The 54935-nt window shown below is 68.8% G+C and carries 54 protein-coding genes (2 of these 54 running past the window's edge); 17 read left to right on the forward strand and 37 right to left on the reverse strand.

All coding sequences use genetic code 11. From position 1 onward, the window contains the following. From paaD to AC07PF_RS18540, 8 genes are all read left to right on the forward strand, one after another. Nucleotides 1-227, forward strand: partial view of a 1,2-phenylacetyl-CoA epoxidase subunit PaaD gene (gene paaD, locus AC07PF_RS18505; RefSeq protein ID WP_494612811.1) — the 3' portion only. Its footprint begins 325 nt before the window's first position; only the last 227 of its 552 coding nucleotides appear in the window; its start codon lies beyond the left edge, outside the window; it ends in the stop codon at nucleotides 225-227. A 34-nt stretch (nucleotides 228-261) separates the two neighbouring features. Beyond that, the gene (gene paaE / locus AC07PF_RS18510; RefSeq protein ID WP_494612812.1) at nucleotides 262-1347 is read left to right on the forward strand and encodes a 1,2-phenylacetyl-CoA epoxidase subunit PaaE; all 1086 of its coding nucleotides are present in this window, start codon (nucleotides 262-264) and stop codon (nucleotides 1345-1347) included. Between the two features lie 134 nt (nucleotides 1348-1481). After that, complete coding sequence (locus tag AC07PF_RS18515) at nucleotides 1482-2111, forward strand: TetR/AcrR family transcriptional regulator (RefSeq protein WP_007852096.1); 630 nt, start codon at nucleotides 1482-1484, stop codon at nucleotides 2109-2111. Between the two features lie 125 nt (nucleotides 2112-2236). Further along, the gene (locus AC07PF_RS18520; RefSeq protein WP_494612813.1) at nucleotides 2237-3394 is read left to right on the forward strand and encodes an ABC transporter substrate-binding protein; all 1158 of its coding nucleotides are present in this window, start codon (nucleotides 2237-2239) and stop codon (nucleotides 3392-3394) included. Nucleotides 3395-3611: 217 nt separating this feature from the next. Beyond that, nucleotides 3612-4640, forward strand: coding sequence for a branched-chain amino acid ABC transporter permease (locus AC07PF_RS18525; RefSeq protein ID WP_145697155.1), 1029 nt, complete (start codon nucleotides 3612-3614; stop codon nucleotides 4638-4640). Then, nucleotides 4637-6547 carry a branched-chain amino acid ABC transporter ATP-binding protein/permease gene (locus tag AC07PF_RS18530; RefSeq protein ID WP_494612814.1) on the forward strand — a complete coding sequence of 637 codons (1911 nt, stop codon included), beginning with the start codon at nucleotides 4637-4639 and terminating at the stop codon, nucleotides 6545-6547. The genes AC07PF_RS18525 and AC07PF_RS18530 overlap by 4 nt, the downstream gene beginning before the upstream one ends. Next, nucleotides 6544-7299, forward strand: coding sequence for an ABC transporter ATP-binding protein (locus AC07PF_RS18535; protein ID WP_494612815.1), 756 nt, complete (start codon nucleotides 6544-6546; stop codon nucleotides 7297-7299). Before AC07PF_RS18530 ends, AC07PF_RS18535 begins: the two co-directional genes overlap by 4 nt. Nucleotides 7300-7418: 119 nt before the next feature. Next, a complete protein-coding gene (locus tag AC07PF_RS18540) occupies nucleotides 7419-8585 on the forward strand; it encodes an ABC transporter substrate-binding protein (protein ID WP_494612816.1) in 1167 nt (388 codons plus the stop codon). Nucleotides 8586-8977: 392 nt separating this feature from the next. On the opposite strand, the gene AC07PF_RS18545 is transcribed toward AC07PF_RS18540, so the two are convergent. Continuing rightward, nucleotides 8978-9883, reverse strand: coding sequence for a LysR family transcriptional regulator (locus AC07PF_RS18545; protein WP_494612817.1), 906 nt, complete (start codon nucleotides 9881-9883; stop codon nucleotides 8978-8980). Between the two features lie 255 nt (nucleotides 9884-10138). Between AC07PF_RS18545 and AC07PF_RS18550 the strand changes: the two genes are divergently transcribed. From AC07PF_RS18550 to AC07PF_RS18560, 3 genes are read left to right on the forward strand one after another with little or no spacing between them, the layout of a single operon-like run. After that, nucleotides 10139-11113, forward strand: a complete 975-nt coding sequence (locus tag AC07PF_RS18550) for a TerC family protein (RefSeq protein ID WP_494612818.1) — start codon at nucleotides 10139-10141, stop codon at nucleotides 11111-11113. Between the two features lie 12 nt (nucleotides 11114-11125). Next, on the forward strand, nucleotides 11126-11284 hold the full coding sequence (locus AC07PF_RS18555; RefSeq protein ID WP_007852119.1) for a hypothetical protein: 159 nt from the start codon (nucleotides 11126-11128) through the stop codon (nucleotides 11282-11284). A 16-nt stretch (nucleotides 11285-11300) separates the two neighbouring features. Continuing rightward, the gene (locus AC07PF_RS18560; protein WP_007852121.1) at nucleotides 11301-11861 is read left to right on the forward strand and encodes a DUF2062 domain-containing protein; all 561 of its coding nucleotides are present in this window, start codon (nucleotides 11301-11303) and stop codon (nucleotides 11859-11861) included. Between the two features lie 10 nt (nucleotides 11862-11871). Here AC07PF_RS18560 and AC07PF_RS18565 read toward each other — a convergent pair whose 3' ends face one another. The 4 genes from AC07PF_RS18565 to AC07PF_RS18580 form a co-directional block, all read right to left on the reverse strand. Then, nucleotides 11872-12837, reverse strand: a complete 966-nt coding sequence (locus AC07PF_RS18565; RefSeq protein ID WP_494612819.1) for a Bug family tripartite tricarboxylate transporter substrate binding protein — start codon at nucleotides 12835-12837, stop codon at nucleotides 11872-11874. A gap of 110 nt (nucleotides 12838-12947) precedes the next feature. Further along, nucleotides 12948-13199 (reverse strand): DUF2783 domain-containing protein, encoded by a 252-nt coding sequence (locus AC07PF_RS18570; protein ID WP_494612820.1) that lies wholly within the window; start codon nucleotides 13197-13199, stop codon nucleotides 12948-12950. A 16-nt stretch (nucleotides 13200-13215) separates the two neighbouring features. Continuing rightward, a complete protein-coding gene (locus AC07PF_RS18575; protein ID WP_494612821.1) occupies nucleotides 13216-14910 on the reverse strand; it encodes an FAD-dependent oxidoreductase in 1695 nt (564 codons plus the stop codon). Nucleotides 14911-14931: 21 nt separating this feature from the next. Next, entirely contained in the window at nucleotides 14932-15888 is a 957-nt protein-coding gene (locus tag AC07PF_RS18580) for an MBL fold metallo-hydrolase (RefSeq protein ID WP_007852133.1), read from the reverse strand. Nucleotides 15889-16041: 153 nt separating this feature from the next. On the opposite strand from AC07PF_RS18580, the gene AC07PF_RS18585 reads away from it, so the two are divergent. Beyond that, the gene (locus AC07PF_RS18585; RefSeq protein ID WP_007852136.1) at nucleotides 16042-16854 is read left to right on the forward strand and encodes an IclR family transcriptional regulator; all 813 of its coding nucleotides are present in this window, start codon (nucleotides 16042-16044) and stop codon (nucleotides 16852-16854) included. Here AC07PF_RS18585 and AC07PF_RS18590 read toward each other — a convergent pair. The 6 genes from AC07PF_RS18590 to AC07PF_RS18615 all read right to left on the reverse strand — a co-directional run bounded on the left by AC07PF_RS18590 (nucleotide 16851) and on the right by AC07PF_RS18615 (nucleotide 26245). After that, nucleotides 16851-18149 carry an O-acetylhomoserine aminocarboxypropyltransferase/cysteine synthase family protein gene (locus tag AC07PF_RS18590; RefSeq protein WP_494612822.1) on the reverse strand — a complete coding sequence of 433 codons (1299 nt, stop codon included), beginning with the start codon at nucleotides 18147-18149 and terminating at the stop codon, nucleotides 16851-16853. The genes AC07PF_RS18585 and AC07PF_RS18590 overlap by 4 nt on opposite strands. A gap of 30 nt (nucleotides 18150-18179) precedes the next feature. Further along, a complete protein-coding gene (locus AC07PF_RS18595; protein ID WP_007852139.1) occupies nucleotides 18180-18656 on the reverse strand; it encodes a CoA-binding protein in 477 nt (158 codons plus the stop codon). 24 nt (nucleotides 18657-18680) lie between these two features. Beyond that, nucleotides 18681-19298 (reverse strand): thioredoxin family protein, encoded by a 618-nt coding sequence (locus AC07PF_RS18600; protein WP_494612823.1) that lies wholly within the window; start codon nucleotides 19296-19298, stop codon nucleotides 18681-18683. A 91-nt stretch (nucleotides 19299-19389) separates the two neighbouring features. Then, nucleotides 19390-21582 carry a protein-disulfide reductase DsbD family protein gene (locus AC07PF_RS18605; protein ID WP_494612824.1) on the reverse strand — a complete coding sequence of 731 codons (2193 nt, stop codon included), beginning with the start codon at nucleotides 21580-21582 and terminating at the stop codon, nucleotides 19390-19392. 57 nt (nucleotides 21583-21639) lie between these two features. Next, entirely contained in the window at nucleotides 21640-25344 is a 3705-nt protein-coding gene (locus tag AC07PF_RS18610; RefSeq protein WP_494612825.1) for a DUF748 domain-containing protein, read from the reverse strand. Between the two features lie 148 nt (nucleotides 25345-25492). Then, entirely contained in the window at nucleotides 25493-26245 is a 753-nt protein-coding gene (locus tag AC07PF_RS18615) for an alanyl-tRNA editing protein (protein ID WP_007852153.1), read from the reverse strand. Nucleotides 26246-26302: 57 nt separating this feature from the next. On the opposite strand from AC07PF_RS18615, the gene AC07PF_RS18620 reads away from it, so the two are divergent. Beyond that, on the forward strand, nucleotides 26303-26815 hold the full coding sequence (locus tag AC07PF_RS18620; protein ID WP_007852154.1) for a DUF1569 domain-containing protein: 513 nt from the start codon (nucleotides 26303-26305) through the stop codon (nucleotides 26813-26815). A 19-nt stretch (nucleotides 26816-26834) separates the two neighbouring features. Next, complete coding sequence (locus AC07PF_RS18625) at nucleotides 26835-27713, forward strand: creatininase family protein (protein WP_494612826.1); 879 nt, start codon at nucleotides 26835-26837, stop codon at nucleotides 27711-27713. A gap of 1 nt (nucleotide 27714) precedes the next feature. Here AC07PF_RS18625 and AC07PF_RS18630 read toward each other — a convergent pair whose 3' ends face one another. From AC07PF_RS18630 to AC07PF_RS18690, 13 genes are all read right to left on the reverse strand, one after another. Next, nucleotides 27715-28917 (reverse strand): aspartyl protease family protein, encoded by a 1203-nt coding sequence (locus tag AC07PF_RS18630; protein ID WP_494612827.1) that lies wholly within the window; start codon nucleotides 28915-28917, stop codon nucleotides 27715-27717. A 71-nt stretch (nucleotides 28918-28988) separates the two neighbouring features. After that, entirely contained in the window at nucleotides 28989-29660 is a 672-nt protein-coding gene (locus AC07PF_RS18635; RefSeq protein ID WP_494612828.1) for a histidine phosphatase family protein, read from the reverse strand. Nucleotides 29661-29756: 96 nt separating this feature from the next. Then, a complete protein-coding gene (locus AC07PF_RS18640; RefSeq protein ID WP_494612829.1) occupies nucleotides 29757-30743 on the reverse strand; it encodes a threonine dehydratase in 987 nt (328 codons plus the stop codon). Then, a complete protein-coding gene (locus tag AC07PF_RS18645; RefSeq protein ID WP_494612830.1) occupies nucleotides 30740-31378 on the reverse strand; it encodes a LysE family translocator in 639 nt (212 codons plus the stop codon). The genes AC07PF_RS18640 and AC07PF_RS18645 overlap by 4 nt, the downstream gene beginning before the upstream one ends. Before the next feature lie 6 nt (nucleotides 31379-31384). Beyond that, entirely contained in the window at nucleotides 31385-32110 is a 726-nt protein-coding gene (locus AC07PF_RS18650; RefSeq protein ID WP_494612831.1) for a VOC family protein, read from the reverse strand. Then, entirely contained in the window at nucleotides 32107-32985 is an 879-nt protein-coding gene (locus AC07PF_RS18655; protein WP_145697175.1) for a PhzF family phenazine biosynthesis protein, read from the reverse strand. The genes AC07PF_RS18650 and AC07PF_RS18655 overlap by 4 nt, the downstream gene beginning before the upstream one ends. Nucleotides 32986-33124: 139 nt before the next feature. After that, a complete protein-coding gene (locus AC07PF_RS18660; RefSeq protein WP_494612832.1) occupies nucleotides 33125-33985 on the reverse strand; it encodes a PhzF family phenazine biosynthesis protein in 861 nt (286 codons plus the stop codon). 28 nt (nucleotides 33986-34013) lie between these two features. After that, nucleotides 34014-34640, reverse strand: a complete 627-nt coding sequence (locus tag AC07PF_RS18665) for a glutathione S-transferase family protein (protein WP_007852178.1) — start codon at nucleotides 34638-34640, stop codon at nucleotides 34014-34016. Between the two features lie 5 nt (nucleotides 34641-34645). After that, a complete protein-coding gene (locus AC07PF_RS18670; RefSeq protein ID WP_494612833.1) occupies nucleotides 34646-35860 on the reverse strand; it encodes an aminotransferase-like domain-containing protein in 1215 nt (404 codons plus the stop codon). Further along, nucleotides 35857-36180, reverse strand: a complete 324-nt coding sequence (locus AC07PF_RS18675; protein ID WP_007852182.1) for a cupin domain-containing protein — start codon at nucleotides 36178-36180, stop codon at nucleotides 35857-35859. The genes AC07PF_RS18670 and AC07PF_RS18675 overlap by 4 nt, the downstream gene beginning before the upstream one ends. A gap of 20 nt (nucleotides 36181-36200) precedes the next feature. Continuing rightward, entirely contained in the window at nucleotides 36201-36530 is a 330-nt protein-coding gene (locus tag AC07PF_RS18680) for a DHCW motif cupin fold protein (RefSeq protein WP_007852187.1), read from the reverse strand. 34 nt (nucleotides 36531-36564) lie between these two features. Further along, entirely contained in the window at nucleotides 36565-37479 is a 915-nt protein-coding gene (locus tag AC07PF_RS18685) for a DMT family transporter (RefSeq protein WP_494612834.1), read from the reverse strand. Continuing rightward, nucleotides 37476-38090, reverse strand: coding sequence for a LysE family translocator (locus tag AC07PF_RS18690; protein ID WP_494612835.1), 615 nt, complete (start codon nucleotides 38088-38090; stop codon nucleotides 37476-37478). Before AC07PF_RS18690 ends, AC07PF_RS18685 begins: the two co-directional genes overlap by 4 nt. Nucleotides 38091-38237: 147 nt before the next feature. Between AC07PF_RS18690 and AC07PF_RS18695 the strand changes: the two genes are divergently transcribed. Both AC07PF_RS18695 and cls read left to right on the forward strand, forming a co-directional pair. Further along, a complete protein-coding gene (locus AC07PF_RS18695; protein ID WP_494612836.1) occupies nucleotides 38238-39704 on the forward strand; it encodes an aminotransferase-like domain-containing protein in 1467 nt (488 codons plus the stop codon). A gap of 98 nt (nucleotides 39705-39802) precedes the next feature. Next, nucleotides 39803-41254: a cardiolipin synthase gene (gene cls / locus AC07PF_RS18700; protein WP_108016489.1), complete on the forward strand. Its 1452-nt coding sequence runs from the start codon at nucleotides 39803-39805 to the stop codon at nucleotides 41252-41254. A gap of 28 nt (nucleotides 41255-41282) precedes the next feature. Here cls and AC07PF_RS18705 read toward each other — a convergent pair whose 3' ends face one another. The 13 genes from AC07PF_RS18705 to AC07PF_RS18765 all read right to left on the reverse strand — a co-directional run bounded on the left by AC07PF_RS18705 (nucleotide 41283) and on the right by AC07PF_RS18765 (nucleotide 54125). Then, nucleotides 41283-42515 carry an HDOD domain-containing protein gene (locus tag AC07PF_RS18705; RefSeq protein WP_494612837.1) on the reverse strand — a complete coding sequence of 411 codons (1233 nt, stop codon included), beginning with the start codon at nucleotides 42513-42515 and terminating at the stop codon, nucleotides 41283-41285. A gap of 68 nt (nucleotides 42516-42583) precedes the next feature. Next, nucleotides 42584-43843, reverse strand: coding sequence for a flagellar hook-associated protein FlgL (flgL, locus tag AC07PF_RS18710; RefSeq protein ID WP_494612838.1), 1260 nt, complete (start codon nucleotides 43841-43843; stop codon nucleotides 42584-42586). Nucleotides 43844-43982: 139 nt separating this feature from the next. Then, nucleotides 43983-45911, reverse strand: a complete 1929-nt coding sequence (gene flgK / locus AC07PF_RS18715; protein WP_007852198.1) for a flagellar hook-associated protein FlgK — start codon at nucleotides 45909-45911, stop codon at nucleotides 43983-43985. A gap of 16 nt (nucleotides 45912-45927) precedes the next feature. Continuing rightward, nucleotides 45928-46848, reverse strand: coding sequence for a flagellar assembly peptidoglycan hydrolase FlgJ (gene flgJ, locus AC07PF_RS18720; RefSeq protein ID WP_494612839.1), 921 nt, complete (start codon nucleotides 46846-46848; stop codon nucleotides 45928-45930). A gap of 2 nt (nucleotides 46849-46850) precedes the next feature. Then, the gene (locus AC07PF_RS18725; protein WP_494612840.1) at nucleotides 46851-48005 is read right to left on the reverse strand and encodes a flagellar basal body P-ring protein FlgI; all 1155 of its coding nucleotides are present in this window, start codon (nucleotides 48003-48005) and stop codon (nucleotides 46851-46853) included. A gap of 123 nt (nucleotides 48006-48128) precedes the next feature. Further along, nucleotides 48129-48758, reverse strand: coding sequence for a hypothetical protein (locus AC07PF_RS18730; protein ID WP_494612841.1), 630 nt, complete (start codon nucleotides 48756-48758; stop codon nucleotides 48129-48131). A gap of 88 nt (nucleotides 48759-48846) precedes the next feature. Next, nucleotides 48847-49560, reverse strand: a complete 714-nt coding sequence (locus AC07PF_RS18735; protein WP_007852206.1) for a flagellar basal body L-ring protein FlgH — start codon at nucleotides 49558-49560, stop codon at nucleotides 48847-48849. Nucleotides 49561-49600: 40 nt separating this feature from the next. Further along, nucleotides 49601-50383 carry a flagellar basal-body rod protein FlgG gene (flgG, locus tag AC07PF_RS18740; RefSeq protein WP_007852207.1) on the reverse strand — a complete coding sequence of 261 codons (783 nt, stop codon included), beginning with the start codon at nucleotides 50381-50383 and terminating at the stop codon, nucleotides 49601-49603. Between the two features lie 27 nt (nucleotides 50384-50410). Continuing rightward, a complete protein-coding gene (locus AC07PF_RS18745; RefSeq protein WP_007852208.1) occupies nucleotides 50411-51151 on the reverse strand; it encodes a flagellar basal body rod protein FlgF in 741 nt (246 codons plus the stop codon). Between the two features lie 31 nt (nucleotides 51152-51182). Then, nucleotides 51183-52463 (reverse strand): flagellar hook protein FlgE, encoded by a 1281-nt coding sequence (gene flgE / locus AC07PF_RS18750; protein WP_007852209.1) that lies wholly within the window; start codon nucleotides 52461-52463, stop codon nucleotides 51183-51185. A 60-nt stretch (nucleotides 52464-52523) separates the two neighbouring features. Beyond that, entirely contained in the window at nucleotides 52524-53177 is a 654-nt protein-coding gene (locus tag AC07PF_RS18755; protein ID WP_007852212.1) for a flagellar hook assembly protein FlgD, read from the reverse strand. 18 nt (nucleotides 53178-53195) lie between these two features. Continuing rightward, nucleotides 53196-53600 (reverse strand): flagellar basal body rod protein FlgC, encoded by a 405-nt coding sequence (flgC, locus tag AC07PF_RS18760; RefSeq protein ID WP_007852213.1) that lies wholly within the window; start codon nucleotides 53598-53600, stop codon nucleotides 53196-53198. Between the two features lie 33 nt (nucleotides 53601-53633). Then, nucleotides 53634-54125 (reverse strand): flagellar basal body rod protein FlgB, encoded by a 492-nt coding sequence (locus AC07PF_RS18765; RefSeq protein WP_007852214.1) that lies wholly within the window; start codon nucleotides 54123-54125, stop codon nucleotides 53634-53636. Nucleotides 54126-54339: 214 nt separating this feature from the next. On the opposite strand from AC07PF_RS18765, the gene flgA reads away from it, so the two are divergent. Then, a protein-coding gene (gene flgA, locus AC07PF_RS18770) for a flagellar basal body P-ring formation chaperone FlgA (protein WP_494612842.1) crosses the window boundary here: on the forward strand, nucleotides 54340-54935 show its 5' portion. Its footprint extends 148 nt past the window's final position; the window shows 596 of its 744 coding nt (coding positions 1-596); it begins with the start codon at nucleotides 54340-54342; its stop codon lies beyond the right edge, outside the window.

Here is a 54935-nt window from a genome sequence, read left to right on the forward strand (position 1 = left end):
CGCGCCTGCTGGCCTACGGCATCGCGCCGCCGGGCCCGCTGCCGCCGGGCACCGAGGTGCCGCTGCGCTTCATGCCGCGCGCCAACGCGGCTGCCCCGGCGCTGGCCTGCCCGCGCTGCGGCAGCCTGCAGACCGAGCGGCTCTCGGCCTTCGGCTCCACGGCTTGCAAGGCGCTGTACCGCTGCATGGCCTGCCGCGAGCCCTTCGAGCACTTCAAGCCCTTGTGAAGCACCCTTCTTCGCCCCCACCCAAGACACCGACATGAGCGTCATCTTCCATCCCCTGCGCGTGCGCGCCATCGAGCCCGACACGGCCGAGGCCGTCATCGTCTCCTTCGACGTGCCGCCCGAGCTGCGCGAGGTCTTCGGCTTCACCCAGGGCCAGTACCTCACGCTGCGCACCGACATCGGCGGCCAGGACCTGCGCCGCTCGTACTCCATCTGCGCGGGCGTGGATGACGCCGAGCTGCGCGTGGGCGTGCGCAAGGTCAACGGCGGCGTGTTCTCCAACTGGATCAACGCGCAGCTGCAGGTGGGTGACACGCTGCAGGTCATGGCACCGCAAGGCCGCTTCTTCGTGCCCATCCAGGCCCAGGCGAGTCGCCACTACCTGGGCATCGCGGGCGGCAGCGGCATCACGCCCATCCTGTCCATCATGAAGACGGTGCTCGCACGCGAGCCCGGCAGCCGCTTCACGTTGATCTACGGCAACCGCACGCTGCAGTCCACCATGTTCAAGGAGGAGATCGAGGACCTCAAGAACCGCTACCTCACGCGCCTGGTACTGCACCACGTGTTCTCGGCCGAGCAGACCGACGCGCCGCTGAACATGGGCTTCGTGAACCGCGAGAAGCTCGCCGAGTTTCTGAAGGCCCTGATCCCCGCGCAGAAGATCGACGAGGCCTTCATCTGCGGCCCCTTCCAGATGAACGACGAGGCCGAGGCCGCACTGCTGGCCGGCGGCGTGCCGGCCGAGCGCATCCACGTGGAGCGCTTCGGCGTGGCCCTGCCGGCCGGTGGGCAGGTGGGTGCCGTGGTGCACGAGGCGCTGCCCGGCGACGCCAAGACCTCCCGCATCGCCATCGTGCGCGACGGCCTGCGGCGCGAATTCCCGTTCTCGGGCGAGCAGGCCAGCATCCTCGATGCGGCCTCGGCCGCCGGGCTGGAGGTGCCGTTCTCGTGCACCTCGGGCGTGTGCGGCACCTGCCGCGCCAAGTGCGTGCAGGGCGAGGTGCGCATGGAGCGCAACTTCGCGCTCGACAAGGCCGAGGTGGCCGCCGGCTTCGTGCTCACCTGCCAGTGCCGGCCCCTGACCGACAGCGTGGTGCTGTCGTTCGACGAACGTTGATGGTCGCGATGACGGCACCCACCGCTGCACGCGCTGCCGGGTCCCGCCAGGGATTCGGGCAGCGAGGGGCCACGGTGCCTGCGCATGCGGCAAGATGGCGGCCCTTCACTACCGGATGCAAAGGAAAACTGCCCATGGCCCGAGGACGCTCCCCCGGATACGACGACCAGCGCGAAATGATCCTCCGCCATGCCGCCGAGCTGTTTGCACGCCGCGGCTATCCGGCCACGTCGATGAACGAGGTGGCCGAGGCCTGCGGCCTGTCCAAGCCCACGCTGTACCACTACTTTCGCGACAAGTACAACCTGCTCGTGCACATCGCCGACGGCCATGTCTCGCGCCTGCAGGCGCTGGTGGAAGAAGTCGAAGCCAAGCAGCTCGCGCCCGAGGCACGGCTGCGCGAGCTGATCCACCGCTTCGTCGAGGAATACGCCGAGGCCCAGCACGCCCACCGCGTGCTGACCGAGGACGTGCGCTTCCTGCAAGCCGAGGACAGCGAGCGCATCCTGGGCAAGGAACGCGCCGTGGTGGCCGTTTTTGCAGAGGCGCTGGCGCAGATGCGGCCCGACACCGATGCCGCCGGCCTGACCAAGGCATTGACCATGCTGCTGTTCGGCATGATCAACTGGATGTTCACCTGGCTCAAGCCCGACGGCGAACTCGACTACGGGACCATGGCGCCCATCGTTGCGGACCTGTTCTTTGGTGGATTTCCTGCCGTCCGAATGCCCATTGAACTGGCCCAAAGGCCTGCGCGTCCATGACAATGGCCACGCACCTTCACCACCGCGTACCCGATACCGGCCGACAAGAGCCGGACCAGCGCTGAATCTTCCTTGCTTGCCTGCGCTGACAACACCATCCTTTCTTTTCCACAGGAGACAAACGCATGAAAAAGACCCGCTTCGCACAACTCGCGCTCGTGGCCGCAGCCGCCGCCATGGCCTGCGGCGCCGCCCTGGCCGACATCACCGTCGGTGTCACGGTGTCGGCCACCGGCCCGGCCGCCTCGCTGGGCATTCCCGAGAAGAACACCATCGCCCTGATGCCGCGCACCATCGGCGGCCAGAAGGTCAACTACATCGTGCTCGACGATGCCTCAGACACGACCACGGCCGTGGGAAACACGCGCAAGCTGATCAGCGAAAGCAAGGTCGACATCATCCTGGGATCGAGCACCACGCCCAACTCGCTGGCCATGATCGACGTGGTCGCCGAGGCGCAGACGCCCATGATCTCCATGGCCGCCTCGGCGCGCATCGTCGAGCCCATGGACGCCAAGAAGAAGTGGGTCTTCAAGACCCCGCAGAACGACATCATGATGTCGCTGGCCATCGTGGACCACATGGCCAACGCCGGCGTGAAGACCGTGGCCTTCATCGGCTTTGCCGACGCCTACGGCGAAGGCTGGTACCAGGAGTTCGGCAAGGCCGCCGCCATCAAGAAGATCCAGATCGTGGCCAACGAGCGCTATGCGCGCACCGACACCTCGGTGACCGGCCAGACGCTGAAGATGATCTCGGCCAAGCCTGACGCGGTGCTCATCGCCGGCTCCGGCACGCCGGCCGCATTGCCCCAGAAGGCGCTCAAGGAGCGCGGCTTTGCCGGCAAGGTCTACCAGACCCACGGCGTGGCCAATGCCGACTTCCTGCGCGTGGGCGGCAAGGACGTGGAAGGCACCTTCCTGCCCTCCGGCCCCGTGCTCGTGGCTTCGCAGCTGCCCGCCTCGCACCCGGTGAAGAAGTCGGCCAGCGCCTATGTGGCCGCCTATGAGGCCGCCCACGGCAAGGACAGCGTCTCCACCTTCGGCGCCCACGGCTGGGATGCCGGCGTGCTGATGGCCGCTGCCGTGCCCGTGGCGCTCAAGAAGGCCAAGCCCGGCACCGTGGAGTTCCGCACGGCCCTGCGCGATGCGCTCGAGCAGATCAAGGAAGTGCCCGGCGCGCACGGCATCTTCAACATGTCCGAGAACGACCACCTGGGCCTGGACCAGCGCGCCCGCGTGATGGTCAAGATCGAGAACGGCACCTGGAAATACCAACCGTAAGCCCCCCTGAGGCGCTGCGCGCCTTCCCCCCCGAGGGGGGACGCTCCCAGCGCGGCGGGGCGGCCCTTGCGCGGGAGCACTGGCCTGCGTCGTGCCAGTTGCGTGGGCTGCGCGCGCTTTTGGGTCGTTGAGAGACGGGCGCAGTGCGCCTGGCGCCGTGGCGCGGGGAGCGGTCCCCGGGCCTGCGGCGTGTCTGCCTTGTGAAAGAAAGCCGAATATGGATTTGCAGATCGCCCTGCTCTTGGGGCAGGACGGCATTGTCAACGGCGCCATCTATGGACTGATGGCGCTGGCGTTGGTGCTGGTTTTTTCCGTGACCCGGGTGATCTTCATCCCCCAGGGCGAGTTCGTGGCCTTCGGGGCGCTGACCATGGCCATGATGCAGGGCGGGCGCATTCCCGCCACGCTGTGGCTGCTGGTGGGCATGGCCGCGGTGGTGCTGGTGGTCGAGGTGGTGCGCTTTCAGCGCGGCAGCCCCGTGAACTGGCCTGCCACCGTGGTCTGGTGCCTGGTGCTGCCGCTGCTGGCCACAGCGCTGATCCTCGGGCTGCGCCCCACCTCGCTGGGCATGCAGGCGCTCACCACGCTGATCCTGATCACGCCCATGGGGCCGCTGCTGTACCGCCTGGCGTATCGCCCACTGGCCGATGCCACGGTGCTGATGCTGCTCATCGTCTCGGTGGCGCTGCATGGCGTGCTGGTGGGCCTGGGCCTGCTGTTCTTCGGCGCCGAAGGCTCGCGCACGCCACCGTTCTCGGAGGCGCGCTTCGACCTCGGCGGCATCCCCGTCTCGGGCCAGTCGCTGGTGGTGCTGGGTGTCACGCTGGCGCTGGTGATGCTGCTGTTCCTGTTCTTCGGCCGCTCCATGGTCGGCAAGGCGCTGCGCGCCACGGCCCTCAACCGCGTGGGGGCGCGCCTCATGGGCATTCCCACCGAGCTGTCGGGCGATGTGAGCTTTGCCCTGGCCGCGCTGATCGGCGCGGTCTCGGGCCTGTTGATCGCCCCGCTCACCACCGTGTACTACGACACGGGTTTCCTGATCGGCCTCAAGGGCTTCGTCGCGGCCATCGTCGGCGGCCTGGGCAGCTACCCCATGGCACTGCTCGGCGCGCTGATCGTGGGCCAGCTGGAGGCCTTTGCATCGTTCTGGGCCAGTGCCTACAAGGAGGTTCTCGTGTTCACCCTGATCGTGCCCGTGCTGTGGTGGCGTTCGCTCAACAGCCGCCATGTGGAGGATGAGGAATGACCGCGCCCGTCAAGACAGATATGGCTGCCGGCGCACACGATGCAGGCACCTCGCGCGGCATCGCCACGCGCACCCAGCTGACGCTCGCCGCCGTGGCGCTGCTGGCCCTGTGCTGGGGCTTCCTGCCCGACTTCACCGTGGTCGTGCTCAGCTACATCGGCCTGTACGCCATCGTCGCGGCGGGCCTGGTCATGCTCACCGGCGTGGGCGGCATGACCTCCTTCGGCCAGGCGGCCTTCGTGGGCGTCGGTGCCTATGCCACGGCCTGGATCTGCACGGCGCCCGCGTCGGTGCAGGCGCTCTCGGGCCTGGTCGGCATGGCCGGCCTGCCCTGGGTGGGCCTGGTGCTGGGCCTTACGATCACCTTCGCGCTGGCCTGGGGCCTGGGCTCGGTCACGCTCAAGCTCTCGGGCCACTACCTGCCGCTGTGCACCATCGCCTGGGGCCTGTCGCTGTACTACCTGTTCGGCAACATGGAATTCCTCGGCGGGCAGACCGGCATCACCGGCATCCCGCCGCTCGTCGTGGCCGGCGTCTCGCTGGCCTCGCCGCGCGCCATCGGCGTGCTGATCTGGGCGGTGCTGCTGGTGTCGCTGTGGCTGCTGCACAACCTGCTCGACTCGCGCGAGGGCCGCGCCATCCGCGCGCTCAAGGGCGGGCGGGTGATGGCCGAGTCCATGGGCGTGGACACGGCGCGTTACCGCATCAAGCTTTTCGTGCTGGCGGCGCTGCTGGCGGCGATCTCGGGCTGGCTGTATGCGCACCTGCAGCGCTTTGTCAGCCCCACGCCGTTCAACCTCAACATCGGCATCGAGTACCTGTTCATGGCCGTGGTCGGTGGTGCCGGCCACCTCTGGGGTGCGGTGCTGGGCGCCACGCTCATCACCCTGCTCAAGGAAAAGCTGCAGGACGTGCTGCCCTCGCTGCTGGGCACCAGCGGCAACTTCGAGGTCATCGTCTTCGGCCTGCTCATGGTCTTCGTGCTGCAGCGCTTTGCCGACGGCCTGTGGCCCACGCTGAACCGCCTGGGCGAGCGCTGGCTGCGCCGCGAGGCGCCGCGCACGGCAGGCCAGGCCACCGAACTGGCGCAGCGCACGCTGCCCACGGCCGGCACGGTGCTGCTGCAGGCACGCAACGTGACCAAGCGCTTCGGCGGCCTGGTCGCCAACAACAATGTCTCCATGGACGTGAAGGCCGGCGAGGTGCACGCGCTGATCGGGCCCAACGGCGCCGGCAAGAGCACCTTCTTCAACATGGTTTCGGGTGTGGACGACGCCACCGAGGGCGAGGTGCGCCTGGTGGACCAGGCCATGCTGCGCCGCCCCTCGCGCGCCTTCGCCCGCCTGGGCATGGCGCGCACCTTCCAGCACGTGCGCCTGCTGGGTCAGCGCAGTGTGGTCGAGAACGTCGCCCTGGGCGCGCACCAGCGTGCGCACCGCGGCTGGCTCGCCTCCATGCTGCGCCTGGACCGCGCCGAAGAGGCGGCCCTGCTGGCCGAGGCGCGCCGCCAGATCGAGCGCTGCGGCCTGGGGGTCCATGCCGATGCGCCCGCCGCCTCGCTGGCCCTGGGGCAGCAGCGCATCGTCGAGATCGCGCGTGCTTTGGCCGGCCAGCCGGCCATCCTGCTGCTCGACGAACCCGCCGCCGGCCTGCGCCACCTGGAAAAGAAGGCCCTGGCCGACCTGCTGCGCCAACTGCGCGCCGAGGGCCTGGGCATCCTGGTGGTGGAGCATGACATGGAGTTCGTGATGAACCTGGCCGACCGCATCACCGTGCTGGAGTTCGGCACCGTGATCGCCGAGGGCACGCCCGCGCAGGTGCAGAGCAACCAGCGCGTGCTCGATGCCTACCTGGGTGGCGCCGACGACGACCTGCCCGCCGCTGCCACTGAAGGAGCCACCGCATGACCGCCTTGCTGCAACTGCAGGACCTCTCTGTTTCGTACGGCCAGGTGGAAGCCGTCCACCAGGTCCGGCTCGACGTGAACGAGGGCGAGATCGTCACCGTGATCGGCCCCAACGGCGCCGGCAAGACCACCTTGCTGTGCGCAGCCATGGGGCTGCTGCCGGCCACCGGCTCCATCACCCTGGCCGGCGAGCGCATCGCCCGCCCCAGCGTGGAGGCCATGGTGGCGCGCGGCGTGGCCCTGGTGCCCGAAAAGCGCGAACTCTTCGGCGAGATGTCGGTGGAGGACAACCTGTTGCTGGGCGGCTTTTCGCGCTGGCGCAAGGGGCAGCGTGACCAGGCGCAACGCATGGAAGAAGTGTTCGGCATCTTCCCGCGCCTGCGCGAGCGCCGCCCGCAACTGGCCTCCACGCTCTCGGGCGGCGAGCGCCAGATGCTGGCCATCGGCCGTGCGCTGATGGCCCGCCCGCGCCTGCTGATGCTCGACGAGCCCTCGCTCGGCCTGGCCCCGCTGATCGTGCGCGAGGTGCTGCAGGTGGTGTCCTCGCTGCGTGCGCATGGCGTGTCGGTACTGCTCGTGGAGCAGAACGCGCGCGCCGCGCTGCGTGTGGCCGACCGGGCCTATGTGCTGGAGATGGGTGCGGTGGCGCTGACGGGCGCCGCACAGGATTTGCTCAACGACCGCCGCATCATCGACACCTACCTGGGCATGGGCGGGGCGGCGCACGCCCAGGCCGAGGCCGCGACCCATTGAGCCTGCAGAGGACCGCCGTGTAACGCAGCGACCGTCCCGTTTTCACCCTTTCGCAGGCCCTGGGGCTGCGGAAGGGTTTTTGCGTTGTGAAGATCCATAAATACGACAGGAGACAAAGCATGAAGACAGGCGTTCGGCCGGGGTTGGCGCGCAGGGAGTTTTTGCGTTCGGGTGGCGCATTGGCCGCGGGCCTGGCGGGCACGGCCTGGGCCCAGGACAGCGCGGGCGGGGCCGATGGCGAGATCGTGATCGGCCAGTCCTGCCAATTGAGCGGTCCACTGGCCGCGCTCACCACCGAGGTGCGCCAGGGCGCAAGCCTCTACTTCGACCACGTGAATGCCTCGGGCGGCGTGCGCGGCCGCAAGATCCGCGTGGTCGCCATCGACGACGCCTACGACCCCAAGAAGGCCGCCGAGAACACGAAGAAGCTGATCGACGAGGACAAGGTGCTGGCGCTGTTCCAGTACGCCGGCACGCCGCCCGCGCTGGCCGCCCTGCCGATTGCCGAGGAGCGCGGCGTGCCCTTCATCGCGCCGTTCACCGGCTCGGACGGCCTGCGCCAGCCTGGCAGCCGCTATGTCTTCAACATCAAGGCCGGCTATGCGGCCGAGCTCGACGCCACGGTCAAGCAACTGGCCTCGGTGGGCATCTCGCGCATCGCCGCGGTCTACCTCAACAACCCGTTCGGCACGGGCGGACTGGCCTCGGTCGAGAAGTCCGTGCAGGTCCACAAGGTGACCCTGGCGGTCAAGGCCCCGCTGGAGGTGGACGGCTCGAAGATGGCGGACGCCGTGGCCACCGTGGCCAAGGAGTCGCCCCAGGCCATCATCGTCATCAGCGCGGGCAAGCCCAGCGTGGATTTCGTCGATGCCTACCTGGCAGCCGGCCACCGCTCCACCTTCTACATGCTCTCGGTGATCAGCAATGCCCAGCTCGTGAAAGCACTGGGCGAGCGCGCGCGCGGCGTGGTGGTTTCGCAGGTCGTGCCCTCGCCCTGGAACCAGAGCATGCCGATCTCGCGCGAGTTCCAGACCCTGGCCAAGGCCAAGGGCATCACCGAGTACACCTTCAGCCAGATGGAGGGCTTCATCTCCGCCCGCTTCCTGGTCGAGGCACTGCAGCGTGCCGGCACCAAGCCCACCCGCGCCGGCCTGGTCCAGGCCATGGAGTCGATGAAGAACCTGAACCTGGGCGGCTATCCCGTGGAGCTGTCGGCCACGCAGCACAGCTCGGGCAAGTTCGTCGATCTGCTCATGATGGGCCGCGACGGCCGTTTCACGAAGTAGGAGCGACTCAAAAACTCTTCTGGCGTCGTTGCTGCGTCTTGTCGTACTAGAGCCTGTCCACGGCCTTTTACGGGGATGCGCATGCAGTCCACGGTGCGTCCGTCTAGGCGCGCGCCGCTGCCCATGCCGGTGGCATGGGCAAGGTGGGCAACGACGAGGGGCGGGGCGTGGGCTGCATGCCCTTCGGGTTGCCACCTCCGGCAGGCCCATGCGGCGTTGCCCATCCTTGATGGACATGCGTTCATCTGCGGTGGGCGCCTTGCCTGATCCTCCCGGAGGAGGCAACGCAACCCCGTAAAAGGCCGTGGACGGGCTCCGACTGCCTGCGACACAGCGCCTAGCCAGAACCGCTTCGCTGAGTTTGTGAGCCGCTCCGAGGCGGGAGACGCTGCTCAGGAGGTGAGCAGCGCGCCGTCCTCTGCGGCCTCCAGCAGCCGCGTGAGCAGCGGGTGCATGACCTTGCGCGCGTTGTAGATCAGGTGGAACTGCTCCTGCACGTCGGGCGTAGCGCCCACCTGCACCAGCCCATGGGTCTTTCGCAGGTGCGCGCCCACCGACACGGGCGCCGGCATCACACCCATGCCCGTGGCGGCAAAGGTGCTGAGCAGGGCGCTGTCCTCGAACTCGCCCGCAATGCGCGGGCGGATGCGCTCGCGCTCCAGCCAGTGGTCGATGCGCGCACGCATGGCGGCATGGTCGGTGGGCAGCAGCACGGGCACCACGGCCAGGCTCTGCGGAAACTGCCGCGCCGCCGCCTCGGCCCATACGGGTGGGGCGTACCAGGCCACGGCACTCGTGCCCAGCAGCTGGCTGGTGGTCTTGAGGGCCGGGTTGGGCGGTGCGGCGCGGTCGGCCAGCACCGCGTCGAGCTTGTGCAGCGCGAGCTCGCCGAGCAGCGGCTGGAACTCCCCCTCGTGGCACAGCAGGCGCAGGTGCGGTTCGTCGAGCACCGGCGTCAGCAGCCGGTGCATGGCCAGCTTGGCGATGCCGTCCGAGATGCCCAGGTTCAGCCGCAGCGTCTGGCCGCTGGCGGCTTCGCGCACGCGGTGGGTCAGCTGCTCACCGAGGGCAAAGATGTGGTCGGCCTCGTGCAGGGCGGCCACGCCGGCTTCGGTCAGCACCAGGCTGCGCCCCTCGGTGCGCAGCAGGCTGGTGCCCAGGGCCTGCTCGAGCAGGCGCACCTGGGCGCTGATGGTCTGCACGGCCATGTCCAGCCGCTCGGCGGCGCGCGCGATGCCGCCCTCCTTGGCGACCACCCAGAAGTAGTACAGATGGCGGTAGTTGAAGCTCTGGCTCATGGTCTGGGTTGTCCCACCGGTGGAAAGGGGTATTCGTAAAAAGTGTTTGGTTCGTAAAAACCAGATGAATGGTATCGAAAAGACAGGTTTTAAAGATGCAAAGGCATCCCTACAGTGCGGGCTTGCCTTGAATTTCCCAGGAGATACCTCATGCACGACACCGCCGTCCACACCCCCGCCACCCCGACCCCGGGCCTGCCACCCCTGCCGCGTTCGCGGCGCTGACGCCGCCGCTGCGCGAAGGAGAACGAGATCATGGAAACCATTGGAACCTGGTGGATGTGGGCGGGATTCGCCGTCTTCGTGGTCGTTGCCATCGGCATCGACCTGTTGGTGATGGAGCGCCAGGGCGCGCACAAGGTCACGACCAAGGAGGCCCTCAAGTGGAGCGCCCTGTGGTTCTCGCTGGCCTTCGTCTTCGTGGCCGGCCTGTGGTGGTACCTGGACGGCAGCCAGGGCCGCGAGGTGGCCAACACCGTGTCGATGCAGTTCATCACCGGCTACCTGGTGGAGAAAAGCCTGTCCATCGACAACATCTTCGTGTTCCTGATGCTGTTCAGCTACTTCGCGGTACCGGCACAGCACCAGAAGCGCGCGCTGATCATCGGCATCATCGGCGCCATCGTTCTGCGCACGCTGCTGATCCTGGCAGGCGCCTGGCTGCTGGCTTCGTTCCACTGGCTGCTCTATGTGTTCGGTGCCTTCCTGGTGTTCACGGGTGCCAAGATGTGGTTCGCTGCCGGCCAGGAGCCCGACATCGCGACCAACCCGGTGCTGCGCTTTTTGCGCAAGCGCATCCGCATCGCCGACGTGTTCGATGGCGAGAAGCTGACCACCACCATCAACGGCGTCAAGCACTACACGCCGCTGTTCGTGGTGCTCATCCTGATCGGCACCACGGACATCATCTTCGCGGTGGACAGCATCCCGGCCATCTTCGCGATCACCAGCGACCCGTTCATCGTGCTCACGGCCAACATCTTCGCCATCCTGGGCCTGCGTGCGCTGTACTTCCTGCTCGCCGACCTGGCCGACCGCTTCCACCTGCTGGCCTATGGCCTGGCCCTGGTGCTGGTGTTCATCGGCAGCAAGATGCTGCTCATCGACCTGGTGAAGATCCCGATCGGCTACGCTCTGCTGGTCACGGCGGGCCTGATCGCCGGCTCCATCGTCCTGTCGCTGCGCAGATCGGCCGGCAGCCCGCCCGCTGCACAGCCTCCCAAGCCCTGAAGGAAACCTGCCATGGACATGATCGAATCGGTGATGCTCACCCTGCTGGTGGCCCTGGCGGGCACGGCCCTGATGGCCTGGCGCCTGGGCAACGAGCGGCGCGACGTGGGCCTGCTCACCGCCTTGGCGGCGCTGTGGGGCCTGGCCACCGCCGCAGCCTTCAGCTGGTGACCGCAGGCCCATGCGGATGCTGAGCACCCTGCGCCGCAAGCTGCGCCACCTGGAACCCAGCGTGCGCGACCAGCTGGCACGCACGGCATTGGCCCGTGCCGTGCCCTGGATGGAGCAGCGCGCGCTGTTCCGCTTCCAGCGCGAGCCGCTGGCGCGCGGGGTGGCTGCCGGCCTGTTCTGCGGGCTCATCCCCGGCCCGCTGCAATTGGTGGGGGCGGTCGGCGCCTGTGCCTGGCTGCGCGGCAACGTGGTCGCCGGTGGCGTCACCACCTTCTACACCAACCCGCTGACCACCGTGCCCCTGTATGTGCTGGCCTTCCAGATGGGCTCGCTGGTGCTGCCTGGCGAGCAGTCGCTGCCGGCCTTCAACGCGGACGGCCCGGCCGGCGCCTTCAGCGTGCAGGCGCTGGCCGAGTGGATGCAGGCCCTGGGCACGCCATTGCTGGTCGGCCTGCCAGTGCTGGGCCTGGTGCTGGCAGTGCTGGGCTATGCAGTGGTGCAGGCCCTGTGGCTGGCCCCCGTACTGCAGCGCGGGCGCCGCCTGCAGCGTGCGCGGGCCCTGCGCGGCCCGCCGTGAGGCTAGCGGTTCAATCCAGCTTGACGCCGACCTTGGTGATCACACGGCCCCATTTTTCGCGCTCGGCGCGCGCATAGCTGCCCATCTGGGCCGGGGTGCCGGGCAGGGGCTCCACGCCCAGGGCCTGCAGGCGCGCCCGGGTGCGCGTGTCGGCCAGGGCGGTCTGCAGCGCCTTGCTGAACTGGGCCACGGCCTCGGGCGAGGTGCCCGTGGGGGCCACCAGCCCCTGCCATGCATAGCCCTCGAATCCCTGCAGCCCCTGCTCCTGGATGGTCGGCACATCGGGCATGGTCGCCACGCGCTGCGGGCTGGCCACACCGATGGCGCGCACCTTGTTCGTGGCGAGGAAGGGGTAGACCGTGGCGCTGTCGATCCACATCGCCGGCACCTGGCCGCCGATCACGTCCTGGATGGCCGGGGCCGCGCCGCGGTAGGGCACATGGGTGAGCTTGAGGCCGCTCTGCTCGCGGAACAGCTCTCCCACCAGGTGGTGCGGGCTGCCCGGCCCGGCGGAGGCCCAGTTCACGCCATCGGCGTTGCCCTTGGCCCAGGCCATGAACTCCTTGAGGTTCTTGGCGGGCACGTTGTTCGAGACCACCAGAAACATCGGAAAGCGCACCAGCAGGCCCACGGGCTGGAAGTCCTTCTCGGCGTTGTAGCTCAGCTTGCTGAACAAGAAGGGGTTGGCCGCCAGCGTGGCGAAGTCGGCCGAGAAGATCAGGTTGCCCAGGTCCTTGCTGCGCGCCGCATAGTCGGCCGCGATGTTGGTGCCCGCGCCGGGCTTGTTGTTGATGATGACGGGGCGACCCAGGCTGGCACCCATGGATTCGGCGATGGTGCGCGCCACGATGTCCGAGCCGCCGCCGGCCGCATAGCCGACCACCCATTCCAGGGGTTTGCCGTTGTCCTGTGCGTGCAGGGCGAGGGGCGTGAGTGCCAGTCCCGCGAGGGTGGCGAGGAAGTGTTTGCGCAGCATGGTGTTGTCTCCGGTGGTCAAGGGGTGGATGGTTTGGGCACAGCGGCGCCGCAGGCCCTGTCTGTGCAGGGCTTGCGCGGTGGCTGAATGGTGGGCGGTTGTGGGCGGCGTCAGGCCGCAGCGTGTACCGGGGCGACCGGTGTCACGGGCGCCATGTCCGCAGCGCTGGTGGGTGCTGTGCTGCCGCGCGCCAGCTTCAGCGCATGCAGCAGTGTGGCCTGGTCGCCGATGTGGTTGGCCAGCAGCAGGATCAGGCGGGCGTTCATCGCATGGCTCTCGGGCGGGGTCAGGCCGTTGTGGGCGGCGATCAGGGCCTCGTAGAAATCGTCGCAGGCCTGCAGGTGGGGCTGGGTGTCGAGCATGTTCCGGGCTCCTGGTTCAGGCGGTGGCGAGGTCGGCAGGGGCGGCTGCAGCCTGGTGGCTGCTGGCAATCGCTGTGGCCGTGGCCAGTGCGGCGCGCACGGCGGCTTCGCTCAGGCTGCGCCAGCGCGCGCACACATGCTGGTCGGGCCGCACCAGGTAGGCCGTGCCGGGCCGCGCGTCCAGGCGCTGCGTGAGCAGGCCCTGCGCGTCGACCACGTCGCTGCCCACCTGCAGCAGTTTCACCTGGGGCAGGGTCGTGGCCCAGGCCGGCGCGGGGCCGAACACCAGCAGGGTGAAATCCGGCCCCAGCGTGCGCAGCAGCCAGGCGCCCTGACTACCCTGCAGCACGGGTGCGTCGAGCAGCACGGCACCGGGCACCTGGGTGCCGGCGAAGCTGTCGCCATCCGGCGTGTTGAGCGGCGAGCCATGCAGCGTGGCCGGCACCGACAGGCGCCCGCTGTTGACGATGCGGCGGGCGAACGGGTGCGTGCGCGCCAGCTCCAGCGCGGCATCGCGGAACAGCCGGCTGACCTCGCTCTTGGGCGTGATGAAGTCGGTGGCGCGGGTCGAGTTGGCAATGTTCTCGTCGGCCGCGTACTCGCGCTCGGGGCCGTAGGTGGCCAGCAGTTCCGCGCCGGCGCGGCCGCGCAGCACCCAGTCGAGCTTCCAGGCCAGGTTCTCGGCGTCCTGCACGCCGCTGTTGGCGCCGCGCGCACCGAAGGGCGAGACGCCGTGGGCGCTGTCGCCCGCGAACACCACGCGGCCGTGCACGAAGCGGTCCATGCGCAGGCAGGCAAAGGTGTAGACACTGGCCCATTCGAGCTCGAACTGCGCATCGGGCCCGAGCAGTGCACGCACGCGCGGCAGGATGTTCTCGGGCTTTTTCTCTTCCTCCGGGTCGGCGTCCCAGCCCAGCTGGAAGTCGATGCGCCAGACATTGTCGGGCTGGCGGTGCAGCAGCACGCTCTGGTTGGGGTGGAAGGGCGGGTCGAACCAGAACCAGCGCTCGGTCGGGAAGTCCGTGCTGCCGGCCATCTTCACGTCGGCAATCAAAAAGCGGTCCTGGAAGATGCGGCCCTTGCTCTCCAGGCCCAGCAACTGGCGCATGGGCGAGCGCGAGCCGTCGCAGGCGGCGATCCACTGCGCGTCGATGCGGTAGTCGCCCTCGGGCGTCGCGATGGTCAGCAGTGCGCCGTCACCGCGCTGTGCCACGCCCGTGACCTTGTTGTGCCAGCGCAGCTCGATGTTGGGCAACTGCAGCGCCCGCTCCACCAGGTAGGCCTCGGCGTAGTACTGCTGCAGGTTGATGAAGGCCGGGCGCTCGTGGCCCTCTTCGGGCAGCAGGTTGAACTCGTACAGCGGCGCGCCGTGGAAGAACACCTTGCCCACGTTCCACGACACGCCCTTGTCCACCATGCGCTGGCCCACGCCCAGGCGGTCCCAGATCTCCAGGGTGCGCTTGGCAAAGCAGATGGCACGCGAGCCGGTGGACAGCCTGCAGTCGTTGTCCAGTACCACCACCCGCTGGCCGCGCTGGGCCAGATCGATGGCCAGCGACAGGCCCACGGGGCCTGCGCCCACCACCACGATGGGGTGCTGCACCGGGCTGGTTGCATCCTGGTCCGGGGAGCGCCGGTAGGCGAATTCGATGGCTTGCACCTGGGCGCCAGTTCCGTCGAAGGCGGGTGGCGCGGACGCTGTTGTTGTCATGCTTGTCTCCTCCGGGGCGCCTCAGCCTTCGAGCGACTTCCACATCTGGATGTCGCGCTCGGCGGTCCAGATGCGCGGGTCCGGGTACTGTGTGGCCTCGTCGTAGGCGCGCGTCACGTCGAACGGCATGCAGTGGTTGAAGATCACCCAGTGGCCGTACTTGGGTTGCAGCTTCGCGAACGTGGCCTCGTAGACCTTGCGCAGGTCCTCGCCTTGGGCGGCGCTGGCCTTGACGCTTTCGTACAGGTCGCTGATGAAGGCGCGCGTGCCGGCCAGGCCGGCCTGCACCTGCTCGGGCGTCTGCAGCGCCGCACCGCGTCCGGGCACCAGCTTCTCGGGCTTCAGGGCGGCCAGGTTATCGAGGGTCTGCGGCCAGTCCTGGAAGTAGGCATCGCCCGCATACGGCGTGGCATCGAACTCCACCAGATCGCCGGAGAACAGGATCTTTTCCGCAGGCAACCAGGCCACGGTGTCGCCCTTGGTGTGGCCGCGGCCCAGCTGCAGGATCTGCACCTCGAGCTTGCCCAGCCACAGGGTCATCTTCTTGTTGAAGGTCATGGTCGGCCATGTCAGACCGTCGGGCACGCTCTCCACGTTCTGGAACAGGCGCGGGAAGCGGCCGATCTCGCTGTCCTTGTCGAACTGGCCGCGCTCGACGATCAGGTCGCGCGTGTCCTCGCTGGCGATGATGTGCTCGGCCCCGTAGGCGCTGGCACCGAGCACGCGCACGGCGTGGTAGTGCGACAGCAGCACGTACTTGATGGGCTTGTCGGTCACTTCGCGGATGCGGCGGATCACGTCCTGCGCCATGACCGGCGTGGCCTGGGTGTCGATGACCATCACGGCGTCGTCGCCAATGATGATGCCGGTGTTGGGGTCGCCCTCGGCCGTGTAAGCGTAGGCATGGTCGGAGAGCTTGTCGAAGCTCACCTTCTTGACTTCCAGGTCGGCGGCGGAGGCGAAGGTCTTGGTGCTCATGGGTGGTACCGGTTGATTTGGTTTAGTGGAATGCATTCACCTAAACGGAATGTTTTGATCATAGGCAATAAATTCGTTAATGTCTAATTCATTTGTTTAAGTGGAAACCCCAGGGTGGCGAGGATCGCCGCGGGCTCGGTGGACAATGGCGCCATGGACGACCTTTCCCGTGACCTTGCTTCTGCCGACGACGAAGACAGCCCCCGTGCGCCGCGCGGCATCCAGAGTGTGGAGGTGGGCGGGCAACTGCTCAAGGTGCTGGCCCGCACCGGCCGGCGCATGGCCCTCAAGGACCTGGCGCGTGCCGCCGACATGACGCCCGCCAAGGCCCACCCCTACCTCGTGAGCTTTGGCAAGCTGGGCCTGATCGAGCAAGACGCCGTGAGTGGCCACTATGGCCTGGGGCCGCTGGCCATGCAACTGGGCTTGATCAGCCTGCAGCAGGTCGACCCGGTGCGGCTGGCGATTGCCGAGCTGCCGGCCCTGGCCCAGCGCATCGGCTACACCGTGTCGGCATCGGTCTGGGGCGACAGCGGGCCCACCATCATCCGGGTGGAAGAGGGGCCCACCGCCGTCTACGTGGCCATGCGCCATGGCACGACCGCATCGGTTCGGCACACGGCCACGGGCAAGGTGTTCGCGGCCTTCGGCCCGCGCGAGCGCACCCTTGCCGCCCTGGCCGCAGACGGCCATGCCGGGGCGCTCGACGACCCGGCCTTTGCCGCGGAACTGGACGCCGTGCGCACCCACCAGGTGGCCGAGGTCACCGACCAGTTGCTGCCCGGCATCAGCGCCCTGGCCACGCCGGTCTTCGACGGCTTCGGCCAGTTGGTGCTGTGCCTGGCCGTGATCGGCCCGAGCGCCACTCTGCGCACCGGGCCGGACAGTGCCGCGGCAGGGCATCTGCGCGAGACGGCGCGCAGCCTGTCGCAGCGGCTGGGCGCCGCACAGGGCGGCGAGCGCTAGGTTTTCGACAGCGCCTGGTCGATGTCCCAGAGGATGTCGTCCAGGTCCTCGATGCCCACCGACAGGCGCACCATGTCGGCGCTCACGCCGGCGCGGGTCAGCTCTTCGTCGTTGAGCTGCCGGTGCGTGGTCGAGGCTGGGTGGATCACCAGCGTCTTGGCGTCGCCGATGTTGGCCAGGTGGCTCAGGAACTCGCAGGCGTCGATGAACTTCTCGCCCGCCGCGGCGCCGCCCTGGATGCCGAAGGTCAGGATGCCCGAGGCGCCCGGCGTGCCGTCCACGGTGCGGAACTGCTTGTGCGCCAGGGCGTAATACGGCGAGTCGGCCAGGCCCGGGTAGTTGACCCAGGCCACCTTGGGGTGGCCCTGCAAAAACTTGGCCACGGCCAGCGTGTTGCGGCAGTGCTCGCGCATGCGCAGGTGCAGGGTCTCGGCGCCCTGCAGCAGCTGCCAGGCGTTCATGGGCGAGAGCACGCCGCCGAAGGTGCGGTTGATCTCCATGCGCGCCTTCATGGTGTAGCCGAAGTCGCCGAAGGTCTCGTAGAACTTCACGCCGTGGTAGGCACGGCTGGGCTCGACCATCTCGGGGAACTTACCGTTGTCCCACGGGAACTTGCCGCCCTCGACCACCACGCCGCCCATGGTCGTGCCATGGCCGCCGATGTACTTGGTGGCGCTGTGCACCACGATGTCGGCGCCAAAGGCCAGCGGGTTGCACAGGTAGGGGCTGGCCACCGTGTTGTCGATCACCAGGGGCACGCCGTGGGCGTGCGCCACGTCGGCCACGGCCGCGATGTCGAGCACATTGACCAGCGGGTTGCCGATGGTCTCGCCGTACACGGCGCGGGTCGTGGGGCGCATGGCGCGCGCGAAATTCTCCGGGTCGGCCGGGTCCACGAACGTGGTCTCGATCCCCAGGCGCGCAAAGCCCACGCCGAGCTGGCCCACCGTGCCACCGTAGAGCGTGCTGGCCGCCACGATGTGGTCACCCGTCTTGAGGATGGCCAGCAGCGCCGCCATCTGCGCGGCCATGCCGCTGGCGCAGGCCAGGGCGGCGCGGCCGTTCTCCAGGCTGGCGATGCGTTCCTCGAACACGGCCACCGTGGGGTTGCTGATGCGGCTGTAGACGTTGCCGAAGGTCTGCAGGTTGAACAGGCTGCTGGCGTGCTCGGCGCTGTCGAAGACGAAGCTCGTCGTCTGGTGGATGGGCGTGGCGCGTGCGCCGGTCACCGGGTCGGGAATGGCGCCCGCATGGATGGCGCGCGTGCCGAAGCCGTAGTCTCTGTCCTTTTCCATGGGCGGATGTCTCTCTGGTGTTCTTCTTGTTCAGTAGGGCAATTGCTGCGGGCGCTTGGCCGAGATCACGCGCGTGTTCACACCCGCCCAGTTGAGCCCGCCGAACAGGCGCGCATGCTCGATCTTCACGCAGCGGTCCATCACCACCGCCAGGCCCGCCGCACGGGCCCGCGCCGCCGCAGCCTCATGAACGACACCGAGCTGCAGCCACAGGCACTTCGCGCCGATGGCAATGGCTTCTTCGGCCAGCGGCGGGATGTCCTCGCTCTTGCGAAAACAGTCCACCATGTCGATGCGGTGGTCGGCCGCCGCGGCGGTGACGCTGGGGTAGCAGCGCTCGCCCAGGATCTCGCTCGCCATGGGGTTCACCGGCACGATGCGGTAGCCATGAGCCTGCATGTACTTGGCCGCAAAGAAACTGGGCCTGTGCCATTGCGGCGACAGGCCCACGACCGCGATGGTGCGGCAGCTTGCGAGGATATGGCGCAGTTCGCTGATGGTGCTCATGCCACCAGTGTAGGGCGCAGTGCCCTATGCCGGGTCTTTGTACTTGATGCTGCAGCCGTAGGGGCGCGTGGTGGATGCAGTGAGCGGTTTGCCGGCCAGCGCCTCTGCCAGCCCGGTTTTCACATAGTTGGTGGCGCGCTGGATATCGTCGACCTTGGACGAGGGAATGCTGTCGATGCCGCCCGCATAGATCAGCTGGCCCTGCGGGTTCACGATGTACATGTGCGGCGTGGTGCGCGCGCCGTAGGCGCGGCCGGCCGTGCCTTCCTCGTCCATGAGGATGGCGGTGGGTGCCGACTGGCGTTCCTTGAGCCAGCTGGTCAGCCTGGCGGGCTCCAGGTAGTCACCGCTGGCCTTTTCGGTGGAGTTGACCGCGAGCCACACGACGTCCTTGCCGGCCGCGTCCTTCTGCGTGGCGGGCATGTTGCCGCTGTCGTAGTGCTTGCGCACGAAGGGGCAGCCGGGGTTGGTCCATTCGAGCACCACATGCTTGCCCTTGAAGTCCGACAGGCGCACGGTCTTGCCCGTGGTGTCCTTGAGGGTGATATCGGGGGCCGGCTGGCCCACGGTGGCAGCGGCCTGCGCGCCAGCGGCGGCCAGCAGCAGGGGCAGGGCGATGAGGGTACGTCGAAGCAGCAACATGGACGGCATCTCCAGGTGAGGGACGGTGGTGGGGCAGTATGGGTGATGCGGCCCCGGATTTCCAGGCGGAGCCCCTGCCGACCGGCTGGTCTTACAGCGCCGCCACGGCGGCGCGCAGTTCCGCTTCGCCGAGGATCTCGGAGAACACCACGGGTGCCTTGCCCGGGGCGTGCAGCACATACACCGGCACGCCGCTGCGGCCCAGCTGGGCCAGGGCTGCGGTGATGGCCGGGTCGCGGCGCGTCCAGTCGGCGCGCAGCAGGGCCACGTTCTTGGCCGCGAAATCGGCCTGCACGCCGGCATCGGCCAGTGTGGTCTTCTTGTTGTACTGGCAGGTCACGCACCAGGCGGCGGTGAAGTCCACGAACACCGGGCGGCCGCTGGCCATGAGCTGCTCGGCCGCGCCCGGGGTCCAGGCCTGCCACTGCGGACCGGTGGTGCTGGTCGTGGCAGTGGACGTGGGCGCGGCAGCCACATTCGTGATGTGGGGCGCAAAGGTCCAGGCCAGCAGCGCCAGCGCCAGCACGGAGACCGGCGCCATGAAACGGCGCGCCGTGCCCGCGAGCGACAGCGCCCAGGCCACCATGCCCAGGGCTACCAGCAGGATCAGCAGCGCGCCCGCGCCGTCGATGCCGCTTTGCTGGCCCAGCACCCAGACCAGCCAGACCACGGTGGCCAGCATGGGGAAGGCCATGAACTTGCGCAGCGTGTCCATCCACGCGCCGGGGCGCGGCAGGGCGCGCGCCACCGCAGGCACGAAGGCGGCCGCCAGGTAGGGTAGGGCCAGGCCCAGGCCCAGCGCCGCGAACACGGCCAGCGCCTGCGGTCCCGGCAGCGTGGCCGTGAGGCCCAGCGAGGCGCCCATGAACGGGGCGGTGCAGGGCGAGGCCACGGCCACGGCGAGCACGCCGGTGAGGAAGGAGTCGGCCACCGGGTGGCGCGCCTGCAGGCTGGCCACCGAGGAGGGCAGGAAATGCCCGAACTCGAACACCCCCGCCAGGTTCAGCGCGATCAGCGTGAACAAGGCCGCCAGGCCCGCCACCACGGCCGGCGACTGCAGCTGGAAGCCCCAGCCGATGGCTTCGCCCGCGGCGCGCAGGCCCAGCATCAGAGCGCCGAGCGCCAGGAAGGACAGCACCACGCCCGCGGTGTAGGCAATGCCGCTGAGCCGGTGGGCGCGCCGGTCCTGGCCATGCTGGGCAAAGCCCACGACCTTGATGGCCAGCACCGGGAACACGCAGGGCATGAGGTTCAGGAGCAGACCGCCCAGCAGGGCGCCGAGCAGGGCTGCCGCCAGTGTGGCGGCGGGTGCCGGGGTGGTGGCTGGCGGGCCGGGCGGGGCAGCTGCCGCATTGGCCTTGAGCGCCGCCTCCAGCGCGGGCGATACCGCGGCCGCGGCAGCCACCGCGGGCCAGGCGCCCAGCACCTTGAGCTCGGCGCGGTAGCCCTGGCCATCGGCGGCCAGCACCACGGGCATGGGGTCGGGGCTGTTGCTGCGCTGGGCCGAGAGCGGGACCTCGGCGGTCCACACGGCGCCCTTCCAGGCCTGGGTCCAGGCGGCGGCGTTCTCGATGACCTCGGGCGTCTCGGGGAACAGCTCCAGCGTCTTGCCGCGCAGCGCCTCGGGCAGGCCCTGCACGCTCAGCTGCAGGGTACCGCCCTCGATGCGGGCCTGGCTGTCCTGGCCCGCCACGGGCCGGGGCTGGGCCGCCAGGGCCGCATCGAAGGCCGCGCCGTGCATGGCCGTCGTGCTGCGCGCGGGGATGGTCAGGGTGAAGTCGCCCTCTTCAGGAATGCATTCCTTGCGGCACACCAGCCAGGTGGCGTGCAGGCGCACCGTGGCATCGTTCGACAGGGCCTTGGGCGCGAAGGTGCTGGCCACGGTGACCGGCACGGGCAGCAGCACCGTGCCCTCGTAGCCGTAGTTGGCCAGGGTGCCGATGGGGATCTTTTTGGGCAGCGGCCAGGCGATCTCGCCCGCGTCCAGCCCGGCCGGCAGGGTCCAGGCCATCTCGATGGGCAGGCCCGAATCGCCGGGGTTCTTCCAGTAGGTGTGCCACTCGGGCTGGTGCGTGATCTGCAGGCCCAGCCACAGCGGCTGGCCGGGCTCGATGCCCTGCGGTGCGTGGGCGATCAGTTCGGCGCGCACATGGGGGGTGGTGACCACGGCGCTGGCGGCGCCGCTGCCCTTGGTAGGCAATTGGGCCCAGCTGCCTGCGCCGGCGAGCAGAAATGCTATGAAAAATATAGCTTTGACGAGCAGGGACGGCGGGCGGTGGGGCATGTTGCAGGGTGTGAGCGCTGGAACCGGCGATTGGTTCCAGCGCAATGGAGTGGCCCCTTATTGTGTCGCCAGGCTCATCTGCGCCTGGGGAGACCATTTTTCCGGCTGGGTTCCTGCCCGCGGCGCGGCCAGGAACAGGCGCTCCACGGGCAGCTTCTGCGCCAGCAGGTAGCTGCGCACGGCCTGGCCCCGCTGGGTGGCCAGTTCCTGCGCCATGGCCTCGGTGGCAGGCTGGTTGGCCAGCAGCAGGGCTTCCATCTCGGCCGTGGTCAGCTCGCGCGCCAGTCCCACCAGGTTGCGCGGCTTGGGGATGTCGGCGCGGCGGTACACCTCCTTGAGCAGGGCGGGGTATTCGGCGGCCTGCACCGGCGCCGTGTCGGCCGGGCTGGCGCGGCGCTTCTCGGCCAGCACCAGCTGCTGCAGGTGTTCGCGCTGGATGCCTTCGCGCTCGGCCTGCAGGCTGGCCAGGCCGGTCACGGTGATGCGCAGGTTGGGCCGGTCGGTCAGCGCCTTGACCACCTTGGCCAGGTTCTGCTGCGCCTCGGGGCTCAGCGTGGCGCTGCCCGGGGCAAACGGCACGCTGCTCAGCTCGTCGCCGCCGCCCAGCGCGCTGGCCAGCAGGCTGAAGGGCGAGGTCAAGGCCTTGCCGATCAGGTTGACGATGATCTTCCAGATCACCGGGCCGACGCGGAACTCGGGGTCGTTGAGCGAGCCGCTGAGCGGCAGGTCCAGGTCGATCACGCCCTGCCGGTCGGCCAGCAGGGCCACGGCCAGCTTCACGGGCAGGCTGTTGGGCGCGCCGGCCACGGCTTCGCCAAAGGTCAGCTGGTTGAGCACCAGCCGGTTGCTGGCCGTGAGCTGGCCGCTGGGCAGCACCTTGTAGGCCACGTCCACGCTGAGCTTGCCGCGTTCGATGCCGTGGCCCGCATACTTCACCGCGTAGGGCGACAGCGGTGGCAGCTCCAGGTCGCGCACCTTGCCCGCGATGTCCAGCGCCAGCGGCTTGGCCAGCGGGTTGAGCTTGCCGGTGATTTCCAGCGAGGCCGTGCCCTCGGCCTTGCCGCGCAGCTCCAGGTCGGCCAGCACCGGCTCGCCCCCGGGCGCTGCCGTGGAAAAGGCGCTGAGCTTGCCCGTGAGTTCCGACAGGTCGGCCGAGTAGTTGGGCTTGATGAAGAAGTCCGAGAACAGCACCTTGCCGTTGACCAGGCTCACCGGGCCGAACTGCACCACCGGTGCCAGCGGGTCCACTGGCGCTGTCGCCACGGCGGCGGACGGTGTGGATGCCGCGGGCACCGGCGTGGGTGGCACCGATTTGGCCGCACTGGCGGCGTTGGCTGCCTGGGCTTCGGCCGGCGTCTTGGCGATGTCGCCCAGGTTGATGCGGCCGGCCTCGTTGATGGTGATGCGTGCGAAGAAGTCGGCCAGGCTGGTTTCCTTGACCTCGAGCCGCGGTGCCGTGCCGGGGGCGGTGGCCAGGGCCAGGCCGCGCAGGTTCAGGCTCTTCCAGGCCAGCAGTTCCTCGCCCACCTGGGCTTCGGTCTTGGGGGTGGAAGCGGAGGTGCTGTTGGCCTTCAGGTCATCGACCACGGCGTCGCCCGACAGGCGCAGGCTGGGGCCCTTGTCGCCTTGCGCAAAGGCCACATCGCCGCGAAAGCCCACATCGGCGCGCAGCAGCTCGACGGACAGCTGGCTGGCCAGGTAGCCGTCCAGCGCATGCAACGGCAGGCGCGTGGCGCTGAGTTTGCCCTCCATGGCCAGCGGCTGCAGCGCCAGCGTGCCCTGGTAGTCGAGCTTGCCGGGCGTGCTGCCCTTGCCGGTGGCGACCTGGGCCGAGAGCTGCAGGGCTTCGGGCTTGCTGCCGTCGGTCGCTAGGTTCTTCGCCGTGATGCCCAGGGCCAACAGCTCCAGCGCCACGGGGCGGGCCTGGGCCCTGTCGGCCAGCGACACGGTGCCGCCCTGCAGCGCGAAGTCGGCCACGCGCAGCACCCAGGGGGCTGCGGCAGCAGGCGCGGTGGCAGCGCTTTCGTCTGCTGCCGCGGGCTGGGCCTTCATCCAACGCTCGAACATCCAGCGGCCATCGGCGTCGCGGTCCACAGTGACTTTAGGCTGCGTGACCACCAGGCTCTCCAGCGTGGCGGTGCGCTTGTCCAGGGGCAGTTGCAGGCCCTTGAGCTCCAGCCGGCCCAGGCTGGCCAGCTGTGACTTGCCCTGGCGCAGGGCCAGTTGCTCCAGCGCCAGCGGCCCGGCCGTGAGCGTGATGCCGGTGGCCGCCGGTGTGTCGGCCGCAGCCCACTGCACGCCGATGTCGCCCGTGAGTTGGCCCGCAACGGTGGGCTCCAGCACCTGGGCGAGGTAGGGTGCGGCCAAGGGCAAGGCCAGCGCATTCAGGCTGGCCTGCACCTGGGCCTTCTGGTCCGTAGCCTCGCCTTGGAAGGCCAGGCTGCCATCCTGCAGCTTCAGGCCGCCCTCGAACGTGACAGGGTGGGCCCAGGGCAGGGCCAGGTCCTTGGCGTCCAGCGTGAATTCGCGCGCCTCCAGGGCCGCGGCGGGGCGGGTGGACTGGTCAGCCCAGCGCAGCGTGCCGCCGCGCACGATCGTGTGGGCCACTTCCACGGTCCAGGGCCTGGCGGCAGCGGCCTTCCCGCTGGCCGGCGATGCGGGGCGAGAGGCTGCGCTGGCTGGCACTGCATCCGCTGGCGGTGTGGCCGGTGCCAGCTGCGCCAGGTTGACCTGGCCTGCGGCATCGCGGCGGGCGCTGAGCACCGGGGCGATGAGCTCCACCTGCGACAGCCGTACCACCTGGTCGAGCGGGCGCACGTCGGCCAGGTCGATCTTCAGGCGTTCATAGGCCAGCAGGTCCTGGCCAGCGCGGTCCGTCAGGCGCACATTGCTGGCCTGCACGCTGCCCGTGAGCTTCACGGCCATTGTCGGGGCCTGCTCGAAGGCCACCTTCAGGTTCACATCGAGCGTGGCGCCCTGCACTTTCACAGGCAGGCTGGCGGGCAGGTAGGCCAGGTAAGGGGCCAGGTCCACGCCTTCCCAGCGCACGGCGGCATCGGTCTTGCCGGTCTGGGCAAACGGCGTGCCTTGGGCGGACGAATCGAAGCGGCTGCCGTTGAGCGTGAAGGCCAGGTGGGGCTCCACCTTCACCTCGCGCTGCGAGGGCAGGGTGCTGATGAACGGCACCTTGAGCGCCAGGTCGCGCAGGCTGTGCTTTTTGCCCACGCTGCGGTCGTCGTAGTCGATGCTGCCGCCGGTGAGCGCCAGGTTGTACAGCGCCAGGCGGGCGGGGCCAGTGTCCGGCTGGGGTTCGGCGGGCGGGGCGGTGAGCTTGGCGATGACGTCGTCCACGTCGTAGCGGCCCTCGCCCAGGTGGGCGATGTGCAGCACGGGCGACTCCACGGTGAACTCGTCCACCACGGGCGCCAGGCGCAGCAGCGACTGCAGCTCGCCATCCACATGCACGCGGGCGATGGTGAGCTGCGGTGTGCCGCCATCGGCACCGGCCACGGCAATGTCGCGCAGCGTGAGCTCCAGCGACCAGGGCTGGAAATCGATGGCACCCACCGTCACCGCGCGGCCCAGTTGCTCACTGGCCGCGCGCTGCAGCGGGCCCTTGAGCAGGGGCGGCACGGCCAGCCAGGTCAGCAGCCACAGGGCCAGCAAGGCCGCCAGCGCAACGGCCGCGCGGCGGGCCCAGCGGTGCTGGCGCAGGGCAGCCAGGGAAGGGCGGGTCAGGGAAAGGCGCTTGGGAAAGGACATGGGGCAGCGGAAAACGGCAGGCGGTCAAGTGGCGGTGCCGCGAACGGGCGGCAGGCCGCCCAAGGTACCACCGCGCAGCGTGGCGCAGTGTATCCAGGGGTTGGGTTGATGTTTTTTGACGATTGACCCAGCGGTGAGGGCCCTGGCCTCAGGCAGCAAAGCCCAGCACCACGCGCCGCGTGGTGGCGCTTTTCTTCTCGATCTTGGTCACCACGATGGCGCCGATCTCCGCCGTATTGGCCACGTGCGTTCCGCCGCAGGGCTGCAGGTCGATCAGCGGGGCATCGCCTTCGCCGCCGATGCGGATGGTGCGGATGCGCCCCGAACCGCGCGGCGGCTGCACGCTCATGCTCTTGACCAGGGCCGGGTTGGCGTCAAGCTCCTCGTCGCTGATCGAGGCCACGGTGAGCGGGTGGGCGGCTGCGACCAGCGCGGCGATGCCGGCCGTCAGCGCATCCTTGTCGAGCGGGTCGGTCATGGAGAAATCCAGGCGCGCGTACTCGGGCGTGATGGAGCAGCCATTGACCAGTTGCGGTACCAGGTGGCACAGCAGGTGGGTGGTGGTGTGCAGGCGCATCAGGCGGTGGCGGCGCTCCCAGTCGATGCGCGCGGTGACGGGCGTGCCGGTGGCGAGCGCGGCCAGCTGCGCTTCCTGGCCCGGGTCCGGCACGTGCACGATGTCGGCGGTGGGTTGGCCGTCGGCGTCCTTGCCCTTGCGCGTGTCGGCAATGGTGATGGCTGTGCCATCGGCCAGCAGCAGGTTGCCGGCGTCGCCGGCCTGGCCGCCGCCCAGCGGGTAGAACACCGTGCGGTCGAGCACGATGCCGGCCTCGGTGATCGCGGTGATGCGGGCGCTGCATTCGCGCAGGTAGCCGTCTTCTCGGAACAGATCGTGGGTCATCCCCGCATGGTAGCGGCAGCGCCGTGCGGCTGCAGGGGGCGCTACCATCGGTGCACCATGAAACGCCGCACCGCCCTGATCGCCGCCCCTTTGGTCCTGGTCCCCGCCCTCGGCTGGGCCGATGAGCCCAAGGTCGCCGACCTGTCCGGCGCGCTGCGCTGGCTGGACAAGCTGGAGGCCACACCCCAGGCCCGCACCACGGGCGCCTGGCCGCTGGTGGCCGTGCTCGAGCACCTGTCGCAGAGCATCGAGATGAGCATGGACGGCTTCCCCAAGGAAAACAGCGCCCTGTTCCAGCGCACCCTGGGGGCTGCAGCATTCGGCTTCTTCGGCTGGCGCGGGCGCATGTCGCATGGCCTGGCCGAGCCCATCCCCGCGGCGCCGGCGCTCACCATGTCGGGCGACTGGAAGCCGGCGGCCCAGCGTTTGCGCGCTGCCATCGCGCGGTTCAACGCCCACGCCGGGGCGCTGCGCCCGCATTTCGCCTACGGCGCGCTGGACAAGGCCGACTTTGCGCGTGCCCACACCTTCCACATCGCGAACCACCAGGACGAGATCGTTCTGGGCTGACACCGCTACCATGGCGGGCATGACGCAGCCACCGGTGCCTCCCTCTTCCCCACCCGCCGCCACGCCCCCGCGCTGGTGGGCCGATCTCGGCACGCGCGATTTCGCGCAGCGCAAGGCCTCGGGCCTGGCGGCGCAGACCGTGGCCGTGCTGCCGGTGGCGGCCATCGAGCAGCACGGGCCGCACCTGCCGCTGTCGGTCGATGCCACGCTGCTGCAGGGCGTGATCGATGCCGCGCTGCCGCTGCTGCCGGCGGATCTGCCGGTGCTCTTTTTGCCGCCGCAGAACGTGGGCCTGAGCCCCGAGCACATCCGCTACCCCGGCACGCTCACGCTCTCGCCGGCCACCATCATCGCGCTGTGGACCGAGCTGGGCGAGTGCGTGGCGCGCGCCGGCGTGAAGAAGCTCTTGCTGTTCAACGGCCATGGCGGCCAGGTCAGCGTGATGGACATCGTGGCGCGCGAGCTGCGCACGCGCTGCGACCTCCTGGTCTACAGCGCCAGCTGGTTCAGCCTGCCGCTGCCCGATGCCGTGGCCGGCCAGTTCAGTGCACAGGAGCACCGCTTCGGCATCCATGCGGGCGAGATCGAGACCTCGATGATGCTGCACCTGGCGCCCGGTACCGTGCACATGGCGCATGCGCAGGATTTCCGCTCCACCTCGCAGGACCGCTCGGAGCAGTACGCCCTCCTGGGCAACGGCAAGAGCGCCAAGCTCGGTTGGCAGATGCAGGACTACCATCCGGCCGGCGCCGTGGGCAATGCCGCTGCCGCCACGGCCGACAAGGGCCGGCAGGTGGTCGATGCCGCCGCCACGCAGCTCGTGGCCCTGCTGCAGGAGATGGTGGCGCTGCCGCTGAGCACCCTGCGCGACCAGCCGGACGGCGCCGGCCCGCCCTGAGTCAGACCAGGTCCCGCAGTATTAGCGTGGCCTGGCGTTCGGCGCCCTCTGTGCCACGCAGCCGCAGGGACAGCGCAGTGCCAGGCGGCGCGGCCAGCCGTTCGCGCAGCCAGCCGGCATCACCGGCGCCCAGCCCATGCCCCTGCACTGCCAGCAGCGCGTCGCCCGGCCGCAGGCCGGCCTGGTCCGCGGGGCTGCCGGCCAGCACGTGCTGCACCTCGAAGTGCGCGCCATTCCAGCGCGCCAGCAGTCCGCTGCGCGGCCCGGCAAAGGGTTCGGAGAGGGCGGCCTGCGCCTCCAGGTACAGCGCGCCGCCAGCCACATCGATGGTGATGGCAAAACGCCGCCACAGCTCGCCGCCGAGGTTGCCCATCCAGGCATCGCTGCCGAACAGGCCATCGGTGGCCAGCGCCAGGTGCACCGGCACCTGCGGCAGCAACCAGGGGCCGAGGCCGAACTGCGGCAGCCGCGCCACGTCGGCCCAGGTGATGCCGCCCACGCTCACGCCGGTCGGCATGCGCACCGCAGGTTGCAGCGTGGCGCGCAGGCCCAGGCGTTCCACGGTGGGCCGGAACAGCGTGACCGCCCCGCTGTCGCCCGTGTCCAGCGAGAACCAGCCCGCATGCCCGGCGGCGCTGGCCTGCACCAGCATCTTGCCGCCCGGCAGCACCTGCAGGGGCAGCCGCACGGCACCGGGTGGCGCCGGCATGCGGCCCGGCAGGTCCAGCACGATCTCGCCGCGTGCGTAGTCCAGGCGCGTGGTGAAGGCGCGCCAGAGCGTGGCGCCCAGGATGCCGTCGTACGCGAATTCGGCCGGCAGCGGCACGACGAAGGCGATGCTGTGCCGCAGGCGCGCGCTGTCGCCCAGGGCGATCTCCTCCACCCGGGTCCAGGGCACGGGCTGGTCCGAGGCCTGTGCGCCGGAGCTGGGCACCCGCTCCTCGGACAGGGGCAGGCCGAGCATCTCGGCCGTGCGCGGCGCGAGCACGTTGTGGTCTGCCCCCGTGTCGAGCAGCAGGCGCAGCGGCCGGCCGTTGACCCGCGCCGCCACCGACACATGGGTGACATCGCGCTGCACCGGCAGGGTGGCGGATCCGCTGGCCAGGGCCTCGCCCTCGGGGCCGCGCCCCATCGACCCGCCACAGGCGGCAAGCAGGGGCACAGAGGTCAGCAGGCCTTGGCCCACGAAATGTCGGCGGCGCATGGCAACTCCCGCAAAGCGATGGAGTTGCTATTAAACAGTAAAAATTTATTGTTTTGCAATAAATTTTAGTTTCAGGCGTGCGTCAGCCAGTCCGCATGCTCCAGCGCCTGCAGGTGCGGCAAGGTGTTGAAGGTCTGCAGCATCAGGCGCTTGGGGGCAATGCTGAACTCCGTCACCGCGCTGTTGCGGATGCGCATGTTGAGCGCAATCGTCACCTCGGGCGCGGTGCCCAGCACCTGGCCCACGGCGGTCGAGATCGGGCCGCCGCTGCTCACCAGCAGCACGTTGTGGCCCACATGGTGCTGGCGCACGTGGTCGAGCGCGGCCCGCACGCCGGCGCTGAACTCGTTCCAGCTGGGCATGCCCTGCGGGCTGATGACGCCCGCCATCCACTGCGCGAGCGCGTCGCACAGCAGGCGGAAATGGTGGCGGTAGAGCTCGGGTGTATCGGGCTTGGGCAGGGGCTGGGGGTGGATGGCGGTGATCAGCGCATGGCTGTCGTATTCATTGAGGCCGGGCATCTGCAGCACCTCGGGGGTGGTCTGCAGGCCTTCGGCAATGCCTTCGAGCGTCTGCGTGTGGCGGCGCAGCGTGCCGGTGATCACGGCATCGAAGACCTGGCCGCGCTCGCGCCAGTGCTCGCCCAGGCGCACCGCCTGCTCGCGCCCGCGCGCGCTCAGCTGGTCATAGTCGTCTGCGCCAAACGAGGCCTGGCCGTGGCGCACGAGGTAAAGGGTTCCCATGCGCCGGATTGTGGGCAGGCACCGGCCTGGCCGTTTGTCTCCCAAGCGACCGGAGCCGTGGCGCCAGTAGCCTTGGAGACAGTGCCGTGGTGCGGCTCAGCCCGCCAGCACGCGGCTGAACACCGGCGCGTCGACATTGCCGCCCGTGAGCGCCAGCCCCACCGCCAGGCCGCGCAGGCTCTCGCGCTCCTGCAGCGCCGCGGCCAGGGCGGCGGCACCCGCGCCCTCGGCCACGTTGTGCGTGTCGGTGTAGATCGCGTGCATGGCGGCGGCCACCTGGGCATCGCTGACCTGCACGATGTGGTCGATGTGCGGCGCCAGGATGGCCAGCGCCTCGGCATCGGCCACGCGGCAGGCCATGCCGTCGGCCAGCTCGGTGGTCACGGGCGCCTCGACCACGCGGCCCGCGGCCAGCGAATCGGCATAGGTGGTGGCATGGCTGCTCACCACACCGACGATGCGCACGCCATGGCCAAGCGCCAGCTTGGCCGCAATGGCCGAACATGCGCCCGAACCCTGGCCAATGGGCACGTAGGCCACATCGAGCTGGGGCACCGCGCGCAGGAATTCCCACCAGTAGGTGCTCACGCCGCGCAGCAGGTCGGCATGGAAGCTTGGCACCATGTGCGCGCCGCGCTCGGCGGCCAGTTGCATGGCATGCTCGCGCGCCTCCTGGAAGTCGCTGCCATGCTCGATCAGCGTGACGCCCAGGGCGCGCATGGCGGCGTTCTTCTCCACCGAGTTGCCCCGGGGCACGACGATGGTGCAAGCCACGCCGTGGCGCCGCGCGGCCCAGCCCATGCTTTGGCCATGGTTGCCGCGCGTGGCGCTGACCACCTCGCGCGGCAGGGCACCGCGCGTTGCGAGCTGGTCGAAATAGGTCAGCCCGCCACGGATCTTGAAGGCACCCACGGGCGTGTGGTTCTCGTGCTTGAGCCAGCAGTCGGTGCCCAGGCGCTCGCTGAGCAGGCCCCAGCGGTACTGCGGCGTGGGCGCGAAGTCGCGGTACACGACCTCGGCCGCCGCCTCGATGTCGGCCAGGCCCGGCAGCCAGGGCAGGGGGGTGGAGGGCCGGGCACTCATGCGGCAGGCCTCTGTTCGGTGAGCAGGCGCACGGCCAAGAGGCCCAGCACTGTGCCCATCACATAGCGCTGGGCGCGCATCCAGCCCTGGCTGCGGTTCATGAACAGCGCCACGCGGGCTGCGAACAGCACCAGCAGGGCGTTGACCAGCCCACTGATGCTGATCTGCACGGCGCCCAGGCTCAGGCTCTGCAGCAGCCACTGGCCGCGTTCAGGGTGCAGGAACTGCGGAAAGAACGACAGGTAGAACATGGCCACCTTGGGATTGAGCAGGTTGGTCATGAAACCCATGAGGAAGAGCTTGCGCGGCGTGTCGTGCGGCAGGTCGCGCGCCTCGAAGGGCGCGGCGCCCCCCGGCTTCACGGCCTGCCAGGCCAGCCACAGCAGGTAGGCCGCACCCGCGATGCGGATGGCGTCGAAGGCCATGGGCACGGCCGCCAGCAGGGCCGTGAGGCCGAGCGAGGCCGCCAGCAGGTGCACGCCAAAACCCGCCAGCACACCGGCCAGCGAGAGCAGGCCGGCGCGCGGGCCCTGGGTGAGGCTGCGCGAGACGCAGTAGACCATGTTGGGCCCGGGCGTGAGCACGAGCAGCAGCGCGGCGAGCGCAAAGAGCATCAGTTCCTGGGGTGCGAGCATGGCGGCTTACTCCGTTGGCTTGGTGGACGAGGGTGGGCGGGATTGCAAGGCCAGCGCGCCGCGCGGGGTGAGCAACTGCGCATGGAGTTGGGGCGCAGGGCCTTCCGTGGGCGAGGCCAGGTCGCGCAGGCCCGCGGCATCGCAGGCCGCGCGCAGGGCGCGCGCATCGGGGTGCTGCAGTTGCAGGGATTGCAGCTGCACGCCGCTTTCGGGCAGGTGGTCGCAGGGGTGCACTGCGCCCCATTCGATCAGCGTGGGCAGGCAGCCGTCCCACAGCCGCTGGCCGTCGGGGCGCACGGTGATCTGCCACTGCAGCAGGCCCTGGGGCGTGGGGCGGCTGGCCGTGATGGCCCGGCCCCGGTCCACGCCCAGGGCAGCGAGTGCAGCCAGGCTGGCCGCCACGTCGGGCACCGAGGCCACCCAGTGGATGAGCTGCGGGCCGTGCTCGGCCACCTGCTGCTGCAGGGCGGCCTCGTCCATGTCGAACCAGCGCCGGTCGCTTTCGGGAATGCTCCTGGTGCCCTGCGGATTGATCGCGATGACCTCCAGGTAGGCGCGCGGATGGGCCGGGCTGGAGACATTGAGCAGGCGGTTGTGCGTGCCCATCAGCGGGTGCTCGCCACCTGCGGCGGGCGTGACGCCGAGCGTGCGCTCGCACCACTCCACGCCCGTGGCCAGGTCGCGCGCCAGCACCACCAGGTGGTCGATGCAGGCAGCGGTCTGTGCCGTCACAGCAGCACCTCGCCCTGCACGCAGGTCACCGAATGGCCGCCGATCCAGATGTCACTGCCCTCCTGGTGCACGTGTACCCGCCCGGCGCGGCCCAGGGCCGTGCCCTGGCTGGCGACATAGCTGGCGGGTGCCAGGCCTTCGCCGATCAGCCATTGCGCCAGGGCCGCGTTCAGGCTGCCGGTTACCGGGTCTTCGGCCAGGCCGGCATTGCCGGGGAAGAAGGCGCGCACCTCGAAGGCGATGTCCTCGCGCGCGGTGTCGGCGCCGATCACGCCGACCTTGCCGCGCGGGCCCACCACGCCGATATCCAGGCCCGCGAGGATGGCGCTGTCGGGCCGCAGTGCCAGCACCTGCTCGGCCGATTTCAGCATCACGCCGCGCCACTTGGGGCCGTTGTCGCACCAGGCGTGGTGCAGGATGTCGGCGCGGTCCACGCCCAGGCCGCGAGCGATCAGCGCCACGTCGGCCTCGTCCAGCGGGCCGCTGCGCAGGCGCTCGGGCGCGGCAAAGGCCAGGCGCTCGCCGTCCTGGCGCAGCGGCACCAGGCCGACGCCGCATTCCTGCACCACGCGGCCCGGCGTCTGCGGCTTGCCGCCCGCCCCCAGCCAGGCATGGCAACTGCCCAGCGTGGGGTGGCCGGCAAACGGCAGCTCGCGCCCGGGGCAGAAAATGCGCACGCGGTAGTCGGCCCCCGCTGCGCGGCCTTCGGGCGTGGGCGGCAGCAGGAAGGTGGCCTCGGACAGGTTGGTCCAGTTGGTGAACTCCTGCATGGCCTCGGTGGTGATGTCCTCGCCATCGAGCACCACGGCCAGCGGGTTGCCGCGGTAGGCCTGGTCGGTGAAGACGTCGACTTGCTGGAAGGGGCGCAGTTTCATGGGATGCCTGTGTCAGTGGGGATGGTGGAACAAAGAGCGGTCACTGGCCGGGCCACGCCTGGGGGCTGGCCTGGGCCTCTTTCCGTGGTGCCGGGCTGCAATCAGCCGCTGGCGTGAAGGGGAACGGGTCGGGGCTTCATCACAGCAGCACCGTGCCTTCGATGCAGGTGACGGAGCGTCCGCCCACCCACACCTGGTGGCCGTCCTGGCGGATCTGCACCCGCCCTGCGCGGCCCAGGCACTCGCCCTGCGAGACCTGGTAACTGTGCGGTGCCAGGCCTTCGGCAATGAGCCATTCGGCCAGGCTGGCGTTGAGGCTGCCGGTCACCGGGTCTTCGCGGTTGCCCATGGGGGCTGCAAAGGCGCGCACCACCACGCCGGGCCGGCTGGTGTCGCTGGCATGCGGGCCCACATGCACCACGCCCACCGACTGGCCCAGGTCCATGAGCCGCGCATGGTCGGGCTGCAGGCCGAGCACGGTGTCGGCGCTGTCGAGCAGCATGCCCAGCCACACGGGGCCGTTGTCGAGCAGCTGCGTGCCCAGGATCTGCGCCGGGCGCACGCCCAGGGCGCTGGCGATCAACGGCACCAGGGCCGGGCTGGGCGCACTGCGCTTGAGCGGTGGCGCGGCAAAGGCCAGGGTGTGGTCCTCGCGCCGGATGCGCACCAGGCCCAGCGCGCATTCCTGTACCACCAGGCCCTCCTGGCGTGGCGCATGGCCGGCCTGCAGCCAGGCATGGCAGGTGCCTAACGTGGGGTGGCCGGCAAACGGCAGCTCACCCTGCGGGCTGAAGATGCGCAGGCGGTAGTCGGCCCCCTGCGCGCGGCCGGCCTCGGTGGGCGGCAGCAGGAAGGTGGTTTCCGACAGGTTCATCCACGCGGCAAAGCGGCGCATGTCCGCATCGCCCAGGTCTTCGGCCTCCAGCACCACGGCCACGGGGTTGCCATCGCCGGGGTGGTCGCTGAAGACGTCGATCTGCTTGAAGGGGCGTGGCTGCATGGTGCGGTCTTGCGGGCGGATGGTCCTGTCAGGATAACGCCTGGTCGAGCACGCCGCGTGCGCCCGAGCGCGAGCTCACCGCCTGGTACCAGCGGTCCAGGTTCGGCCGGGCGGCCCTCTCCTGGGGCAGGCCCCACCAGCGGTGGATCTCGCAGCCCACCGGGATGTCGGCCATGGTGAAGCGCTCTCCCACCATGAAGGGCTGGTGCGCCAGGTGCGTGTCCAGCAGGTCCAGCAGCGGCTCGGTGGCGGCCACCGAGGCGGCGATCAGCGACTCGTTGCGCTGCGCGGCCGGTGTGCGCACCCACTGGATGAAGGCATCACGCCCCGCCGGGTTCAGCGTGGTCTGCTGCCAGTCCATCCACTGCTCGGCCGCAAAGCGCTCGGGCAGCTCCTCGGGGTAGAGGTCGCCCGGCGCATGGCGGGCACACAGGTAGCGCACGATGGGGTTCGACTCCCACAGCACCAGGCCCGTGTCTTCGTCCTCGACCAGCGGCACCAGGCCGTTGGGGTTCATGGCAAGGTAGCGGGCCTCGCGCACGATGCCGAACTGCCCGCCGGCATCGGTGCGCTGCAGGCTGATGCCAAGCTCCTGCGCGGCCCACACGACCTTGCGCACGTTGATCGACGACAGCCGTCCCCACAGGCGCAGCATGCCGCTCAGCCCTTGACCTGGTGGTCGCGGATGGCAGCGGCCAGCGCGGCGATGCCGGTGGCGATCTGCTCGGCCGAGGAGGTCACGAACGACAGGCGCAGCGTGCGGTGGTCGGCATCGTCGGCATAGAAGGCCGCACCGGGCACGAAGGCCACGTTGCGCTCCACGGCCTTGGGCAGCAGTTCGATGGCGCTCATGCCCTCGGGCAGGCGCACCCACAGGAACATGCCGCCGTCCGGCTTGTTCCACTCGACGGACAGGCCCTGCATCTCCTTGTCCAGCGCGGTCAGCATCGCATCGCGCTGCTGCTTGTACAGCGCGCGGATGGTGGGCACGTGCCGGTCCAGGAAGCCGCCCTTCATGACCTCGGCCACCATGCGCTGGTTGTAGCCGGGGGTGTGCAGGTCGGCCGCCTGCTTGGCCTGCAGCAACTTGGGGTAGACCGACTTGGGCGCCACCAGGAAGCCCAGGCGCAGGCCCGGGGCCAGCACCTTGGAGAACGAGCCCATGTAGATGCAGCCCTCGGGGTTGCGCGCGGTCAGCGGGGCGGGTGGTGGGCTGTCGAACCACAGGTCGCCGTAGGGGTTGTCCTCCACCAGCGGCAGGTTCAGCTCGGCGGCCTTGGCCACCAGCTCGGCACGGCGCGCATCGCTCATGGTGCGGCCCGTGGGGTTCTGGAAATTGGGCAGCACGTACAGGAAGCGTGCCTTGTCGGCACCCGTGCCGACCTTGGCCACCAGGTCGTCGATGAGCACGCCCTGGTCATCGCTGGCCACCGCCACCACCTTGGGTTCCATGGGCGTGAAGGCCTGGATGGCACCCAGGTAGGTCGGCGTTTCCACCAGCACGCGGCTGTCGGTGTCGATCAGCACCTTGGCGATCAGGTCCAGCCCCTGCTGCGAACCGGTGGTGATCAGCACTTGCTCCGGGTCCACTTCCCAGGGCAGGAAGGCGGCGATGGCCTCGCGCAGCGGGCCGAAGCCTTCGCTGGCCGCGTACTGCAGGGCCGAGGGGCCGTCGTTGGCCAGCACGGCGGCCGAGGCGGCGGCAAAGGCCTCGACCGGGAAGGTCTTGGGCGAGGGCAGGCCGCCGGCCAGGCTGATGATGCCGGGCTTCTCGGTGACCTTGAGGATTTCGCGGATCACCGAGGGGTTCATGCGCTCGGCGCGGCGTGCCAGCGTCCAGGGGTTGCTGGTGAGGGGCAGGTCGTTCAGTTTCACTCTCGTTCTCCTCCGGATGGTCCCCAAAAGACCACCCATGTTGCAAAGTCGTCGGTAAATTCTTCAAAGCGGTGGGGTTGGCCCGCCGGTACGAAAAACGCATCGCCAGGTGCAAAGCGGTGCCGCTCTTCGCCCTGGACGAATTGTCCCCGCCCGCTGTGGATGAAGTACAGCTCATCCTGTGCGTGCGGTTGCTGCGGGTCGTGCCCGCGCGGTGCATACAGTTCCGTGCGCATGCTGCCATGCGCGATCAGTTCGGCAAAACGCTCTCCCGCCGGGCCGGGAAGCCGCGCGAGGCCTTGTTCCACCGAGTATTTCATAGCACAAGAGCCCTTGCCGTTCAGTCCACGATGAACAGCGTGGCGCCCTTGGGCGCGGTCGAACGGTGCGCTTCGGCATTGTCCGCCACCTGGTAGCTCATGCCCGGCGTGAGGGTGAACTGCCGGCCATCTTCGAGTTCCGTGTGCAGCTCGCCCGCCAGGCACAGCAGCACGTGGCCCTTGCGGCACCAGTGGTCCGACACATAGCCCGGGGTGTACTCCACCTTGCGCACGCGCAGCTCACCGTACTGCAGCGTCTGCCAGAAGGCCTGGCCGGCCTGGGCGCTCTTTTGCACGCGCTCGACCGTGCTCCAGTCGGTGGCGGCGAAGGGAATATTGTTCATCTGCATGGCGGGTCAGCCTTTCAGGTGTGCAACGGGTTCGTCATGCGGTGGCGGCCTGGTGGACGGGCATTTTCTTGCCCACGAACACCGTGGCGATCACGGCCAGCGCGAACCCGGCCGTGGCCAGGTCCAGGCGTTCGCCCACCAGCGGCACGGCGAACAGCAGGCTCAGGAAGGGCTGGATCAGCTGGATCTGGCTGACCCGCACGGCGACCAGCGCCAGCGCACGGTACCAGGCGAAGAAGCCGATCCACATCGAGAACAGGGCCACATAGGCAAAGCCCAGCCAGCTCATGCTGCCGATGGACGAAGGCTCGGCCGGTGCGAACCACCAGGTCACGGGCAAGGTCAGTGGCAGGGCACAGGCCAGCACCCAGCAGATCACCTGTTCGGCGCCCAGGCTGGGCGTGAGCCGCGCACCGCCGATGTAGCCCAGGGCGCCCGTGGTCATGGAGATGATCAGGTAGATGTTGGCCGCGCCCAGGTAGAAGCCGCCTGCGCGCCAGGCCATGAAGGCCAGCACCAGGCCGCTGCCCAGCACGGCGCAGGCCCAGAACCCGGCCGAGGGGCGCTGCCGGTACCACAGGGCACCGAGCACCGCCGTGGACAGGGGCAGCAGCGCGGTGACCACGGCCCCGTGCGTGCTGGGCACATGGCGCAGCGCCAGCGCCAGGAACAGCGGAAAGCCGACGATGACGCCGAAGGCCGTGACACCCAGCACGGGCCACTGCGACCGCACGGGGACCCGCAGACGCCCCTGGGCGTGCTGCCAGCCCAGGTAGGCCAGCGACAGCAGCCCGGCCACGGCGGCCCGCCCGAAGGTGACGAACCAGGGGGACAGTTGCGGTGCATCGGTGGAGCCGACCGCCAGGCGCGTCATCGGCAGCGTGGCGGCAAACAGCGTGACGCCCACCAGGCCCCAGAGCAGGGCTTCGCGTTCCTGGCTGCGGTTCATAGCGTCACCATCCAGGCGGCCGTCACCACCAGCACCAGGGCCAGGGCGCGGTTGAACCACAGCAGGCGGCGGCCCTGTGCCAGCCACTGGCGCAGCAGGGAGCCCATCAGGGCATAGACGAAGTTGCTCGTGAAGGCGAACACCATCATCACCACGCAGATGATGGCCAGGCGTTCACCCGGGTTGGCCGAGGGCTGGCCCGCCGCATTCACCACCCAGCCCGCGCTGAGCGTGAGCGCCAGCATCCAGGCCTTGATGTTCACGAACTGCAGGCCCACGCCCTGCCAGAAGGTCACCGACAGGCGCGAGCTGTCCACGTCGGAGAGCTGGCCGGCGCGGCTGAGCTTCCAGGCCAGCCACAGCATGTAGGCCACGCCCAGCAGGGTCACAGCCATGCGCAGGGCTGGCACGCCGGTGATCAGGGCGCCCAGGCCCAGCCCGCTGACCAGCATCAGCAGCGTCCATCCGGTGGGCACGGCCAGGCAGAAGTTGAGCGCCCGGCGCAGCCCCAGGTTGGCCGCGAGCGCAGTGGACAGGGTGGTGTTGGGCCCCGGCGAAAAGCTCATCGCGGTGCAGAAGACCAGCAGGGCAGTGAGTTCGGCGGCGGTCATGGGTGGGGTTCTGGAATCGTGGGCTTGTCAGCGTCTGGCCTTCACTGTAATCTTCTGTGCCAGTACACAACCAGTACAGTACAACAGCGCAGTTGGTGATCTGTATTGGTTGCGATGACAGTACACGTGTTTTGCGAGGACGCCGCCATGTTGATGAAGACCAGCACCCAATCGCTGACCGAGCAGCTCTCGGCGCGCTTCGGCGAGCGCATCCGCAACCGGCTGCTGGCACCGGGCGCGCGCCTGCCCTCGGTGCGCCAGTGCGCGCTGCAGCACAGCGTGAGCCCCTCCACCGTGGTGGCGGCCTACGACCAGTTGCTGGCGCAGGGCCTGGTGGAGGCGCGCAAGAACCGCGGTTTCTTCGTGCGCGAGGTGGCGCCCGCGGGCGCCGAGGCGCCGGAGGCCGTGGACGTCGCGGCCATGGAGGCGGCGGGCGGCAACTGGACCACCGCCCACTGGTTCGCGGCGCGCGGCGCCGGGCGCGGTTCGCCGCCGGTGAACGCCACGGCGCTTATCCGGGGCATGTTCCACAAGATCAGCGACAAGCCCCAGCCCGGCATGGGCGTGCTGCCGCCGCAATGGCTCGAATCCACCTTCATGCCGGCCGCGGTGCGCAAGGTCACGAGCACCCGGGCGCTGCAGGAGTACTCGCTGCAGTACGGCGAGCCGCTGGGCGACAGCGGCCTGCGCCGCCTGCTGGTCAAGAAGCTGGCCCAACTGAGCGTGCACACCGCGCCCGAGAACATCATCACCACCGTGGGCGCCACGCATGCCCTCGACATCGTGAGCCGCACGCTGCTGCGCCCCGGCGACCCGGTGATGGTCGAGGAGCCCGGCTGGGCCGTGGAGTTCGCGCGCCTGTCGGCGCTGGGCATGCACATCCTGCCGGTGCCGCGCCGCGCCGATGGCCCGGATCTGGAGGTGATGGCGCGCTACTGCGAAGTGCACAAGCCCAAACTCTACGTGAGCGTCAGCGTGTTCCACAACCCCACGGGCTACTGCCTGTCGCCGGGCAGCGCGCACCGCATCCTGCAGTTGGCCAACCAGCACAACTTCCACATCGTCGAGGACGACACCTACAGCCACATCGCGCCCGAGCATGCGACGCGGCTCACGGCGCTCGACGGCCTGCAGCGCACCATCTACGTGAGCGGCTTTGCCAAGATCCTCGCGCCCAACTGGCGCATCGGCTTCCTGGCCGCGCCGCCGGCCCTGGTCGAGCGACTGCTCGACACCAAGCTGCTGGCCACGCTGACCACGCCCGCGCTGCTGGAGAAGGCGCTGGCACTGTGCATCGAACAGGGCCAGCTGCGCCGGCATGCCGAGCGCATCCGCACCCGGCTCGACGCGGCACGGGCGCGCAGCGTCAAGCTGGCACTGAGTGCGGGTTGTACCTTCGCGGCCGACCCGGTGGGCCTGTTCGGCTGGGTGGACACGGGGGTGGATACCGATGCGCTGTCGCAGCGCATGCTCGACGAGGGCTACCTGCTCGCGCCCGGCGCGCTGTTCCATGCCGAGCGAAAACCCAGCACCCTGATGCGCATCAACTTCGCGACCACGCAGGACGCGACTTTCTGGCGCACCTTCGAGCGCGTCGTCAAGCAAAGCCGGTGATGGGCGCACTGCCTACAATCGCCACCTGATCCCACTACCGCGAAGGAACCATGGACGTAAAAGGGCGCTGGGCCGCAATGACCGATGGCCTGCAGTCCATGGTGCAGTTCTTTCCTGGCGGGCATGAAGGACTGCTGACGACGGTCTCCGTCACCTGGAGCCTGTACATCGCGGTATTGGCGGTCTGGATCGTGCTGCAAAAGCGCCCCCCGGTTTCCACGCTCAGCTGGATCCTGTCGATGGCGCTGCTGCCCTTCGTGGGCTATGTGATCTATTACTTCTTCGGCCCGCAGCGGCTGCGCAAGCAGCGCATCAAGCGCATGCGCAGCCAGTCGGCGCTGTACGCCCATGCCGACTTCGCCAGCCTGCGCCAGACGGCCGCTGCCGCTCCCGAGGCCCTGCGGCAACTGGTGCTGCTGGGCGAGGCCAGTTGCGAGCTGCGCGTCTCCACCGCCACCCGGGTGGATCTGCTGGTCGACGGCGCCGAGACCTTCGATGCGATCTTCGACGCCATCCGCGCGGCGCGCCACCATGTGCACCTGGAGTACTACATCTTCGAGCCCGATGGCATCGGCACGGCCCTGCGCGACCTGCTGGCCGAGAGAGCGCGCCAGGGGGTGATCGTGCGGCTGCTGGTCGACGCCCTGGGCTCCAAGCGGCTGGGAAAGCGTTTCCTCGCGCCGCTGCTCGATGCGGGCGTGCAGGTGGCGTTCTTCCATGCCTCGCGCATCGGCCGGCGTGTGCGGCCCGTGATCAACTTCCGCACCCACCGCAAGATCGTGGTCTGCGACGGCGTCGTGGGGTTCACGGGCGGCATCAACGTCACCGACGAGGAAGACCAGCGCGCGCGGCGCGATGCCTACCACGACGTACACCTGCGCATCGAGGGCGGGGCCGTGCGCCTGTTGCAGATGACCTTCATGGAGGACTGGGTGTACACCACGGGCGAGGGCCCCGGTGCCGTGGCGCGCGAGAGCCGGCACCTGCTGCCCGCCACCGAGCCGGGCGACCACCCGGTGCAGATCCTCACCTCGGGACCGGACAACGCCAACGAGGCCATCCACCGCGTGTATGTGGCCGCCATCCACATGGCGGTGGACCGGGTCTGGCTCACCACGCCGTATTTCGTGCCCGGCGAGCCGGCGCTCATGGCGTTGACCAGCGCGGCGCTGCGCGGGGTGGACGTGCGCCTGCTGGTGCCCCGGCGCAGCGATTCCTTCGTGGTCAGCGCGGCGGCACGCTCCTACTTCGACGAGTTGATCGCCGCCGGCGTCAAGGTCTGGGAGTACACGGCCGGCATGCTGCATTCCAAGACCATGCTGGTGGACGACAACTGCGCCTTCATCGGCACGGCCAACTTCGACAACCGCAGCTTCCGGCTCAACTTCGAGGTCTGCGCGGTGGTCTACGGGTCGGCGCTGGCTTTGCCGCTGGCGCGCCAGTTCGAGGCAGACATGCGCAATGCCCGGGCTGTACCCACCCGCCGCCGCCAGGCCTTCGTGCCGCGCCTGTGCGATGCCACGGCGCGGCTGTTCTCGCCGCTGCTGTAGCCGCCGCCGATTACTCGGTTTCAGTGGACTAGCGCTGCACCTCGATGTCGGAGAGCACGCGCAGCAGGCCGCGGTTGACTTCCTCGAGGTCCATCTCCTGCGTCTCGCACAGGTGGCGGATGGCGCTGGCGTCGCCGGTCTCCAGCGCACAGGCCATCTGCAGGCTGGCGGCATAGGGGCCGGTGCGCAGCACGGTGGCGTCGTAGATGCGCTCGGACAACGGGATGCGGTGCAAGATGGTGCCCAGGGGCTCCTGCAGCAGCTCGTCGATCTGCGACAGCAGGCCGCACAGGTAGATCTCGCGGCGCAGGTCGTTCTCGATCCCGGCGTTGAGCAGCTGCGTCATGAGCTTGGCGCGCAGCACCATGGACTCGCGCACGGGCAGCATGTTGGGGTCGGTGCTGGCATGGGGCAACTGGTCGGACAGCCAGCGCTTGATGGAGCCGTAGCCCATCATCACCAGCCCGCGGCGCAGCGAGTCGATGCCGGTGCGCAGGCCCAGTGCCGCCGAGTTGGTGTAGACCATGAAGCGGTAGGCCAGCAGCGGGTCCTCGCCCATGATGTCCTCGAAGGTCTCGAGCGACTGCTCCGCGTCGATGGCCTTCTGCAGCTTGGCGATCACGGCATGCGAAGGTTGCTGGGGCGTGTGGCGCACGCTGTAGAGCACGTCCTCGGTGGGCCAGCCGGCCAGGGCCAGGGCATTGTGCTGGTCCAGGCAGTGCTCCATCAGGGCGCGGCTGGGAATGTTCTCGTACATCTGCCCGGCCAGGATGGGGCTCACGGCCCGGGGCGGCGTCCTGGCCGCCGGGCTGCCGGGCCGCGCGTTGGCCTGCAGGGTCGCGACCGCATCGGCCGGGGTCAGGCTCAGCAGGCTGTTGTCAAAGCACTGCGCCACGGCCGGCTCGGGCAGCTTGCCGATGTCGCCGCGCCATACCAGCTTCAAGCCGCGCTGGTGCGCGGCTTTCACCAGGGCATAGATGCCCGAGTCCTGCAGCCAGTCGCCACGCACCTCGATCCACGGCGCGCCCCGCGGGGCATGCTCGAGCATGTCGGCCAGCACCTGGTGGGTCTGGGGCGACAGCAGCAGGGGCGGCGAGCTGGCGGACCACAGCTCCTGCAGCGTGCGCAGCAGGTGGCCGGTATCGACCATGGCGCTGGGGGATTCGTTCTGGACGTAGAGCTGGATCGCAGCGAGTTTGCGGGCACGGTTCCACAGGGGGCGGTACCCCAGGATCAGGCTGCCGAGGACGGATTGGACCATGGGCTCTCAGGCGTTGTCTCGTTGGGGTCCGTCCCCCGGCCAGGGAGTGCGGCTCAGGGCAGGCCCGCTTAACTGATGAAATTGAACAGGGACAGCTTCTGGACCTGGGCATAGGACTTGAGTGCTGCCTCGTAGCCCACCTGCTGGTTCTGGAAGTCTGAAATGCCCTTGATCATATCCAGATCCTCGGCCCGCGAGCGGTCGCCCTCGAGCTGGATCGAGCGCTTTTCCTGGTCGCCCGTGATGCGGTCGGCACGGTTGAGCAGCTCGCCCGCATAGCTGCGCATGTTGCTCATGCGTTCGAGGCCGATGTCCACGTTGGTGAGGGCCTGCCCGACGGCCTGGGTGGCCGCGTTGCTGTTGGGGGCGCCACGGAGGTCACGGATCGCACTGTCCAGGGTGCTGAAGACACTGGCCGTGGGCTGCAGGGTGATGGCATCCCCGTTCGCCGGTGCGCCGGTGATGTCGAAGGCCAACCCCGGAACGCCGGTCACCGAGATGGTCACCGGCTTGTCCGTCGGGTAATCGGGCACCACCACGGGGGCGGATACCACGCCGGTGGTGGTGTTGGTGATGGTGTAGGTGGCGGTGCTGGTGCCGACGGTGGCACCGGGGCCCACCGCGCTGAAGGTGATCGAGTAGTTGTCCCCCGTCACCAGGGCCAGGTTCGTGGGCTTGACGCCCGTGGTCGTCAGCTGCTGGTTGTTGTTGATGGTCGCCGGGTTCACCTGCACGTTGTAGGCACCGTCGCGCTGCGGCTTGAACATGAAGGCGAACTCGCCATCCAGGGTGTTGGGAATCGAGGTTCCGGTGCTGCCCGATTGCCCGGGAAGCCCATCGAACAGGTAGTCCGGCGAGGTGGATTGCGGGCCCAGGAAGGGGGCCAGCGCGCTGCCCAGCGCGCCCAGCAGGGGGATGCCGTTGGTGTCCTTGCGGTTGGCCACCGTCTGCAACTGCTCGCGCAGGCTCTGCAACTGGTTGGCGATGGTGGCGCGGTCGTTGCTGGTCAGGGTCGCACTGCCGGCATTGACCATCAGTTCGCGCGCGTTCTGCACCAGATCGATGGCGTCGCCCAGCGCGGATTCGGACTGGGCCACGGCGTTGCGCTGGGTTTCCAGGGCGCGCTGCTCGGTCTGGATGCGGGTAAGGCGGGTCAGCGCCCGCTCTGCCTGCGCCGCCGAGACCGGGTCGTCGCTGGCGCGCACGACCCGCTTGCCCGAGGTCAGGTTCTCCTGCAGGTTGGACAGGTTGGTCTGGCGCGCGCCGAGATTGCGCAGCGCGTTGTCGTACATGTTGGCCGTGCCAAGCCGGTAAAGGGTGTTGCTCATGTCGTACTCCTGGACCAGTCCCCGAGGGGGATCATCTTAGTTTTCCACATCGCTGCGCGCCACCCACGGCCTGCGAAACCGGCGCGGCCGGGGCCAGTGGCCCCGCGCAAGGGCCAAGGCGCAAAGCGACTCAGGGGGGTCATCGTGTCAACCCTTGGATCAGCGTGTCGAAGACGCTTTGTGCAATCTGCAGCATTTTGGCGGAAGCCTGGTAAGCCTGCTGGTACTGGATCAGCTTGGCCGCTTCCTCGTCGAGGTTGACGCCCGATACGGCCGTGCGGTCACGCTCCAGGTTGGCCGCGATGGTGGTGGACAGCTCGGCGGCGAAGGTGGCGCTCTGCGTGCGCGTGCCGACCTGGGCCATCAGGCCGGCATAGCCATCGGCGAGCGTGGATTCGTCGAACATCTTCACGTCGCGCAGGTTCATCAGCGCAGTGGCATTGCCGGCATTGCGCGTGTAGGTGTCGCCGTACTGGGGGTCCAGCGCGTTGCCGACGCGCACGGTATCGCCGGTCTTGGGCGAGCCCTGCAGCTTGATTTCCCAGCCATCGATGGTGATGGTGGAGCCGGAGGTATAGGCCAGGCCCGCCGTGCCCGATGGGGGCGTGGTCGAGCCGGTCACGGCGTAGGTCGTGGGCGGCCCGGCCGTGAAGGTCAGCGTCACGCCGCCCGGGATGGGCGGGGTCACCAGGGTGTCGGTGGCCTTGAGGCCGGACAGCTGCAGCGTGCCGCCATTGGTGGTGCCCATGGCGGCGTTGATCGGGTTGGCTGCCGCCAGGTCGCGCGGCGAGTACACCAGGGCGTTGATGTTGGCCCCCGCCGTATTGAACGGCTGGAACAGCATGCGGTCGCCCGGCACGCCCGGCGTCGTGAGGTTGAAGGTCAGCCCGTCGATGTCCAGCGTCGCCAGGTTGGCGGCGTCGGTGAAGGGCGTGGCCTTGCCGTCGGACAGGCGCACCACCTGGCCGGCCGTGCCGGTGGTGAAGCGGATCTCGTAGTCGGAGGCCGCGAACTTGGTCGGGTCGCTGAAGGTCACGTTGCCCACGCCGGCGCCGTTGGTCAGGCCCGGCATGCTGGTGGGGATGCTGAACAGGTCCTTGCCCACCTGGCCGTCCAGCGTGAGGCCGAGCTTGTGCTGCTCGTTCATGGTCATGCCGATGGCCATGGCCATGCGCCCGAGCAGGTTGCGGCTTTCCGACAGGTCGGTGTTGTTGAAGCGCAGCAGCCCCGAGACGGAACCGCCACCGAGCATGTTCTCGTCCACCTCGATGGGCGGTGATCCCGGGCGGTTGAAGAACAGCTTGAGCTGGCCGCTGCCGGGGAACTGCGTGGCATCGTCCACGGACACCTGCGATGGCGTGGTGCCCAGCACCAGCGGCTGGCTGCCGCCCACGAACAGGCCGATCGTGCCGTCGTCCGCAGGAATCTGCGTGGTCTGCACGTACTGGTTCATTTCGCGGATCAGCTGGTCGCGGTTGTCGAGCAGGTCGTTGGGTGTCTGGCCATTGCCCTTGGCGCGCGCGATCTGCTCGTTCACGGCCGCGATCTGCCCCGCCAGGCTGTTGATGGCGGTGATGCTGCTTTGCAGCTGTTCCTTGACCGTGTACTCGACCTCGTCGACGCGTTCGGCCGCGGAGCGCATGCGCGAGGCGGTTTCGTCCATGCGCGTGAGCGCCAGCGTGCGGGCCGTGATGTCGGTGGGGGCGCTCACCACGTCCGAGAACGCGTTCATCATGTCGTTGATGGCGGCGCCCAGGCCCGTGGCACCGCCGCTGAACACCTCCTGCAGCTGGCGCAGGCGCTCGGCGCGCACGATGTCGCCGGCCTGCACGGAGCCTGCCGTGGCCGACTGGCGCGTGAGCAATTCGCTCTGGTTGCGCAGGATGGTCTGCACGTCCACGCCCTGGCCGATGTAGCCGCCGCCCGTGAACTGGCCCTGCACGGTCTGCAGCACCACGGTCTGGCGCGAATAGCCCGGCGTGTTGACGTTGGCAATGTTGTTGCCGGCAGTCTGCAGGGCGACCTGGTTGGCGAGCAGGGCGCGGGCGCCGACGTTGAGCAAGCTCATGGTTTACCTCGTGTTCTCAGGCCTGCGCACGTTGCGCACGCTGCACGCTGTTGATGGCGCCGCTGAGCTTCCTGGCGTACTCGGGGTCGGTGGCATAGCCTGCCTTCTGCAACGCGGAGGCATAGGCCATGGCCGAGCCGGACTGCGCCACGGACTCCGCCTTTTCATAGCGGGGGCTTTCCTTGATGAGGCGCGCGTAGTCGCGAAACGAATCCTCGTACGAGTCGTAGGCCCGGAATTTGGCCACCACCTTGCGCGGTGTGCCGTTGATGTACTCGGTGGTCGTGATCTCGGCGACCTTGCCGGTCCAGCCCTTGCCGGCCTTGATGCCGAACAGGTTGAAGGAGTTGCTGCCGTCGGCGTTCTTGATCTCGCTCTTGCCCCAGCCGGTCTCGTGGCCGGCCTGGCCGAGCATGAAGCTCGCGGGGATGCCACTCTCCTGCGAGACCTTCTCGGCCGTGCCGCTCAGGTGCTGCACAAAGCCGTCGCGGCCCTTGGGGGCCTGGCCCACGGCTTCGGTGCTGGTGGGGCTGGCGCTCACCTTGGCGGCTGCCGGGCGCTGGATCTGCGACAGGCTGACCGTGGAGGGCACGGAGAACGATGGATCGGGGCCGCCCATCTGGCGCGAGAGCTGGCGCGCGATGGCTTCGGACAGTCCGCCGGGCTGGCCGGCCATCTGCACCGACAGCTGCTGGTCCAGCAGGTCGGTGCCCAGGTCGCCCTGGGCGCCGTCCATCAGGCCGGATTTCATGGTGGCCTCGCGCATGCTTTTGATCAGCTCGCGCATGAACAGCGATTCGAACTGCTTGGCGGCCTCTTTCGTGGCCTGGGGATTGTTGGCGCCGGCTTCGTACTTGAGCGCGTTCAGCGAGCGAACGTCGGCCGCCAGCGCATTGGACGTGCTGGTGGTGGAGGACGAAGGCAGCGTGAGGGCCATGGTCAGATCACTTCGAGCTCGGCGTTCAGGGCGCCGGCGGCCTTGATGGCCTGCAGGATGGCCAGCAGGTCACCCGGCGTGGCGCCCAGCGTGTTCAGTGCGCGCACCACGTCGGCCAGCTGCGGCGAGGGCGGCATCTGGATGATGTTGCCCGGCTCCTGGTTGATCTTGATGTCGCTTTGCTGCGTGACCACGGTCTGCCCCTGCGACAGCGGATTGGGCTGGCTGATGACGGGGCGCGAACTGATGGTGATGGACAGGTTGCCGTGCGCGATGGCACAGGGCCCCAGGGTCACGGCCTGGTTGAGCACGATGGAGCCGGTGCGGGCGTTGATCACCACCTTGGCGGCGGGGGCCGACAGCTCGAACGGCAGCTCTTCCAGATCGGCGATGAAGCCCACGCGGGCACCGGGATCGCTGGGGGCGCGCACCTGCACCGTGCGGCCGTCCAGGGCCGTAGCCAGGCCGTTGCCCAGCCGGGTGTTGATGACCTGGGCCACGCGGCGGGCGGTCTGGAAATCCGAGGCATTGAGGCCCAGGCTGATGGTGTCACCCTCGTTGAGCGGGGTGGGAACGGAGCGCTCGACCTGCGCACCCAGGGGGATGCGGCCAGCGGCCAGGTGGTTGATCTGCACCTTGCTGCCGCCGGACGACGCGCCGGCACCGCCCACCACCAGGTTGCCCTGGGCCAGGGCGTAGATCTCGCCGTCGGCACCGCGCAGGGGCGTGACCATCAGCATGCCGCCCTTGAGCGACTTGGAGTTGCCCATGGAGGAGACGTTGACGTCGATCTGCTGGCCTGGCTGCGCAAAGGCGGGCAACTGGGCCGTGACGATCACGGCCGCCACGTTCTTGAGCTGCAGCTGCGAAGCCGTGCCAGGCGGCAGGCTGATGCCCATCTGCTGCAGGTAGTTGGACATGGCCTGCGTGGTGTAAGGCATCTGGGTGGTCTGGTCACCCGTGCCGTCCAGGCCCACGACCAAGCCGTAGCCGGTCAACTGGTTGGTACGCACGCCCTGCACCGCCGCGATTTCCTTGATGCGCAGCGCATGCGCCGGCCACGCGGCACACACCAGGGCCAGGGCCATGGCCGACAGCCACAGCGCGCGCAGGGGGTGTGCCAGGAAGGGGGAGGGCAAGGCTTTCATGGGCTTCATTGTGGGCGGTTGCCGCACAAGGGAATGCCCAAAAAGAGGCGAATTCACCCGCCTTTTGGCGAAGGCCTTGTTACAAGGACGGGTCCGCTGCCTCCAACCGCTGGCAGCGCTCTGCCCGCGATGTCACTCGCAGCTGTTGTTGATGAGGCCCTTCCAGGGCTTGCGCAGCATGAAGGGCAGCGTGTCCCAGGCGCTCCAGGTGCGGGGGTCGTCGAAATTCACCGTGGAGGCCGGCGCAATGATGGCGGTGATGAGCCAGACGCCGGAGTCGATCCCGTGCACCGTGAGATTGCCGCCCAGGATCACCTCGGTCTGCGCGCCGCCCAGGTTGTCGCTGGCGGCGGTGTAGGTGTCGATGGCCTGGATGCTGCCGGATGCGGGGTACACCTTGAAGATCGCCCCGGCGGTCATCAGCGGGTTGCGCACCAGGGGGAAGAACAGCCCGCCATCCCGGTGGAAGATCACATACACGTTCTGCAGCGTGCCCGGGGTGGTGCCCACGGTCGGCTTGCCGGCGTCGTATTTGAGGGTGAAGGCCAACTGGTCCAGCGCCGTGGCGTCGCAGGGCGAGAACTTGATGCCTGCCGGCAGGGTCTTGTTCTTGGAGGCGGTCTCGGCAGCCGAGCCCTTGGGCAATGCCAGGGACAAGGCCACGGAATAGGCGTAGGTGGTGGGCTGCGCCTGGGTGGCTGGCGAGAATGCAGCGGCCAGGGCCATGAAGCCGCATGCCAGGGAGCTGCGAGAAAAGGACATCGTGAAACCTCGGGTCTGAATGCACAAAGGGCGCTGCGCTGGCTGCCTGGTCCGCAGCCAACTCACAGGCGCCCGGTCACATTTTGTATCAGAACGGAGTCACGGTGTTGAAGAAGCGGCCCAGCCAGCCGGTCACCTGGGCTTCGTTCTGGGCGCCGCGGCCGCGCGACTCGACACGCACATTGGCGACCTGGGTGGAGGCGACGATGGAGCCGGGCTGCAGGGCACGTGGATCCACCGTGCCCGAGAAGCGCAGCACGTCCACGTTCTGGTTCACGCCGATCTGCTTTTCACCGGCCACGATCAGGTGGCCATTGGGCAGCACGTCGATGACGGTCGCGGTGATCGAGCCCTGGAAGGTGTTGGCGCTTTCCGTGCCGCCCTTGCCCTCGAAGGCATTTTCCGAATTGGCGCCCACGCCCAGCTTGTCGGTGAACTTCTGGCCGGTGAACGGCAGCGCCGTCACGCCGCTGCTGACCTTGGAGGTGCGGTCCACGGTGGAAGAGGACTTCTGGCTGGCCGTCACGTTCTCCACGATCTGGATGGTGACGTTGTCGCCCACCAGGCGTGCACGCCGGTCTTCGAACGAAGGGCGGTAGCTGGCGGTGTGGAACAGGCCTCCGGTGACCGGTGGCGGCGTGCGCGGCATGACCGCGGCCAGGGGCGGCGGCGTGGTGGGCAGGATGTCCACGGGCGGTGGTGGGGACATGCTGGCGCAGCCGGTGCTGAGCACGGCTGCGACCAGGCTGGGCCATGCAAGGAGGCGGGCGCGGGCGTCCTGGAAAGCGTGGAGGAAGGTCATGGGAAGAATCCTGGCAAGGGGCTTGTGGCCTGTCTGCGGTTTACATCTGGCTGAGCTTGGCCAGCATCTGGTCCGAGGTCTGGATGGCCTTGGAATTCATTTCGTAGGCGCGCTGGGTCTGGATCATGGTCACCAACTCCTGCACCACGTTCACGTTGGAGGTTTCGAGGTAGCCCTGCAGGATGGTGCCCAGGCCGTTGGTGCCGGGCGTGCCCTGCTGGGGCTGGCCCGAGGCGGCGGTCTCGATGAACAGGTTCTGGCCGCGTGGCTCCAGGCCGCCCGGGTTCACGAAGGTGGCCATGGCGATGTTGCCCAGTGGCTGGGGCGCGGTGTTGCCCGGCACCGTGGCCGTGACGGCACCTTCGGCGCTGATGGAGACGCTGGTGGCGTTGGGGGGCACGGTAATGCCGTTGGCGATGGGCAGGCCGCTGGACGTGACCAGGCGGCCCTGCGAGTCGAGCTGGAACGAGCCGTCGCGGGTGTAGCCGATGGTGCCGTCGGGCTGCGTGACCTCGAAGAAGCCATTGCCCTTGATGGCCACGTCCAGGTTGTTGTTGGACTGCTGCATGCTGCCCTGCATGAAGTTGCGGGCGGTGGCCACGGTGCGCACACCCAGGCCCAGGTGCAGGCCGGTGGGCAGCTGGCTTTGCTCGGTGGTCTGCGAGCCCACCTGGCGCAGGTTCTGGTAGATCAGGTCTTCGAACACCGCGTTGGCGCGCTTGTAGCCGGTGGTGGAGACATTGGCCAGGTTGTGGGAGATGACGTCCAGCTGGGTCTGCTGGGCCTCCATGCCGGTCTTGGCGATCCAGAGGGAATTGATCATGGCGTTTTCCTAGGGGCTGGTGGCGGTTCAGCCGTTGATGCTCAGCAACTGGCTGGCGGCTTTGTCATCGGCTTCCGCGGTCTGCAGCATCTTGATCTGCTGCTCGAATTGGCGCGAGGCGGCGATCATGCCGACCATGGTTTCCACGGCGTTCACGTTGGAGCCTTCGATCGCGCCCGACAGCAGGCGTGCATTGGGGTCGTTGGGAATCTGTTCGCCCGAGGCGGCGCGGAACAGCCCGTCGTCGCCACGCTTGAGCGGGTCTTCGGCGGTGGGCGTGGCCAGTTTCAGGCGCCCGATGGCCGCTGGTGGCTGGCCCGCGGTCTTGGCGGTGAGGGTGCCGTCGGCACCCAGCGACACTTCCGCGCCGGGCGGCACATCGATGGGGCCGCCGCCGTCCGAGAGCACGGGCAGCCCGGTGTTGGTCAGCAAGGCACCGGTGGGCGAAACCTCGAAGCCGCCATTGCGCGTGTAGGCTTCCAGGCCATCGAGGCCCTGCACGGCAAACCAGGCGTTGCCGACGGCCATGGCATCGAGGGCCCGGCCGGTGCGCTGCACGGGGCCCGGCTTGTCGACATGGCCCGAGGTGGCTTCGAGCGCAAACACGCGCGTGGTGGAGCCATCGCCTTGCAGCGGGACGGAGCGGAAAGTGGACATCTCCGCGCGAAAGCCGTTGGTGGACGCATTGGCCAGGTTGTTGGCCAGCACCGACTGCCGGTGGGCAGCGGCGTTGGCCCCTGTCATGGAGGTGTAGATGATGCGGTCCATGGCGGCTTCCGGTCAGGTGGTCAGGTGCGGGTCAGCGCAGGTTCACCAGGGTGGACATCACCTGGTCTTGCGTCTTGATGGTCTGCGCATTGGCCTGGTAGGTGCGCTGCGCGGTCATCATGTTCACGAGTTCGGCCGTGAGGTCCACGTTAGAGTCCTCCAGCGCGCCTGAGCGCAGTGCACCGAAGTTCCCGTCCGTGGCCGTTCCCATGACGGGCTGGCCTGATTCGAAGGTGGCCACCCAGTTGTTGCCGCCCACCGAGGCCAGGCCCTGCGTGTTGCGGAAGCTCGACAGCGCGATCTGGCCTTCGGCGCGCGTGACGCCGTTGGAGTAGCGCGTCATGATCATGCCGTTGTTCTCGACGTTGATGCCCGTGAGGTCACCCGCGGTATAGCCGTCCTGCGAGAGGTCGGACACCGAGAACTTGCGGCCGAACTGCGTCACGTCGTCCAGTTGCACGTCCACGTTGTAGGCCGGCAGGTTGTTCGGGTTGGGCGGCGTGGGGTTCACGTTCAGCGCCAGCGAGAAGCCGGTGGCTGGTGGCGTGGCGGCCGGGCCGGTGATCACGCCGTTGTTGTCGAAGGTGATCTGGCCGATGGCCGTGGCCACCACGGGGGGCACGGCCGTGGGGTCGTCGAGCGCGTCGTACACGTCCCAGGTGTTGTCCGTGGCGGTCTTCTGGAAGTACAGGTTGACCGGCTTGGCCACGCCCTGGCTGTCGAACACGTTGATCGAAGTGCCGTAGGTGGCGCGTGGCGTGGCCGGCACGGGCGGCGTGGCGGCCGGGTCGCCCGCGGCGTCCGTGGCACGCGCATCGAGGTTGAAGGCGGCGGTGATCTTGGTCGTCTGCCTGGCAGGAATCGGTTCGGAGGTCGGGAACACCATGGGAATCGGATCGGTGCCGGTGCGCAGCCCCGTGGTCGGGTCGATGGGGTAGCCCATGACCTTGGCGTTGTCGTTGGTGACCATGTTGCCCACCTTGTCCAGCTTGAAGTTGCCGGCCCGGGTGTAGGCGGAAGAACCGTCAGGCAGCTGCAGCGTGAAGAAGCCGTTGCCATTGATCGCCACGTCCAGGCTGTTGCCGGTGATGGTCAGGTTGCCCTGCGTGAACTGCTGGGCCACGGCAGCGGTTTCCACGCCGATGCCGGCATTGGAGCCGCCGGCCGAGCCGATGGCATTGGCCACCATCTCGGCGAATTCCGCACGCGATGCCTTGAAGCCCACGGTGTTGGAGTTGGCGATGTTGTGGCCGATGACGTCCAGGTTCTTGCTGGCGGCGTTCAGGCCGGAGAGGCCTTGCTGGAAACCCATGGTGTTCTCCTTGAGGGGGCGTGGTGTTCAGGTGTCTGGGGACGAAGGGGGAGGGCAGCGTCAGACCAGGGACTTGATCTGGCTGTAGTTGATGTTCTTGCCGTTGGCCAGCGTGAGCACGAGCTGGCCGTCGGTGGCTCCAGCGGCCGTGACCTTGGACAGGGTGAGCGGGGCGTATTCGAGCGTGGTGGCCCCGTTGACCGCCTTGACGCGGAACTGCAGCCCCTCGGTGCTGCCTTTGTAGGCGCTGGCATCCCATTCGAAATTGTGGCGGCCCGCGTCCTTGGGACCCAGGTCCAAGGTGTCGACCACCTGGCCGCCGGGGGTCACCACTTCCACCTCCACCTTGGTGGCTGGGTAGGCAATCTCGAATCCGGCCTTGCCCACCTTGTCGGCCACGTTCATGCCCGAACCCTCGGTCAACACATTGCGCCCGACCAGGGTCGTGCCCTGCATGACCTGCAGCGAGTTGAACTGGGCAGCCATGCTGGCCATGGTGGTGTTGAGCTGCTGGATGCCGGTGACGGTGTTGATCTGCGCGATCTGTGAGGTCATCTGGGCGTTGTCCAGCGGGTTCATCGGGTCCTGGTTGTTGAGCTGGGCAACCAGCAGCTTGAGGAACCGGTCCTGGGAGGCGGCAGGGTCGTTGGCCGCCGTCGCCTTGGCATTGGCGGTATCGGCGGTCGTGGCGGCATTGGTGGCGCTGAGGATCATGGCGAGGGTCTCCCGGGGTTACTGGCCCATCTGCAGGGTCTTGAGCAGAAGGGTCTTGGCGGTGTTCATCACTTCGACGTTGTTCTGGTACGAGCGCGACGCGGAAATCATGTTCACCATCTCTTCCACGGCATTCACGTTGGAATGGGTCACGTAGCCCTGTTCGTCGGCGGAGGGATGGCTGGGGTCGTGGATCTTGCGGCCGGGCACATTGCTTTCGGTGATGGCGCTCACGCGCACACCGTCCGAGCCCTGCTCGCCCATGTTGGTCGTGCGAAAGACCACCTGGCGGGCCTTGTAGGCATTGCCATCGGGGCCGGCCACCGCATCGACGTTGGCCAGATTGCTGGCCACGACGTTCAGGCGCTGGGACTGCGCGCTGATGGCGCTGCCCGAGACGTTGAAGATGGAGAACATGGACATGGTGGGGAGCCTCTTCTATCGCGGTAGGGCTGCTTACTGGCCCTGGATGGCGCTGAGCATGGTCTTGGCGTTGCCGTTGATGAAGCGCAGCGTGGCTTCGTAGCGCACGGCGTTGTCCACGAAGGCGGCGCGCTCACGGTCCAGGTCCACCGAGTTGTTGTCCAGGGCGGGCTGGGTCTGCAGCGAATAGGCCAGCTTGCCCTTGCCGCCCAACTCGGCCGAAGAGCCCGCGTCGGCGGTGGAAGCGGTGATGTGCCGCGGATCGGTGCCGATGGTGACCGTGGGCCGCTCGCTGGTGTAGCCGGAGCCGCCCAGCGTGGTGGTGGAAAGGCGGCGTGGCGATTCGGTGAACGAGGAGCGCTCGCCCGTGGCGTTGCTCAGCGCGTCGGAGAATTTGAAGTCGCGGGCGACGTAGCCGGGGGTGTCGGCGTTGGCGATGTTGCTGGCGATGGCACGCTGGCGCTCGGCACGCAGTATCAGTGCGTTGCCGTGGAAGTCCAGCCGGTTGGTCATCTTGTCAAGCATGTCTGCCTCACGTCCAGGTTGCGAAACTGCCAGCAAAAACGGTTTTCTGGCGTGGCTCGATTATGAAAACCGCCCGGATTTTCTAAAGCGCGAAGAGCCTGCGTTTGCGGCCGCAGTTCAGGGGTTCGGCGGCGGCCACAGGGCCTACAGTGATGGTCGTGAAATGGCCGTTGCACCGGATTGCAGGGCCCCGTTGACCCACCAGGAGCGCCCCATGGCACCCGCATTTCCCACCTTGTTGTCCACCGCCGGCCGTGCAGCGCTGGCCGCACTCGCATGCGCGCTGGCCAGCGGCGTGGCCCAGGCCCAGGCCGTGGCCGACCCGGCTGCCGACCTGCCCGCCCTGACCCAGCGCTGGCTGGACGATGCCATCACGCGCAACCAGCCTGCGGGCCTGCCGCTGCGCATGGAGGTGAGCATCGGTGCGCTGGACACCCGGCTGCGCCTGGCGCCCTGTGCCCGGGTCGAGCCCTACCTGCCGGCCGGATCGCGGCTGTGGGGCCGCACCCGCCTGGGCCTGCGTTGCGTGGAGGGGCAGGCCGCCTGGAACGTGTTCCTGCCGGTCACGGTCAAGGCCTGGGGGCCGGCATGGGTGCTGACGGGCAACGTGGCCTCCGGCGCGGTGCTGTCCGCCAGCGACGCCGCCGAGGCCGAGGTGGACTGGGCGGCGGATGCCGCCCCCATCGTGGCCAATCCCGACCAATGGGTCGGCCAGATCGCCTCACGCCCCCTGGTGGCTGGGCAGGCCCTGCGGCAGCCCATGGTGCGCGCGCCGAGCATCTTCAAGGCCGGGGCCCAGGTGCGGGTGGT

This window comes from Acidovorax sp. GW821-FHT10A04 (assembly GCF_059415825.1).

Excerpts from the sequence above, each read along its gene's own strand:
- AC07PF_RS18765 (WP_007852214.1), bottom strand. The coding sequence starts at position 54,125 with ATGCTTGACAAGATGACCAACCGGCTGGACTTCCACGGCAACGCACTG.
- cls (WP_108016489.1), top strand. The coding sequence starts at position 39,803 with ATGGTGCAGTTCTTTCCTGGCGGGCATGAAGGACTGCTGACGACGGTC.
- AC07PF_RS18745 (WP_007852208.1), bottom strand. The coding sequence starts at position 51,151 with ATGGACCGCATCATCTACACCTCCATGACAGGGGCCAACGCCGCTGCC.
- AC07PF_RS18725 (WP_494612840.1), bottom strand. The coding sequence starts at position 48,005 with ATGAAGCCCATGAAAGCCTTGCCCTCCCCCTTCCTGGCACACCCCCTG.
- AC07PF_RS18530 (WP_494612814.1), top strand. The coding sequence starts at position 4,637 with ATGACCGCGCCCGTCAAGACAGATATGGCTGCCGGCGCACACGATGCA.
- flgC (WP_007852213.1), bottom strand. The coding sequence starts at position 53,600 with ATGTCCATGTTCTCCATCTTCAACGTCTCGGGCAGCGCCATCAGCGCG.
- AC07PF_RS18655 (WP_145697175.1), bottom strand. The coding sequence starts at position 32,985 with ATGAAACTGCGCCCCTTCCAGCAAGTCGACGTCTTCACCGACCAGGCC.
- AC07PF_RS18675 (WP_007852182.1), bottom strand. The coding sequence starts at position 36,180 with ATGAAATACTCGGTGGAACAAGGCCTCGCGCGGCTTCCCGGCCCGGCG.
- AC07PF_RS18585 (WP_007852136.1), top strand. The coding sequence starts at position 16,042 with ATGGACGACCTTTCCCGTGACCTTGCTTCTGCCGACGACGAAGACAGC.
- AC07PF_RS18565 (WP_494612819.1), bottom strand. The coding sequence starts at position 12,837 with ATGCTGCGCAAACACTTCCTCGCCACCCTCGCGGGACTGGCACTCACG.
- AC07PF_RS18605 (WP_494612824.1), bottom strand. The coding sequence starts at position 21,582 with ATGCCCCACCGCCCGCCGTCCCTGCTCGTCAAAGCTATATTTTTCATA.
- AC07PF_RS18615 (WP_007852153.1), bottom strand. The coding sequence starts at position 26,245 with ATGACCCACGATCTGTTCCGAGAAGACGGCTACCTGCGCGAATGCAGC.
- AC07PF_RS18690 (WP_494612835.1), bottom strand. The coding sequence starts at position 38,090 with ATGACCGCCGCCGAACTCACTGCCCTGCTGGTCTTCTGCACCGCGATG.
- flgJ (WP_494612839.1), bottom strand. The coding sequence starts at position 46,848 with ATGGCCCTCACGCTGCCTTCGTCCTCCACCACCAGCACGTCCAATGCG.
- AC07PF_RS18595 (WP_007852139.1), bottom strand. The coding sequence starts at position 18,656 with ATGAGCACCATCAGCGAACTGCGCCATATCCTCGCAAGCTGCCGCACC.
- AC07PF_RS18685 (WP_494612834.1), bottom strand. The coding sequence starts at position 37,479 with ATGAACCGCAGCCAGGAACGCGAAGCCCTGCTCTGGGGCCTGGTGGGC.
- AC07PF_RS18555 (WP_007852119.1), top strand. The coding sequence starts at position 11,126 with ATGGACATGATCGAATCGGTGATGCTCACCCTGCTGGTGGCCCTGGCG.
- AC07PF_RS18610 (WP_494612825.1), bottom strand. The coding sequence starts at position 25,344 with ATGTCCTTTCCCAAGCGCCTTTCCCTGACCCGCCCTTCCCTGGCTGCC.
- AC07PF_RS18545 (WP_494612817.1), bottom strand. The coding sequence starts at position 9,883 with ATGAGCCAGAGCTTCAACTACCGCCATCTGTACTACTTCTGGGTGGTC.
- AC07PF_RS18645 (WP_494612830.1), bottom strand. The coding sequence starts at position 31,378 with ATGCTCGCACCCCAGGAACTGATGCTCTTTGCGCTCGCCGCGCTGCTG.
- AC07PF_RS18625 (WP_494612826.1), top strand. The coding sequence starts at position 26,835 with ATGACGCAGCCACCGGTGCCTCCCTCTTCCCCACCCGCCGCCACGCCC.
- AC07PF_RS18520 (WP_494612813.1), top strand. The coding sequence starts at position 2,237 with ATGAAAAAGACCCGCTTCGCACAACTCGCGCTCGTGGCCGCAGCCGCC.
- AC07PF_RS18560 (WP_007852121.1), top strand. The coding sequence starts at position 11,301 with ATGCTGAGCACCCTGCGCCGCAAGCTGCGCCACCTGGAACCCAGCGTG.
- AC07PF_RS18580 (WP_007852133.1), bottom strand. The coding sequence starts at position 15,888 with ATGAGCACCAAGACCTTCGCCTCCGCCGCCGACCTGGAAGTCAAGAAG.
- AC07PF_RS18640 (WP_494612829.1), bottom strand. The coding sequence starts at position 30,743 with ATGAGTGCCCGGCCCTCCACCCCCCTGCCCTGGCTGCCGGGCCTGGCC.
- AC07PF_RS18570 (WP_494612820.1), bottom strand. The coding sequence starts at position 13,199 with ATGCTCGACACCCAGCCCCACCTGCAGGCCTGCGACGATTTCTACGAG.
- AC07PF_RS18730 (WP_494612841.1), bottom strand. The coding sequence starts at position 48,758 with ATGTCCTTTTCTCGCAGCTCCCTGGCATGCGGCTTCATGGCCCTGGCC.
- AC07PF_RS18735 (WP_007852206.1), bottom strand. The coding sequence starts at position 49,560 with ATGACCTTCCTCCACGCTTTCCAGGACGCCCGCGCCCGCCTCCTTGCA.
- AC07PF_RS18665 (WP_007852178.1), bottom strand. The coding sequence starts at position 34,640 with ATGCTGCGCCTGTGGGGACGGCTGTCGTCGATCAACGTGCGCAAGGTC.
- flgG (WP_007852207.1), bottom strand. The coding sequence starts at position 50,383 with ATGATCAATTCCCTCTGGATCGCCAAGACCGGCATGGAGGCCCAGCAG.
- AC07PF_RS18695 (WP_494612836.1), top strand. The coding sequence starts at position 38,238 with ATGTTGATGAAGACCAGCACCCAATCGCTGACCGAGCAGCTCTCGGCG.
- AC07PF_RS18575 (WP_494612821.1), bottom strand. The coding sequence starts at position 14,910 with ATGACAACAACAGCGTCCGCGCCACCCGCCTTCGACGGAACTGGCGCC.
- AC07PF_RS18590 (WP_494612822.1), bottom strand. The coding sequence starts at position 18,149 with ATGGAAAAGGACAGAGACTACGGCTTCGGCACGCGCGCCATCCATGCG.
- AC07PF_RS18705 (WP_494612837.1), bottom strand. The coding sequence starts at position 42,515 with ATGGTCCAATCCGTCCTCGGCAGCCTGATCCTGGGGTACCGCCCCCTG.
- AC07PF_RS18680 (WP_007852187.1), bottom strand. The coding sequence starts at position 36,530 with ATGCAGATGAACAATATTCCCTTCGCCGCCACCGACTGGAGCACGGTC.
- AC07PF_RS18660 (WP_494612832.1), bottom strand. The coding sequence starts at position 33,985 with ATGCAGCCACGCCCCTTCAAGCAGATCGACGTCTTCAGCGACCACCCC.
- paaE (WP_494612812.1), top strand. The coding sequence starts at position 262 with ATGAGCGTCATCTTCCATCCCCTGCGCGTGCGCGCCATCGAGCCCGAC.
- flgE (WP_007852209.1), bottom strand. The coding sequence starts at position 52,463 with ATGGGTTTCCAGCAAGGCCTCTCCGGCCTGAACGCCGCCAGCAAGAAC.
- AC07PF_RS18525 (WP_145697155.1), top strand. The coding sequence starts at position 3,612 with ATGGATTTGCAGATCGCCCTGCTCTTGGGGCAGGACGGCATTGTCAAC.
- AC07PF_RS18515 (WP_007852096.1), top strand. The coding sequence starts at position 1,482 with ATGGCCCGAGGACGCTCCCCCGGATACGACGACCAGCGCGAAATGATC.
- AC07PF_RS18550 (WP_494612818.1), top strand. The coding sequence starts at position 10,139 with ATGGAAACCATTGGAACCTGGTGGATGTGGGCGGGATTCGCCGTCTTC.
- AC07PF_RS18630 (WP_494612827.1), bottom strand. The coding sequence starts at position 28,917 with ATGCGCCGCCGACATTTCGTGGGCCAAGGCCTGCTGACCTCTGTGCCC.
- AC07PF_RS18620 (WP_007852154.1), top strand. The coding sequence starts at position 26,303 with ATGAAACGCCGCACCGCCCTGATCGCCGCCCCTTTGGTCCTGGTCCCC.
- flgL (WP_494612838.1), bottom strand. The coding sequence starts at position 43,843 with ATGAGCAACACCCTTTACCGGCTTGGCACGGCCAACATGTACGACAAC.
- AC07PF_RS18635 (WP_494612828.1), bottom strand. The coding sequence starts at position 29,660 with ATGGGAACCCTTTACCTCGTGCGCCACGGCCAGGCCTCGTTTGGCGCA.
- AC07PF_RS18540 (WP_494612816.1), top strand. The coding sequence starts at position 7,419 with ATGAAGACAGGCGTTCGGCCGGGGTTGGCGCGCAGGGAGTTTTTGCGT.
- flgK (WP_007852198.1), bottom strand. The coding sequence starts at position 45,911 with ATGAGCTTGCTCAACGTCGGCGCCCGCGCCCTGCTCGCCAACCAGGTC.
- AC07PF_RS18755 (WP_007852212.1), bottom strand. The coding sequence starts at position 53,177 with ATGATCCTCAGCGCCACCAATGCCGCCACGACCGCCGATACCGCCAAT.
- AC07PF_RS18535 (WP_494612815.1), top strand. The coding sequence starts at position 6,544 with ATGACCGCCTTGCTGCAACTGCAGGACCTCTCTGTTTCGTACGGCCAG.
- AC07PF_RS18600 (WP_494612823.1), bottom strand. The coding sequence starts at position 19,298 with ATGTTGCTGCTTCGACGTACCCTCATCGCCCTGCCCCTGCTGCTGGCC.